The sequence below is a fragment of the Sporichthyaceae bacterium genome (assembly GCA_036269075.1).
Lineage (GTDB): Bacteria > Actinomycetota > Actinomycetes > Sporichthyales > Sporichthyaceae > DASQPJ01.
The window spans coordinates 57,672-114,171 of sequence record DATASX010000103.1 but is presented as its reverse complement, the minus strand read 5'-3'; the positions used below and the strand labels follow the sequence as shown (position 1 = coordinate 114,171).

The 56,500-nt window shown below is 70.2% G+C and carries 53 protein-coding genes (2 of these 53 only partly in view); 27 read left to right on the top strand and 26 right to left on the bottom strand.

From position 1 onward, the window contains the following. The 4 genes from VHU88_19525 to VHU88_19510 form a co-directional block, all read right to left on the bottom strand. A protein-coding gene (locus VHU88_19525) for a bifunctional 4-hydroxy-2-oxoglutarate aldolase/2-dehydro-3-deoxy-phosphogluconate aldolase (GenBank protein ID HEX3613888.1) crosses the window boundary here: on the bottom strand, positions 1 to 404 show its 5' portion. It extends 193 nt beyond the left edge of the window; only the first 404 of its 597 coding nucleotides appear in the window; it begins with the start codon at positions 402 to 404; its stop codon lies beyond the left edge, outside the window. Positions 405 to 477: 73 nt separating this feature from the next. Next, the gene (locus VHU88_19520; GenBank protein HEX3613887.1) at positions 478 to 1,383 is read right to left on the bottom strand and encodes a sugar kinase; all 906 of its coding nucleotides are present in this window, start codon (positions 1,381 to 1,383) and stop codon (positions 478 to 480) included. Beyond that, positions 1,380 to 2,417: a glycoside hydrolase family 88 protein gene (locus tag VHU88_19515; protein ID HEX3613886.1), complete on the bottom strand. Its 1,038-nt coding sequence runs from the start codon at positions 2,415 to 2,417 to the stop codon at positions 1,380 to 1,382. The genes VHU88_19520 and VHU88_19515 overlap by 4 nt, the downstream gene beginning before the upstream one ends. After that, positions 2,407 to 5,004, bottom strand: coding sequence for a hypothetical protein (locus tag VHU88_19510; GenBank protein ID HEX3613885.1), 2,598 nt, complete (start codon positions 5,002 to 5,004; stop codon positions 2,407 to 2,409). The genes VHU88_19515 and VHU88_19510 overlap by 11 nt, the downstream gene beginning before the upstream one ends. Positions 5,005 to 5,139: 135 nt before the next feature. Here VHU88_19510 and kduI point away from each other — a divergent pair, with 135 nt between their 5' ends. Then, entirely contained in the window at positions 5,140 to 5,952 is an 813-nt protein-coding gene (kduI, locus tag VHU88_19505; protein HEX3613884.1) for a 5-dehydro-4-deoxy-D-glucuronate isomerase, read from the top strand. Continuing rightward, positions 5,949 to 6,707 carry an SDR family oxidoreductase gene (locus tag VHU88_19500; GenBank protein ID HEX3613883.1) on the top strand — a complete coding sequence of 253 codons (759 nt, stop codon included), beginning with the start codon at positions 5,949 to 5,951 and terminating at the stop codon, positions 6,705 to 6,707. Before kduI ends, VHU88_19500 begins: the two co-directional genes overlap by 4 nt. On the opposite strand, the gene VHU88_19495 is transcribed toward VHU88_19500, so the two are convergent. Further along, positions 6,708 to 7,625 carry an SDR family NAD(P)-dependent oxidoreductase gene (locus VHU88_19495; protein HEX3613882.1) on the bottom strand — a complete coding sequence of 306 codons (918 nt, stop codon included), beginning with the start codon at positions 7,623 to 7,625 and terminating at the stop codon, positions 6,708 to 6,710. It abuts the gene before it with no gap. A gap of 94 nt (positions 7,626 to 7,719) precedes the next feature. On the opposite strand from VHU88_19495, the gene VHU88_19490 reads away from it, so the two are divergent. Continuing rightward, positions 7,720 to 8,385, top strand: a complete 666-nt coding sequence (locus tag VHU88_19490; GenBank protein HEX3613881.1) for a TetR family transcriptional regulator — start codon at positions 7,720 to 7,722, stop codon at positions 8,383 to 8,385. Between the two features lie 86 nt (positions 8,386 to 8,471). After that, entirely contained in the window at positions 8,472 to 9,968 is a 1,497-nt protein-coding gene (locus tag VHU88_19485; GenBank protein HEX3613880.1) for a hypothetical protein, read from the top strand. Between the two features lie 13 nt (positions 9,969 to 9,981). On the opposite strand, the gene VHU88_19480 is transcribed toward VHU88_19485, so the two are convergent. From VHU88_19480 to VHU88_19465, 4 genes are read right to left on the bottom strand one after another with little or no spacing between them, the layout of a single operon-like run. Continuing rightward, positions 9,982 to 10,887: a crotonase/enoyl-CoA hydratase family protein gene (locus VHU88_19480; GenBank protein ID HEX3613879.1), complete on the bottom strand. Its 906-nt coding sequence runs from the start codon at positions 10,885 to 10,887 to the stop codon at positions 9,982 to 9,984. Positions 10,888 to 10,916: 29 nt separating this feature from the next. Next, positions 10,917 to 12,032 carry a LuxR C-terminal-related transcriptional regulator gene (locus VHU88_19475; GenBank protein ID HEX3613878.1) on the bottom strand — a complete coding sequence of 372 codons (1,116 nt, stop codon included), beginning with the start codon at positions 12,030 to 12,032 and terminating at the stop codon, positions 10,917 to 10,919. A gap of 4 nt (positions 12,033 to 12,036) precedes the next feature. Next, positions 12,037 to 13,035, bottom strand: a complete 999-nt coding sequence (locus VHU88_19470) for a carbon-nitrogen hydrolase family protein (protein ID HEX3613877.1) — start codon at positions 13,033 to 13,035, stop codon at positions 12,037 to 12,039. Beyond that, entirely contained in the window at positions 13,032 to 14,684 is a 1,653-nt protein-coding gene (locus VHU88_19465; protein ID HEX3613876.1) for an acyl-CoA dehydrogenase family protein, read from the bottom strand. The genes VHU88_19470 and VHU88_19465 overlap by 4 nt, the downstream gene beginning before the upstream one ends. A gap of 114 nt (positions 14,685 to 14,798) precedes the next feature. Between VHU88_19465 and VHU88_19460 the strand changes: the two genes are divergently transcribed. The 3 genes from VHU88_19460 to VHU88_19450 all read left to right on the top strand — a co-directional run bounded on the left by VHU88_19460 (position 14,799) and on the right by VHU88_19450 (position 19,819). After that, positions 14,799 to 16,202: an FAD-dependent monooxygenase gene (locus VHU88_19460; protein ID HEX3613875.1), complete on the top strand. Its 1,404-nt coding sequence runs from the start codon at positions 14,799 to 14,801 to the stop codon at positions 16,200 to 16,202. Continuing rightward, positions 16,199 to 17,209, top strand: a complete 1,011-nt coding sequence (locus VHU88_19455; protein ID HEX3613874.1) for a carbon-nitrogen hydrolase family protein — start codon at positions 16,199 to 16,201, stop codon at positions 17,207 to 17,209. Before VHU88_19460 ends, VHU88_19455 begins: the two co-directional genes overlap by 4 nt. A gap of 102 nt (positions 17,210 to 17,311) precedes the next feature. Further along, a complete protein-coding gene (locus VHU88_19450; protein ID HEX3613873.1) occupies positions 17,312 to 19,819 on the top strand; it encodes a glycogen/starch/alpha-glucan phosphorylase in 2,508 nt (835 codons plus the stop codon). A gap of 18 nt (positions 19,820 to 19,837) precedes the next feature. Here the strand turns inward: VHU88_19450 and VHU88_19445 are convergent, their stop codons facing one another. After that, complete coding sequence (locus VHU88_19445) at positions 19,838 to 20,299, bottom strand: PPOX class F420-dependent oxidoreductase (protein HEX3613872.1); 462 nt, start codon at positions 20,297 to 20,299, stop codon at positions 19,838 to 19,840. Positions 20,300 to 20,529: 230 nt separating this feature from the next. Between VHU88_19445 and VHU88_19440 the strand changes: the two genes are divergently transcribed. After that, a complete protein-coding gene (locus tag VHU88_19440; protein ID HEX3613871.1) occupies positions 20,530 to 21,828 on the top strand; it encodes a hypothetical protein in 1,299 nt (432 codons plus the stop codon). Positions 21,829 to 21,920: 92 nt separating this feature from the next. Here VHU88_19440 and VHU88_19435 read toward each other — a convergent pair whose 3' ends face one another. Beyond that, positions 21,921 to 23,174 (bottom strand): MFS transporter, encoded by a 1,254-nt coding sequence (locus tag VHU88_19435; protein HEX3613870.1) that lies wholly within the window; start codon positions 23,172 to 23,174, stop codon positions 21,921 to 21,923. 152 nt (positions 23,175 to 23,326) lie between these two features. Between VHU88_19435 and VHU88_19430 the strand changes: the two genes are divergently transcribed. Beyond that, complete coding sequence (locus VHU88_19430) at positions 23,327 to 23,914, top strand: TetR/AcrR family transcriptional regulator (GenBank protein HEX3613869.1); 588 nt, start codon at positions 23,327 to 23,329, stop codon at positions 23,912 to 23,914. A 7-nt stretch (positions 23,915 to 23,921) separates the two neighbouring features. Here the strand turns inward: VHU88_19430 and VHU88_19425 are convergent, their stop codons facing one another. After that, positions 23,922 to 25,439 carry an aldehyde dehydrogenase gene (locus tag VHU88_19425; GenBank protein ID HEX3613868.1) on the bottom strand — a complete coding sequence of 506 codons (1,518 nt, stop codon included), beginning with the start codon at positions 25,437 to 25,439 and terminating at the stop codon, positions 23,922 to 23,924. A 63-nt stretch (positions 25,440 to 25,502) separates the two neighbouring features. On the opposite strand from VHU88_19425, the gene VHU88_19420 reads away from it, so the two are divergent. From VHU88_19420 to VHU88_19405, 4 genes are read left to right on the top strand one after another with little or no spacing between them, the layout of a single operon-like run. Then, the gene (locus tag VHU88_19420; GenBank protein HEX3613867.1) at positions 25,503 to 26,822 is read left to right on the top strand and encodes a cytochrome P450; all 1,320 of its coding nucleotides are present in this window, start codon (positions 25,503 to 25,505) and stop codon (positions 26,820 to 26,822) included. Positions 26,823 to 26,858: 36 nt separating this feature from the next. Next, the gene (locus VHU88_19415) at positions 26,859 to 28,355 is read left to right on the top strand and encodes an aldehyde dehydrogenase family protein (GenBank protein HEX3613866.1); all 1,497 of its coding nucleotides are present in this window, start codon (positions 26,859 to 26,861) and stop codon (positions 28,353 to 28,355) included. Continuing rightward, positions 28,348 to 29,565, top strand: a complete 1,218-nt coding sequence (locus VHU88_19410; protein HEX3613865.1) for an amidohydrolase family protein — start codon at positions 28,348 to 28,350, stop codon at positions 29,563 to 29,565. The genes VHU88_19415 and VHU88_19410 overlap by 8 nt, the downstream gene beginning before the upstream one ends. A gap of 3 nt (positions 29,566 to 29,568) precedes the next feature. Continuing rightward, positions 29,569 to 30,411, top strand: coding sequence for a mycofactocin-coupled SDR family oxidoreductase (locus tag VHU88_19405; protein HEX3613864.1), 843 nt, complete (start codon positions 29,569 to 29,571; stop codon positions 30,409 to 30,411). A 1-nt stretch (position 30,412) separates the two neighbouring features. Here VHU88_19405 and VHU88_19400 read toward each other — a convergent pair whose 3' ends face one another. Next, positions 30,413 to 30,841, bottom strand: a complete 429-nt coding sequence (locus VHU88_19400; protein ID HEX3613863.1) for a MarR family transcriptional regulator — start codon at positions 30,839 to 30,841, stop codon at positions 30,413 to 30,415. A gap of 49 nt (positions 30,842 to 30,890) precedes the next feature. Beyond that, complete coding sequence (locus VHU88_19395) at positions 30,891 to 32,870, bottom strand: acetoacetate--CoA ligase (GenBank protein HEX3613862.1); 1,980 nt, start codon at positions 32,868 to 32,870, stop codon at positions 30,891 to 30,893. Between the two features lie 186 nt (positions 32,871 to 33,056). Here VHU88_19395 and VHU88_19390 point away from each other — a divergent pair, with 186 nt between their 5' ends. Continuing rightward, entirely contained in the window at positions 33,057 to 34,046 is a 990-nt protein-coding gene (locus VHU88_19390; GenBank protein ID HEX3613861.1) for an LLM class flavin-dependent oxidoreductase, read from the top strand. Between the two features lie 73 nt (positions 34,047 to 34,119). On the opposite strand, the gene VHU88_19385 is transcribed toward VHU88_19390, so the two are convergent. Next, entirely contained in the window at positions 34,120 to 35,088 is a 969-nt protein-coding gene (locus VHU88_19385) for an LLM class flavin-dependent oxidoreductase (protein HEX3613860.1), read from the bottom strand. Positions 35,089 to 35,494: 406 nt separating this feature from the next. Then, positions 35,495 to 36,298 (bottom strand): hypothetical protein, encoded by an 804-nt coding sequence (locus tag VHU88_19380; GenBank protein HEX3613859.1) that lies wholly within the window; start codon positions 36,296 to 36,298, stop codon positions 35,495 to 35,497. Here VHU88_19380 and VHU88_19375 point away from each other — a divergent pair. Beyond that, positions 36,297 to 36,719 carry an HNH endonuclease signature motif containing protein gene (locus VHU88_19375; GenBank protein ID HEX3613858.1) on the top strand — a complete coding sequence of 141 codons (423 nt, stop codon included), beginning with the start codon at positions 36,297 to 36,299 and terminating at the stop codon, positions 36,717 to 36,719. The genes VHU88_19380 and VHU88_19375 overlap by 2 nt on opposite strands. Before the next feature lie 21 nt (positions 36,720 to 36,740). Here VHU88_19375 and VHU88_19370 read toward each other — a convergent pair whose 3' ends face one another. Further along, entirely contained in the window at positions 36,741 to 38,297 is a 1,557-nt protein-coding gene (locus tag VHU88_19370; GenBank protein ID HEX3613857.1) for an MFS transporter, read from the bottom strand. A 108-nt stretch (positions 38,298 to 38,405) separates the two neighbouring features. Between VHU88_19370 and VHU88_19365 the strand changes: the two genes are divergently transcribed. Continuing rightward, positions 38,406 to 39,038: a TetR/AcrR family transcriptional regulator gene (locus VHU88_19365; GenBank protein ID HEX3613856.1), complete on the top strand. Its 633-nt coding sequence runs from the start codon at positions 38,406 to 38,408 to the stop codon at positions 39,036 to 39,038. A 21-nt stretch (positions 39,039 to 39,059) separates the two neighbouring features. Here the strand turns inward: VHU88_19365 and VHU88_19360 are convergent, their stop codons facing one another. After that, positions 39,060 to 39,506: a helix-turn-helix domain-containing protein gene (locus tag VHU88_19360; protein ID HEX3613855.1), complete on the bottom strand. Its 447-nt coding sequence runs from the start codon at positions 39,504 to 39,506 to the stop codon at positions 39,060 to 39,062. Positions 39,507 to 39,614: 108 nt separating this feature from the next. On the opposite strand from VHU88_19360, the gene VHU88_19355 reads away from it, so the two are divergent. After that, positions 39,615 to 40,007, top strand: coding sequence for a tautomerase family protein (locus VHU88_19355; protein ID HEX3613854.1), 393 nt, complete (start codon positions 39,615 to 39,617; stop codon positions 40,005 to 40,007). A 7-nt stretch (positions 40,008 to 40,014) separates the two neighbouring features. Here the strand turns inward: VHU88_19355 and VHU88_19350 are convergent, their stop codons facing one another. Continuing rightward, the gene (locus VHU88_19350) at positions 40,015 to 40,794 is read right to left on the bottom strand and encodes a maleylpyruvate isomerase family mycothiol-dependent enzyme (protein HEX3613853.1); all 780 of its coding nucleotides are present in this window, start codon (positions 40,792 to 40,794) and stop codon (positions 40,015 to 40,017) included. 175 nt (positions 40,795 to 40,969) lie between these two features. On the opposite strand from VHU88_19350, the gene VHU88_19345 reads away from it, so the two are divergent. From VHU88_19345 to VHU88_19335, 3 genes are read left to right on the top strand one after another with little or no spacing between them, the layout of a single operon-like run. Continuing rightward, entirely contained in the window at positions 40,970 to 41,788 is an 819-nt protein-coding gene (locus VHU88_19345; protein HEX3613852.1) for an enoyl-CoA hydratase/isomerase family protein, read from the top strand. 3 nt (positions 41,789 to 41,791) lie between these two features. Then, positions 41,792 to 43,045, top strand: coding sequence for a CaiB/BaiF CoA-transferase family protein (locus VHU88_19340; protein ID HEX3613851.1), 1,254 nt, complete (start codon positions 41,792 to 41,794; stop codon positions 43,043 to 43,045). A 2-nt stretch (positions 43,046 to 43,047) separates the two neighbouring features. Then, positions 43,048 to 43,857 carry a 3-keto-5-aminohexanoate cleavage protein gene (locus VHU88_19335; protein HEX3613850.1) on the top strand — a complete coding sequence of 270 codons (810 nt, stop codon included), beginning with the start codon at positions 43,048 to 43,050 and terminating at the stop codon, positions 43,855 to 43,857. A 133-nt stretch (positions 43,858 to 43,990) separates the two neighbouring features. Here VHU88_19335 and VHU88_19330 read toward each other — a convergent pair whose 3' ends face one another. Beyond that, positions 43,991 to 44,455, bottom strand: coding sequence for a MarR family transcriptional regulator (locus tag VHU88_19330; protein ID HEX3613849.1), 465 nt, complete (start codon positions 44,453 to 44,455; stop codon positions 43,991 to 43,993). A 104-nt stretch (positions 44,456 to 44,559) separates the two neighbouring features. On the opposite strand from VHU88_19330, the gene VHU88_19325 reads away from it, so the two are divergent. After that, entirely contained in the window at positions 44,560 to 45,480 is a 921-nt protein-coding gene (locus VHU88_19325; GenBank protein HEX3613848.1) for a class III extradiol ring-cleavage dioxygenase, read from the top strand. Between the two features lie 19 nt (positions 45,481 to 45,499). On the opposite strand, the gene VHU88_19320 is transcribed toward VHU88_19325, so the two are convergent. After that, entirely contained in the window at positions 45,500 to 45,808 is a 309-nt protein-coding gene (locus tag VHU88_19320; protein ID HEX3613847.1) for a transcriptional regulator, read from the bottom strand. Beyond that, entirely contained in the window at positions 45,805 to 46,503 is a 699-nt protein-coding gene (locus VHU88_19315; GenBank protein HEX3613846.1) for a hypothetical protein, read from the bottom strand. The genes VHU88_19320 and VHU88_19315 overlap by 4 nt, the downstream gene beginning before the upstream one ends. Positions 46,504 to 46,643: 140 nt before the next feature. Between VHU88_19315 and VHU88_19310 the strand changes: the two genes are divergently transcribed. Then, positions 46,644 to 47,837: an acyl-CoA dehydrogenase family protein gene (locus VHU88_19310; GenBank protein HEX3613845.1), complete on the top strand. Its 1,194-nt coding sequence runs from the start codon at positions 46,644 to 46,646 to the stop codon at positions 47,835 to 47,837. 10 nt (positions 47,838 to 47,847) lie between these two features. Here the strand turns inward: VHU88_19310 and VHU88_19305 are convergent, their stop codons facing one another. Continuing rightward, positions 47,848 to 48,696: a glycerophosphodiester phosphodiesterase family protein gene (locus VHU88_19305; GenBank protein ID HEX3613844.1), complete on the bottom strand. Its 849-nt coding sequence runs from the start codon at positions 48,694 to 48,696 to the stop codon at positions 47,848 to 47,850. A 253-nt stretch (positions 48,697 to 48,949) separates the two neighbouring features. Here VHU88_19305 and VHU88_19300 point away from each other — a divergent pair, with 253 nt between their 5' ends. From VHU88_19300 to VHU88_19285, 4 genes are all read left to right on the top strand, one after another. Continuing rightward, entirely contained in the window at positions 48,950 to 49,606 is a 657-nt protein-coding gene (locus VHU88_19300) for a peroxiredoxin (protein HEX3613843.1), read from the top strand. 147 nt (positions 49,607 to 49,753) lie between these two features. Beyond that, on the top strand, positions 49,754 to 51,142 hold the full coding sequence (locus VHU88_19295) for an NAD(P)/FAD-dependent oxidoreductase (protein ID HEX3613842.1): 1,389 nt from the start codon (positions 49,754 to 49,756) through the stop codon (positions 51,140 to 51,142). 35 nt (positions 51,143 to 51,177) lie between these two features. Then, a complete protein-coding gene (gene ppc / locus VHU88_19290) occupies positions 51,178 to 53,907 on the top strand; it encodes a phosphoenolpyruvate carboxylase (GenBank protein ID HEX3613841.1) in 2,730 nt (909 codons plus the stop codon). Between the two features lie 44 nt (positions 53,908 to 53,951). Next, a complete protein-coding gene (locus tag VHU88_19285) occupies positions 53,952 to 54,353 on the top strand; it encodes a cupin domain-containing protein (GenBank protein ID HEX3613840.1) in 402 nt (133 codons plus the stop codon). A 7-nt stretch (positions 54,354 to 54,360) separates the two neighbouring features. Here the strand turns inward: VHU88_19285 and VHU88_19280 are convergent, their stop codons facing one another. After that, positions 54,361 to 54,966 carry a CGNR zinc finger domain-containing protein gene (locus tag VHU88_19280; GenBank protein HEX3613839.1) on the bottom strand — a complete coding sequence of 202 codons (606 nt, stop codon included), beginning with the start codon at positions 54,964 to 54,966 and terminating at the stop codon, positions 54,361 to 54,363. 98 nt (positions 54,967 to 55,064) lie between these two features. On the opposite strand from VHU88_19280, the gene VHU88_19275 reads away from it, so the two are divergent. Then, a complete protein-coding gene (locus tag VHU88_19275; protein HEX3613838.1) occupies positions 55,065 to 55,637 on the top strand; it encodes a TIGR03086 family metal-binding protein in 573 nt (190 codons plus the stop codon). Between the two features lie 7 nt (positions 55,638 to 55,644). Here the strand turns inward: VHU88_19275 and VHU88_19270 are convergent, their stop codons facing one another. Both VHU88_19270 and VHU88_19265 read right to left on the bottom strand, forming a co-directional pair. Beyond that, positions 55,645 to 56,283, bottom strand: coding sequence for a TMEM165/GDT1 family protein (locus VHU88_19270; GenBank protein ID HEX3613837.1), 639 nt, complete (start codon positions 56,281 to 56,283; stop codon positions 55,645 to 55,647). A gap of 32 nt (positions 56,284 to 56,315) precedes the next feature. Then, on the bottom strand, positions 56,316 to 56,500 hold the final stretch of the coding sequence (locus tag VHU88_19265) for an anti-sigma factor RsbA family regulatory protein (GenBank protein HEX3613836.1). Its footprint extends 793 nt past the window's final position; 185 of the gene's 978 nt are visible here — the last part of the coding sequence; its start codon lies beyond the right edge, outside the window — the gene reads right to left on this strand; it ends in the stop codon at positions 56,316 to 56,318.

Below are 56,500 nucleotides of genomic sequence, written 5' to 3'. Positions count from 1 at the left end.
GGGAAGAGCTTGGCGATGCCGCGGGAGGTGGCGTCGAGCAGTTCACCCGGGGTGAAGCCGCCCTCGATCAGCGGGACTGCGGCCTGCGCTCGCACCGCGGGGACCGGGCAGGGGCTCACCAGGAATGCTGCCCCGGCGGCCCCGGCGGCCGCGGCGGCTTGCGCCTGCGCGGGTTCGAGCACCGTTCCGACGCCCAGGACCAGCGCCGGCCACGACGCTCGGACCTCGCGGACGGCCTGCTCCCAGCCCTCGGTGGTCGTGGTCAGCTCGACGATCGGGAGCCCGGCCGCGACGCAGCGCTGTACCTGTTCCAGCGCGGCGGCGCGATCCGGTGCCCGCAGGACCGGCAGCACGGTCGCCGACCGCAACCGTTCGGCCAGGTCGTCGACGTCGAGCGAGCTCATCGGCGCGCCTGCGGTCGCCGGTTCGGGTCGGAGGTGGTGGGCACTGTGACATTGATTCGCTCGCCGCGCTCACTCATCGTGCCCCGTCGAGCACGAGGGCGAGATCGTCGGGCCGCACAGCGCGGCCGAGGTCGTCGAGCGCCTGCAGTGCCTCCCGGGCGAGCCGATGGCCGGAGGCGAGGGCGGGCAAGGGCGCGTGGCCGTGCAGTCGGGCGTAGAGGTACCCGGCCGCGAAGGCATCGCCCGCGCCGACCGGATCGACAATTTCGACCGGCGTCGGAGCCAGCCCGACGCGTTCCGGGCCCGACCAGGCGACGGCTTCCCGCCCGTCGTCCTTGACCACAAACTCGGGCGGGTCGGGCAGCCGGCGGCGTACCTCGTTCGGGGTAAGGGTTCCCCAGAGCTCCTCGGCCTCGTCGCGTCCGACCAGGACCAGATCGGCCGCGGCAGCCATCCGGGCCAGGCAGTCGGCCGCGGCTTCCGCGGACCACAGCTTCGCCCGATGGTTGACGTCGAAGGAGACGGAGTACGGCCGCGGCTTGGCGAGCAGCCGATCGAGCAGTGCGACGCAGTGCTCGGACAGCGCCGCGGTGATGCCGGACAGGTGCACGTGCCGGACCCCGACGAAGGCGTCCGGCGCAGGCACGAGCCGGGAGGCCGCGGAGCCGGCCCTCAGGTAGCTGACGGTGCGCTGCGCCGGCGTCCATTCCCGGACATAGGCACCGGTGCGGCCGCCGGGCTCGAGGTGCAGCGCGCGGACGTCGACGCCCTCCCGGACCAGGCGTGCCTGGACGCGGCGGCCGAGGACGTCGTCGCCGACCGCGCCTACGAACCGCACCGGCAGACCGAGCCGGGACAGATGAACCGCGACGTTGAACTCGGCGCCACCTTCGCTGATCGTGGCGGTCTGGCTGTCCGCCATGGACCGCGTCGAGAACACGATCAGCGGTTCACCGACGCAGGCCACCGAGCCGGTCATGACCCCATCGCCGCCGCCAACGCGTGCAACGCCAAGCCCTGTCCCCACGGCTGCGGCCGATCGTCGCGGATCACGGAGTAGCCGAACGGCATCAGTTGCAGCACCGTCCCGGCGCTGACCCGCGTGAGCTGACCATCCGTCAGATATCCGAGGGCGCCGCGCACCGCCGCCCATCCGGCTTTCGCCAACCTGTCGTCTCCGAGCGGCCCGGCGGCGCGGAGCAGCGCGGCCCCGAGGCCCGCGGCGGCCGAGGTCTCCAGGACGCCGCGGTTCTCCGGCTGCCCGTCGACCAACACGTCCCACACGCCGTGAGCGGGTTGGCAGGCGATGAGCGCGCGCAGCTGCCGCTCCAGGCGTTCACGGACCTCGGGCACGTCGCCGGCCGCCTCGACGAGGTCGACCCCGGCCAGCGCCACCCACGCGTTGGCCCGGCCCCAGAAGCACCAGATCGTCTCGTCGCGGTGCGAGCCATGGGCGAACAGTCCGGAGTCCGGGTGCTGCAGCAGCTCGGCGTGTGCCACCCACTGCCGAGCAGCCTCGGCCACCAGGTCGCCGCGCTCCAGCAGGAGCCCGGCGTGCAACAGGAACGAGCCGGCCATGAACACCGTGTCCGCCCACACCCCACCGGGCCAGTGCTCCAGCGCGCCGTTGCCGGCCCGGGTGAACGGAGCCTCTTTCTCCAACCAGGCAAGGCAATCCACGACGACTTCCCGCAGGTCCGGGCGCCCGTTCGCGCGCGCGGCAACAGCGGCAGCCGCTGCGGGCGCAAGGTGGTTCACGTGCTCGAGCACCGCCGGCACAGTGGTCAGGAACTCGCACACCGGGTCCGGGGGAGCCAGGCCGCGAGCTGCAGCGACGCGCAGCATGCCCAGCAGGGCGACGCCCTCGCCCCAGAACCAGGAGCGCAACCCCAGCTGCCAGGAGGCGGCCGAGACGGCGTCGCTCAGCGCTTCCAGTTCCGGCCGACCCAACTCGGGCAGCAGTGGCCGCGGCGGTACGGCCGGCTCCGCCGAGGACAGGTCCTCACCGAGCACCGCTCACCCCGCTGCACGGTTCCAGGCGGCGGCCTGCCTGCAGGTCGAGCACCAGGCGCTCGCCGCCCCACTTCGCGTCCAGCAGTCGGTCGCCGAACCGGCAGAGGACGGCGGGGTTGTCCAGGTGCGGCGGGTCCTCGGGACGACCGGAGGTGTCGAGGTCGACGGCCAGACCGTCGCGCAGGAACGCCCCGGCCCAGGACAACTGCAGCGTTCGCCCGTCCGGCGCGATCCAGCTCACCCGGTCGTCCTCGACCGCCGGCTCCGCGAGACGCGCCACCCAGGCCGCGAAATCGGTTCCCTGGCCCACCGTCGCGACCCAAGCAGTGCCCGCGCCGACCGGTAGCCACTCCTGCCAGGCGGTGTCGCCGGCACGTACCGGTCGCACACCGCCGGAGGTGGCCACGGCGACGAATCCGGTGCCCATGCGCGCCGCGAGCCAGCTGCCGCTGATCCGCCACTCGTCGCACCGGGCGGCCGGGAGCCACAGGTGGGTTCGACCTGAGGATCCGTCAGAAGGCAGTGCATGCAGGGCCAGCACCACGTCGCGGTCCTGCCGCACCTGTGGCAGCACCCGATGTCCGGACCATGCATTCGGCCGCGCCGACCCGCCCGTGTCGGAGTTGGCCGGGTCGGTCACGAAAACCTGGAATTCCGGCCCGAGCGTCGCGCCCCACACGTGCTCCTGCAGGCCGGGCAGCCCGGCCCGGTAGTCCTGGACACTGGAGAGCATGGCCGCAGGCGTGCGCCAGACCCGCAGGTCCGAGCCGTAGGGGCGATCGAGCAGGTCGCGGGAGAACGCGTAGTCGCCCCGGTACACCTGCTGTCCCCACCAGTCCGACGGTTCGGCGCCCGCGATTCGGCGCACGATCTCCGGCACCCGATACACCTGGGCCGTGGCCAGTGCGGCGCCGGGCAGCAGTTGTTCGTTGAGCGCCCCGACCCCGGCCAGCAGCCACAGGATCGGCGCGGTCTCCTCCAAACGTGAACTGCGCAGGGTCCGTACGTACGACCGGCCGTGGGCGGCGCCGTGCACGCCGCGCCAGGAGTTGCTCGCCAGCGTCAGCAATGTCTTGTCCAGCAGGGCTTCCGCAGCCGCGCGCAACTCCTCGTCCGGATCGAACTCGATCAGGGTGACCAGGGCCAGCGCGTCGATCGCCAGGTAGGCGTTGGAGTCGAACTCGCTGAACCCGTGCTCGAGCTTGCGGTGGATCCAGGCCGCCGCGAGCGCACCGCCCGCCGCGGCGTGTTCGGTCCCGGTGCGCCCGTCGACGGCGAACCGCCGGTCCGGCCAGGTCGACCCGGCTAGCCGCTGAGCGACGTGCCAGACCAGTTGATGGTTCTCGGTGAAGTAACACATGGCGTCCAAGCCGGGCTGGGTGATCCAGTACTTCATCGCGGTCAGGGCGTTGGCGACCCCGTCGCGCAACCCGTCCGGCCAACGCTGCGCGGGGATCCGGTGCCACAGGTGCAGCAGGCCGAGCACCTCGAAGTCGGCACAGTCGCCACGGTTGGTGATCCGGACCGACGCGGAAGCCAGGTCGGCGATCTCGACCTTCCCGCGGGCCAGCGCTGCGGCGGTGCCGACGCGCTGCCCGACGTGCTCCAGCACCTCCGCCCGCCACTGCTCCGGCCCGCCGACGGCGACTCCGCGGTGGGCGTCGGGCAGTCGGGCGACCGTGAACCGTCGGTGGACGGGGGCCTTGTCGTCGTCGAGGCGGACCTCCAGGACGGCCTCGCCCTGGGCCGGCAACGGCACGTCGACCCTTCCTTGGTCATCGAGACGAAGTCGGTGCGTGGTCGTCCCGACCCTCACGCGCAGTGCGACGCCCGGCGGACCGGTGAGGGTGGCGTCGAACTCGGCGGCCCAGGACGGGTTTCCGAGCTCCTCGAGCACCCGTTCGGCGACCGTGCTGCGGTACTCGTCGGCCGCCGGGTTCGGGATCACGACCCGGACCGGCAGGCCGAGGACCCGCGCCCGGAGGACGTGCCGGCACTCGCGGAACGCGACCTGCCAAGTGGCCACAACGAGGTCGGTGGTCCGTGAGGGCAGCCGCACCCGGACCGTGTGCGCATGCGGCTCCATGTACGTGAACCCGTCGTGCTCGAGCACGAGTTCACCGCCGAGCCAACACCGGAACGGGCCGGTGCTCGCCACCTCGAGCAGCCGTTCCTCGGCCTGATCGACCTCGAGCCGGGTGGCGGCCACCGCCTCCCGGTACTCCGGGGTGGAGCAGAACGCGCTCCAGTCGACGAAGCCGTCCGGGGCGACGTGCCGTCGGGTCCAGGTACCGATCTGCGGACCGGCGGTTGTCGGCCACCCGACCGGCCCGTCCTCCACCAACGCCGGCAGGTCCGGTTGCATCGGGAACGGGTGGCGCTGGAAGAGTCGGCGCTTCAGCGGCGCGACGTCGGGCCCGTTCGTGAGCACCCACCGACCCGTCGGGCCCCACGGCTCCCCCGCCGCGTCCAGCACCGCGTCGAGGTCCTCGCACGGGCGCGACCAGACCGGTGAGACCAGCCAGTCGCGGACCGTGCCGTCCGGGTCGAGCCGGTGCACGGTACGGCCGGTCGGCGGGTGAGCCATGCCCGCTGTCTACCGGGCGCGGGTGGCTTCCCGGCCTCTCAGCGGCCGCGGCGATCAGGAGTTCGCCGTTCCGTCATCTGCTCGTCAGGTGCAGGGCCCGCGAATTCGCCCTCGGCCGGCGATATCCAGGCAGGTATGCAGATCCGTCATGCCACTCATCCCGACGAGTTGCCCCGGCTGGACACCGCCGGTCTGCGCGAGCGGTTCCTCGTCGACGGTTTGTTCGCCCCCGGTGAGGTGCGCCTCGTGCTGACCCATCACGACCGGGTCGTACTCGGCGGTGCGTGTCCCGACGGTGCGGCGCTGCCGTTGCCGGTCCCGGACCAGTTGCGCGCCCCGAGCTTCACCGATCGGCGCGAGCTCGCCGTGATCGGCATCGCGGGCGAGGGTCAGGTCGAGGTCGGCGGCGAGAAATTCGGGGTGGCCCGGGGCGACGTGCTCTACGTGGGTCGCGGCTCGGGTGACCTGACCTTCCACGGGGAAGCCAGGTACTACCTGCTGTCCGCACCGGCGCAGCGCACGCACCCGACCCGGCTGGTCACCCGGGACGCGGCCGAGGCGCTGTACCTGGGCACAGCGGCCGAGGCGAACGTCCGCGTGATCCGCAAGTACGTGGGCGCCGCCGGTGCCGCGTCCGACCAGCTCACCGTCGGCATCACCGAGCTGGCCGCGGGCAGCGTCTGGAACACGATGCCCTGCCACACCCATGACCGACGCAGCGAGACCTATCTGTACTTCGAGCTCGGGGAGGGTCGGGTGGTGCATCTGTGCGGCCGCCCGCAGGAGACCCGCAACCTGCTGGTCGCCGACGAACAGGCCGTGATCTCGCCGTCCTGGTCGGTGCACTTCGGCGCAGGGACCCGGAACTACTCGTTCGTCTGGTCCACCGTCGGAGAGAACATGGCCTGGGACGACATGGATCCCGTCGCCACAGCCGACCTTCGGTGAGTTCACCGGACTTCGGTCTGCACGGCCGCACCGCACTGGTGACCGGGGCGCGGACCGGGATCGGCCGGGCCTGCGCGCTGACGTTGGCCGCCGCCGGCGCGGACGTGCTGTGCTGGGGCCGCAATGGCGATGTCGGCGACACCGCCGAGCGGATCCGGGCCGCGGGCCGGGAGGCTTTCGCGGTCGGGGTGGACCTCGCCGATCTCGACGCCACCGGCGCGGAGATCGACCGCGTGCTGGCCGAGCATCGCGTCGACGTGCTGGTCAACAACGCGGGCATCATCCGCCGGGCGCCGGCGGCGGCGACGTCGCTGGAGTCCTGGCGGGAGGTCCTCGACATCAACCTCGACGCGGCCTTCGTGCTGGCCACCGCCGTCGGTCGGCGGATGTTGGCCGACCGCTGGGGTCGGATCGTCAACATCGCGTCGCTACTGTCGTTCCAGGGCGGGATCCTCGTGCCCGCCTACACCGCGAGCAAGCACGCCCTGGCCGGACTGACCAAGGCATTGGCCAACGAGTGGGCCCCGCAGGGCGTCACGGTCAACGCCGTCGCTCCGGGTTATCTGGTCACCGACAACACCGCGCCGCTGCGGGCCGACCCGGTGCGCGAGCCGGCGATCCGGGGCCGCATCCCGGTCGGTAGCTGGGGTGAGCCGGCGGACGTCGCCGCCGCGGTCGTGTTCCTTCCCTCGCCGGCTGTCCGATACGTCAACGGCCACGTGCTCGTCGTCGACGGGGGATGGCTGGCGCGCTGACTACACGGTGAAGTGGACTCCGGTCAGTTCCTCCGAGACGGTCCACAGCCGGTGCGCCAGCCCGGCGTCGTGCGACTGGGCGCTGGAGGTGACCAGCCGTGGGTAGCCGCGCATCTGGCCGAAGCCGTCGGGACCGTAGTACTGGCCACCGCCGACGGTCGGGTCGGTGGCAGCACGCAGCGTCGGCAGCGCTCCGCGGGCGGCGGGCTGCGCGACCAGCGGCGCGAGCACCGGCGCGATCCTGCGCAGCGCGGCGGGCAGGTGGCGCACCAGTTCGGTGTCCGAGGCGCCCGGGTGGGCGGCCAGCGCGAGGGTGGTCGTGTCTGCGGCTGCGAGTCGGCGCTGGAGTTCGTAGGTGAACATCAGGTTGGCCAACTTGGACTGGCCGTAGGAGCCGGGGCGGCTGTAGCTGCGCTCCCAGTGCAGGTCGTCGAAGTGGATCTGCGCGCGGATGCGGTGCCCGATGCTGCTGACCGTGACGACCCGTGAGCCGGGGGTGGCCAGCAGGCGGTCGAGCAGCAGGCCGGTCAACGCGAAATGGCCCAGGTGGTTGGTTCCGAACTGAAGCTCGAAGCCGTCGGCGGTGCTCGTCCGGGGCGGGTACATGACGCCGGCGTTGTTGATCAGCAGGTCGATGCGGGGGTGCCGGTCGGACAGCTCGGCGGCCGCGCTCCGCACGGAGGCCAGCGAGGCCAGGTCCAACTGCTGCACCGTCAGATCCGCGCCGGGGACGGCCTGCGCGATCCGGGCGGCGGCCTGCTTGCCGCGCTCGGGGTCGCGGACGGCCAGCACGACGGTGGCCCGGTGGGCGGCCAGCGCCCGCGCCGTCTCGAAGCCCAACCCGGTGTTGGAGCCGGTCACCACTGCAACGCGGCCGCTCTGGTCGGGGATGTCGTTCTCGGTCCAGTGCTCGCTCATCGCAGTCTCCGTCCGTAGTTACAGACCATCGGTCTCTTACGCTAAGAAACCAACGGTCTCTTGTCAAGAGACTCGTGGTCTGTAATCTGGGGGAGTGGAGTTCGCCCGCGCCCGCAGCGAGGAACAGCGCGAGGTCCGGCGCCAGGTGATCCTGGAGACCGCGGCCGGGATGCTCGCGGAGATGCCGGTCGCCGAGCTGAGCCTCAACGAGCTCAGCCGCCGGGTCGGGCTGGCGAAGTCGAACGTGCTGCGGTACTTCGAGTCCCGCGAGGACGTGTTGCTCCAACTGCTGGACCGAGCTGCTCGGCTGTGGCTCGCCGACGTCCTGGAGGAACTCCCCCGGACCGTGCGCGCCGGGAGGTCCGCGAAGCGACGGGGCGACCAACTCGCCGAGGTGCTGAGCACGACCCTGCGTCGGCACACCGTGCTCTGCGACCTGATCAGCGCCCAGCCGGCGGTGCTGGAGCACAACGTCTCCGCCGACGTGGTTCTCCGGTTCAAGCAGGCCGGGTACGACGGGCTGGAGCTGCTCGCTGCCGAGGTCCGCCGGCACGTCCCGGAACTCGGCGCGGAGGCCGGCCGGATCTGCCTGCTGGCGCTGGTGCTGGCGGGCGCTTTCTGGTCGTACAGCTGTTTGTCCCCGGCGACCATCGAGGCGTACGCCCGCGATCCGCGGCTCTCCGAGTTCAGCATCGATCTCGGGCCGGCGCTGGAGCAGACGTTGGCGACCTTGATCGCCGGGACGTTGGCCCGCGGCTGAGCCGGCCGGGAGAGGTTTTACGTCTCGATGGGCGTGGTTTCAGGCATTCACCTGATTTGCCCTGTTTGGCGTGTCACCCTGCGCAAATGAGCAATCGTCTGGGTGTTGGCGCGGCGCTGATCATGGTGACCGCGTTGGCCGGCTGTGCCGGGCCTGGGGGTGCCGGCCTGGCGGCGGCGGGCGCGGGCGTTGCTTCGCCGACGGCACCCGCGGCGGCTGCGGCTGCGGCTGCGGCTGCGGCTGCACAGCCGAGCGTCAACACCGCGGTGATGGCACCGGCGGAGCCCGCGCGCGGCGATCGGATCGGGCCGCCGGCGCTGGGTCCGGTGGCGGCCGGGCAACGGCCGCCGCAGGTCGTGGTGTTCGGGTTCGACGACTCCGGCAACGCCGTCGAGAACACCGACGGGACCTATGCGATCTTCGACTACTGGCGGAAGGTCTCACGGGCCTACAACGCCCGCATGACGTTCTTCCTGTCCGGCCCGATGCTGTTGACCAGCCAGACCCTGCACACCTACGACGCCCCGCAGCTCGGCCCGGGCAACTCGCACATGGGCTTCGCGTTCGACCACGCCGAGACACTGCCGGGCGAGAGCCAGCTCGACGCGGTGCGCCACGAGATGAACAACCTCAAGGGCGCCTACGCCGAGGGGAACGAGATCGCCACCCACTACGGCGGCCACATCTGCGGCAAGTCCCCGGGCGCGGTCGGGTCGTTCAGCGCGGCGGACTGGGAACACGAGGTCGAGCAGTTCGACAAGATGGTCGACAACGCCAACCAGACCAACAACCTGACCCCGCCGGTGAACCTGGGCTTCACGTCCAAGGACATCGTCGGCTCACGAACCCCCTGCCTGGAAGGCAACTTCCACAATCTGTACCCGGTGCTCGCCAAGCACGGATACACCTACGACACCAGCCCGACCCCGTTCGTCCGCTGGCCCTACCGGGGCACCTCGGACACCGGCCCGACGAACCTGTGGACGATCGGACTGCCCGACTGGCACATGTACGGGTCGACTCGCTACGAGCTCGGCATGGACTACAACATCTGCGCCTGGCACGACCCGGACTGCGAGGACCGCTGGGTGAGCCCGGCTACCTCGGACCAGTGGGGCCAGCAGATGCTGGACACCGAACGTGCGTACTTCGAGAAGTCCTACACGGGCGACCGCGCCCCGATCAACTTCGGCAACCACCCCGAGATGTGGGACCACGGCACTTACACCCGGGCGATCGCCTCGATCGCCAAGGAGGTCTGCAACAAGCCCGAGGTGCGCTGCGTCAGCTACGGCGAACTCGCCGGCTGGTTGAACACCGTGCCGGCCGCCCAGTTGGACTCCTGGCGCACCGGCAGCTTCCCGCACTACACCGACCCGAATCCGCCCGCCTACGGCACTGCGGTCCGCAACGTCCTGATGCCGCCGATGTTGGCCCCGAAGCCGCCGCACAAGGACAAGGCGCCGCAGCCGGAGGGGTTGCCGCAGCCGGACAAGTCGCCGCAGCCGACCAGATCGCCGCACCCACGGGCCACCGCAATGCCGGCGGTCGCATCGGAGCGCCGGACACCGTCGCCGAACTGACGCCGGCGGCTGGTCAACCGGCCCAGCGTGGGGTCACGTCGTTGACGTGGCTCGGGTCGGGCCGCACGCCCTGCGAGTAGTCGGCGAACGGGCCGTCGCGGCGGGCTACCGAGGCCGGTACGCCTTCGCGTTCGGCGAACTCGATGAACTCCAGCGCCTCCGGGGTGTTGCGCAGCATCCCGTCCAGCAGGCTGCCGACCAGTTGCGTGGAGCCCAGACCCTGGTTGGCGTAGGCCTGGTTGATCACCAGCTTCATCGCGGTGAGCTGGTTGAGCGGGATGCTCATCAGCTGTTGGGCGGTCTCGTGGACGCGTTGCTCCAGTTGGTCGAACGGCACGGCGTCGTTGACCAGTTCGAGCGCCTTGGCCTCGACGCCGGTCAGTGCTTTCCCGGTCAACGCGTACTCCTTGGCCTTGGTGAGTCCGAGCCGGTAGACCCACATGCCCGCGTGGTGGCAGCCCCACATGCGCGAGTAGGGCGTGCCGATCACCGCGTCCTCGGCCATGATCACCAGGTCGGCGCACAACGCCATCTCGCTGCCCCCGCCGACGCACCAGCCGTGCACCTGGGCAATGACCGGCTTCGGGCTGTGCCACAGGCTCATGAACTTCGGCACCCACCCCAACGTGGGCGAGGACGCGGCGATGAACTCCTTGCCCGGGTCCCACTTGCCGTCGGTGTAGAGCAGGTCGTCCCAGTGCCGGAAACCCCCGCTGAAGTCGAAGCCGGCGCAGAACGAGCGGCCCGCGCCGCGCAGCACTATCACCTTGACGTCGGTGTCGCGCACGGCCAGCTCCACCGCCGCCGCGAGCTCGTCGGGCATCGGGGGCACGATCGTGTTCAGGCGGTCCGGCCGGTTCAACGTGATCGTGGCGATGCCCGCGTCGGTGCGGTAGACGAGGGTGCTGAAGTCGGTCACGGCCGCCCTTTCGTTGCGTGGATCGAGGTTCAGCGCTGTTGCGCCTTGAGCCAGATGGTCGCCGCTTCCACGCGGTTGGCCGCGCCGAGCTTGCGCAGGATGCGTTTCACGTGCGACTTGGCGGTGTCCTCGGTTATGACCAGCCGGGCCGCGATGTGTGCGTTGGACGCGCCGTCGCCGAGCAGCGCCAGCACCTCCAGTTCGCGCTTGGACAAGCCGGCGGCCACCGGGTTGTCCTCGATGGGCAGGATCGCGCTGGTCGCGCCCGCCGCCCCGGCGCCCTCGAACCCGGCGCTGACCAACTCCACCTCGGCGTCCAGGTACTCCGCGACCACCGCTTCGGTGCGCTGCAGCAGGCGCCGCAGCTCCTGGCCCTGCGCGCGCAGCCGGTCCGTCAGTTGCGCGCGCTCCACGGCAAACCCGAAGCCCTCGGCGAACGCCCACAGCGAGTCCCGGTCGAATTCGTCGACCCGTCGAGGCTTGAGTCGATGGTCGGCGTGGATGAACCCGATCACCCGGCCCTCCGGCATGATCGGCGCGGCCACGTAGGAGTGGGTCTGGTAGGCCTCGGCCAACTCGGCGAACACCCGCGGGTTGTCCACCACCTGCTGGATGGCCATCGGCCGGCGGCGGCGGATCATCTCCGTCTCCAGCACCTGTGCGACCAGCACCGCTGGGTGTTCGCGGCTGAACGCGAGCAACCGCGCCGCTGCCTGCGGGTCCCCGTCCACCCAGAACGACTCGGCGAACAGTTCCTTTCCGCGGACCCGGTAGAGCACCGCCCGGTCGAAGCCGCAGGCCTCGCAGGCCTGCCGCGGCGCCGCCGCGATCATCGCCTCGGTATTGGGCATCCGGCGCAGATGCGCCAGTGCCAGGTGCACCCGGGCGAGCACCGTCAGGCGCTCGCGGAGTTGGTCGTCGGTGGCCCGGTCGCGGCGCTCGTGCAGGTCGGCCAGTGCCCGCACCGCCTTCTGCAATTCGGGATCGGCGTTTGCCGCTAGCCCGCCGATGCGCTCCTCCAGGTTCGCGAGTTCGTCGTCGAGCGCGGCCCGGGCTTCCGAGCCGGGCCCGGCGGGCGGGTTTTCCGGCCACAGCGGCAGGTCCCCGGCCAGGGGGTGCTGCACCCGGTTGGCGATGGAGGTCACGAGGTCACGCTAGCGGCGGGGCCTGCTCCGGGCAGGTGTAGGCGGGCAGGTCCGTGCCGGGCTCCCAGGAGTGCCGTCGCAACGCCTTCATCGCCCGGTACTTCGCCACCCCGTGCGCATTGCCTGCGTACCAGACCAGGTGCACCGAGATCGGGAACGGGGCGTTCCAGAACAGGTCCGGGATGGGGTCGCGGGGTTGAGGTTCGGCCATGTCCACCTCGGCGCAGACGTAGCCCTCGCCGTCGGCGTAGGACATGCGTTGCAGGATCAGCCCGTCGGCGTTGCAGATCGTGGTCTCGCCGAGCATCCGGGACGGCCAGCCCAGCCCCGGCACCAACGGGGTTTCCATGGTGAACGGTCCGACGTGAGAGGGATGCACGGCCGGGACGCCGAGCATCCGGGCCATCCGGGGCGGGGTCTCCCGGCAGTACTGCATCAGGAATTCCTCGTCCCGCTTGATGAACCAGCCCTTGGTGGCCGCCCAGGTCGGGAACGAGGGGAAGTGCATACCGCCGGCCAGCAGGCGGACCCGGCCCACCATGCGCTTGGCGGTGCGCACCCGCCCACACTCGAACCCGTTTGCGCAGCCGATCGGCCCGATCGAGGTGTTCATGACCCCGTCGTCGGTGCCCGCGGAGTAGTAGTTGTTCTCCCAGAACGAGGGCTGGTCCTTGTCGTGCAGGTGGATGCCGCCGTCGGGCTCGCACAGCGCGTAGGTGCCCTTGGTGTCCGCGCCGCGCACCGCGATGAACCCCCCGCCCACCAGACACCCGTGGTCGCGGGCCAACTGACGCAGGGTATGCAGCGGCGTACCGAGCAGCGGCCGGGCGACCGAACGCATCCGGCGGTCGTACGCGTTCGGCGAGGTCATCGCCTCGGGCAGGAAGATCGCGTCGGGGGAGTGCTCCTTGGCCGCGGCGCTGACCAGGTCCGCGCAGCGACGCAGGTTGCCCTCGACGTCCCCGATCCGCAGGGCCGGTTGGACGGCCACCACTCGGGTCATCGGGCGACCCGGTGCCGGGCCACTATCGCGGCGACGTCGACGCCCGCGGGCAGGCAGCCCAGCGTGCCGCCGCTGTCCTCCAACTTCCCCGCGCAATAGGCGTCGGCCACCGCTGCCGGGGCGAACCTGACCAGCAGCGAGGCCTGCAGGCACCGGGCCATCCGCCCCGTCAGTTCCCGGGCGCGGGCCTCGTCGACGCCTGCTGCGACCATGTCGCGCAGTTGGGTCACCGCGGTGTCCAGGCGCCGGTTCGCGCCGCCGGCCCGGGTGAGCTCGTCGAACATGGCCGCGACGCATTCCGGTTCGCGTTGCATCGCTCGCAGCACGTCGAGGGCCTGCACGTTGCCCGAGCCCTCCCAGATCGACATCAGCGGGGCCTCGCGGTAGTTGCGCGGCAGCCGCGATTCCTCGATGTAGCCGTAGCCGCCCTGGCACTCCAGCGCCTCGGCGGCGTGCAGCGGGGCGCGCTTGCAGATCCAGAACTTCAGCACCGGGGCGGCCAACCGGCGGAACGCCACGGCGGCCGGGTCGCCCGCCGCGGCGTCGGAGGTGGCCTGGGCCAGGCGCAACGCCGACCAGGTGGCCGCCTCACTCTCCAACGCCAGGTCGGCGAGCACCGCCGTCATGGCAGGGGCGTCGATGAGGCGTCGGCCGAAGGCGTAGCGGTGCGCGGACCAGTGGATGGCCTCGATCGTGCCGGTGCGCAGCACCGCGGTCGAGCCGAGCACGCAGTCCTGCCGGGTGCCGCCGATCATCGCCATGATCGCCCGCACCCCGCGGCCGGGTTCGCCGATCATCAGCGCCCGGGCCTGCTCGAAGCGCACCTCGGCGGTCGCGTTCGAGCGGTTGCCGAGCTTGTCCTTGAGTCGGTCGATCGTCCAGCCGTTGTCGCTGCCGTCCGGCAGCCGCCGCGGGACAAGCAGACAGCTCACTCCCTCGGGAGCCTGCGCCAGTACGAACAGCGCGTCGGAGTGCACCGCCGAGACGAACCACTTCTCCCCGGTGACCCGGTAGACCTCGCCGTCGGGCTCGGCGCTGGTGGTGTTCGCCCGCACGTCGGAGCCACCCTGCTTCTCGGTCAACGCCATGCCGATCAGCGCGCCGTGCTTCTGTGCGGCCGGCAACGAACGCGGGTCGTAGATCCCGGAGGTGACCAGCGGCTCCCAGATCGCGGCGGCGTTCGGGTCCAGGCGCAGCGCGGGCACGCAGGCGTAGGTCATGGCCAGCGGGCAGGTCGCGCCGGCCTCCACCTGGGCGACGCCGATGAACTTGGCCGCGCGGGCGACCTGGGCGCCGGGTTGGTCGTCGGCCCAGACCGCCCCGGCCACCCCGTGCTCGACGGCCAACCGCATGACGTGGTGCCAGGAAGGATCGAACCGGATCTCGTCGACCCGTACGCCGGAGCGGTCGTACGGGACGTGTGCAGGTGCATGCTCGTTCGCCGCGAAGCCGGCCTCCAGACCCTCCGCCGACCCCAGCGCCCGGCCGAGGACGCCACACTCGGCAACGCGCTCGCCGGCGCCGAAGGCCGACATCGCCTCGACCAGGGCGACGTCGTCGGTGATCACGTCGAAGTCCTGCAGGCGCGCGGGGGTATTCGTGGTCGCGCGGTTGGAGGCCGTCGCCGGCGCGGCGCTGAGCGTGGTCATGATCCGACCCAACTCGCGTGGCGCGAGCAAGGGAAGCGAGATGACCCCGAGTGGGGACGTTGTGCACCACGAAGGGCGACGTGGGGCCACCGGGTGCGTCCCTACGGTTCGTCCATGGAGGAGATCGCGCGTCACGACAGCGCCGACGTGGTCATCGCCGGGGCCCGCTGCGCCGGCAGCGCCGCCGCGATCGCGTTCGCCCGCGCCGGGCGGCGGGTGATTGCCGTGGACCGGGCGAAGTTTCCCTCCGACACCTTGTCCACCCACGTGAACTTCCCGTCCGCGGTGGCCGAGATTCAGGCGCTCGGAGCGTTGGACCGGGTGCTCGCGTACGACCCGCCGCGCTGCACCTACGGGATGATCGAGGCCGACGGCGCACGGTGCATGCAGCGCTTCACCGCGGTGGACGGCATCGACTTCGGCATCTGCCTGCCCCGGCCCGAACTCGACATGGCGCTCGTGGAGACCGCGCGGGAGGCAGGCGCGGAGGTGCGCGAGCACACCTCGGTGGAGCGAGTGCTGTGGAGCGGCGGGCGGATCTCCGGCGTGGTGGTGCGGGAGCCGGACGGCAGCCACACGCAGATCGCCTGCCGGATGCTGGTCGGCGCGGACGGGCGACGTTCGAGCGTGGCGAAGTTGGTCGGTGCGGATCGGCCCTATCGCGGTTCACGCAACGAACGCGGCTGCGCGTTCTGGTACATGGAGGACCCGTTGGTCGGCACGGCGTGGCGGGAGCGGCTGATCCAGTTGCGCTCCGGGGACACCCATGCGCTGATCTTCCCCTGCCCCAAGGACCGGGTGCTGTGCCTGTTCATGGGACCGGCCGTGGACATCCCGAAGTTCCGCGCCGATCCCGAAGGCATGTGGGCGGCGATGCTCGACGCCAACCCGGCGGTCCGGGTGCGCCTGGGTGGCGCGACGAACTTCAGCCGACTGCGCTCCACCGGGGACAACGTGGCGTTCTTCCGCCGCTCGAGCGGGCCGGGATGGGCGTTGTGCGGGGACGCCGGGCACTTCAAGGACCCGATCATCGGGCAGGGCATCCGCGACGCGCTCCGGTTCGGGCGCTTCCTCGGCCAGGCATGCGCGCCGCTGCTGGACGAGCCCGCGGCCGCCGACGCGGCGGCGCGCTCGGTTGAGGCACGGCGGGACCGGGAGTGCAACGCGACCTATCACTGGGGCAACCGGGAATCGCGCGACTTCGTGGTCAACCCGATCGTGCAGGAGGCGCTGGTCGATCTCGACGGTCGGGAACCGCCGCTGCTGCTGCACATGTTCGACCGGATCAAGGCGCCGCACCACGTGCTGAACCCGGTGCGGGGGGCGAAGTACGTGGCGCGGGCGATGCTGCGCCCGGGCTCGGACCGCAAGGCGTTGTTGAAGGAGGCGCTCGGCGAGATCCGCATCGACCGAGACGTGTGGCGCGAGGAGTTGCGGCCGCAGTTCCGGTCCCCGCGGATCACCGCCTCGGAGCGGGCGGACTACGTCTGGCCGCCGCGCAAGGAGCGTGCCGAATGAACGCCACCAAGCGCGTCTGCGCCGTGCAACTGGCGGTGCGCATCGGGGACGTCCCCTCGAACCTGCGGCACATCGAGGACATCGTCGGGCAGGCGGCACGCGAGCACTCCCCGGAGATGATTTTCCTGCCGGAGAGCGCCAATCACCCGAACATCCACGGCCGCGTGATGCGCCACGTGGTCGAACCGATCAACGGCCCGACGCTGGCGACCTACCGCGCGCTGGCCGCCAAGCACGACTGCATCGTGGGCGGCGGATACCTCGCCACCCGCGGCGGCGACGCCCGCGGCACGTACGCGGTGTGCGAGCCGGACGGCGCGATCTCCTTCCACGACAAGGATCAGCCGTCGATGTGGGAGAACAACAACTACACACCGGGCCGCGACATGGGCATCGCGGACACCGGCCTCGGGCCGATCGGGGTGGCCAACGGGTTCGAGTGGCTGCGCTCGCGGACCGCGGCACGGCTGCGTGGTCGGGTGCGGTTGGTCGCCGGCGGCATGTGCTTCCCGTCGTTCCCGCAGTGGGGCGTGACGCACAAGTGGTTCTGGCAGCGCGAGCACGCCACGATGGTCGAACTGGCCCGGGAGACGCCGGGACGGATGGCCCGGGTGGTCGGGGTGCCATGCGTGCACCCGTCGCACGTCGGGGACATCAAGATGTCCACCCCGTTCGCACCCGGCGTGCCCTGGCCGACGATCCTGCTCGGTGAGACGCAGATCGTGGACGCGGCGGGGACGTCGCTGGCGCACCTGTCCTACGACGACGGTGAGGGCTACATCGCCGCGGATGTGCGGTGGGGCGAGGCGACGCCGACGAATCCGGTGCCGCCGCGGTTCTGGATGCCCGTGCTGCCGTGGACGGTGCACACGGTCTGGTACGCCACCAATGCCTCGGGCCGGGCCCGGTACGCCGTGGACCGCAAGCGGAAGCTGTTCCCGTGGCAGTACCACCCGGATCAGGAGCAGGACCTGCCGGACCGCGTTCCGCCGGGCATGCTGGACTGAGGGCAGGACCAGCCACTGCGGTCAGCGGCTGACTGGATCGTCGGAAGCGAGGCTTCGTCGCATGTTCACCCCCTTGTCACACACCGATGCCACGCTCCGCCCGTGACCGACTTGATGCCGGCAGCCACCGCCGCTGCCTCCTCGTCCGAAGCGCCCGGCCACAGCCGCACCGGGATGGACGCCGATTCACTGCGGCGCGGGATCGTCGATCACCTGCGGTACTCGGTCGGCCGCCCGGCCGCCGCGTTGAACCCGGACCACTACTACCGGGCGCTGGCACTCGCGGTCCGGGACCGCATGCAGGACAACCGGGTGGTCTCGACGCAGACGTCGCTGGACCTGAGCCGGAAGATCACCTGCTACCTCTCGGCCGAGTTCCTGATGGGTCCTCAGTTGGGCGCGAACCTGCTCAACCTCGGGATCGAGGCCGAGGCGCGCGCGGCGCTGCAGGAACTCGGCCAGGATCTGGACGAGGTGCTCGGTTGCGAGCCGGAGCCGGGTCTGGGCAACGGCGGTCTGGGCCGGCTGGCGGCCTGCTACCTGGATTCGCTGGCCACGTTGGCGCGCCCGGCGATCGGCTACGGCATCCGCTACGAGTTCGGCATCTTCAACCAGGAGATCCGCGACGGCTGGCAGGTCGAGAAGACCGACAACTGGCTGGCCAAGGGCAACCCGTGGGAGATCGCCAAACCGGACGTGAGCTTCCTGGTCAAGTGGGGCGGCTTCGCCGAGCGTTACCGCGACGAGGAGGGCCGCGATCGCGTCAAGTGGATCCCGGGGCGGGTCCTGAAAGGCGTCGCCTACGACACCCCGATCCAGGGCTACGACGTGCACACCTGCAACGTGCTGACCCTGTGGAGCGCCCGCGCCGTCGAGTCGTTCGCGCTGGACGCGTTCAACACCGGCGACTATTACAAGGCGGTCGAGGACGAGGTCAGCTCCGAGACCGTCACCAAGGTGCTCTACCCGAACGACGAGCCGGAGGCGGGCAAGCGGCTGCGACTGCTGCAGCAGTACTTCTTCGTCTCGTGCTCGCTGCAGCACGTGCTGCACATCATGGACGACCTCGAGGGCGCTTCGGTGCACCGGCTCCCGCACCGGTTCGCCCTGCAGCTCAACGACACGCACCCGTCCATCGCGGTCGCCGAGTTGATGCGCCTGCTGGTCGACGAGCGTCAACTCGACTGGGACGAGGCCTGGGCCATCACGGTCGCGACGTTCGGCTACACCAACCACACGCTGCTGCCGGAGGCCTTGGAGACCTGGCCGCTGGCGATGTTCAGCGAGTCGTTGCCGCGCCACCTCGAGATCATCTTCGAGATCAACCGGCGTTTCCTGGACGAGGTCCGCGGGAAGTTCCCCGGCGACGACGACCGGCTGCGGCGCATGTCGCTGATCGGCGAGAACGGCGGCAGGAGTGTGCGCATGGCGCACCTGGCAACCGTCGGCAGCCACGCGATCAACGGTGTGGCTGCCCTGCATTCGGAACTGCTCAAGGAAAGTGTGCTCAAGGACTTCTACGAGATGTGGCCGGAACGGTTCTCGAACAAGACCAACGGGGTGACCCCGCGACGCTTCCTGGCGCTGTCGAATCCTGGCCTGCGCTCGCTGCTGGACCGCACGATCGGTGCCGGCTGGCTACGTGACCTCGAGCGCCTGCGTGGACTGGAGGAATTCGCCGACGACCCGAAGTTCCAGCAGGAATGGCGCGACGTCAAGCGGGCCAACAAGGTCCGGCTCGCGGAGTACGTGCAGGACACCACCGATCTGGAGCTGAACCCGGACTGGCTGTTCGACATCCAGGTCAAGCGGATCCACGAGTACAAGCGTCAGCACCTCAACGTGCTGCACATCCTGACCGAGTACCAACGCCTCAAGCAGAATCCGGGTCTGGCCATCACCTCGCGGGCGTTCGTGTTCGGCGGCAAGGCGGCGCCCGGTTATTTCATGGCGAAGCGGATCATCAAGCTGATCAATGCCGTCGGCGAGGTCGTCAACAACGATCCCGAGGTGAACCGGTTCCTCCAGGTCGCCTTCGTCCCGAACTTCAACGTGCGCAGCGCCGAACTCATCTACCCGGCCGCGGATCTGTCCGAGCAGATCTCCACGGCGGGCAAGGAAGCCTCCGGCACCGGCAACATGAAGTTCATGCTCAACGGTGCGCTGACCATCGGCACGCTCGACGGCGCGAACGTCGAGATCCGCGAGGAAGCCGGCGCCGAGAACTTCTTCCTGTTCGGTCTGACGGTCGAGGAGATCGAGCAACTCAAGCGCGAGGGCTACCGCCCCGCCGACCGGATCGCGGCCGACCCGCAGCTTGCCGCGGTGCTGGAAATGCTTACCGACGGGACGTTCTCTTGCGGCGACGCCGACCTGTTCCGGCCGGTCGTCGACAACCTGCGTTTCGACGACCCGTTCCTGGTGCTGGCCGACTACGCGGCGTTCATCGAGTGTCAGGACCGGGTGAGCGTCGTCTGGCAGGACACCGCGCGGTGGTCGCGCATGTCGATCCTGAACACCGCCCGCAGCGGGAAGTTCTCCTCCGACCGCGCGATCGCGGAGTACTGCGAGGACATCTGGAGCGTCTCGCCGGTCACCGTCAAGCGCTGACCGGGCGCCGGGTCCGCCTCAGGCCGGACGCGCTGGGAAGCCGCCTGTCGCGATCGGGCCCCAGCGCTGCGGCGTGATGCGGATCAGGCATTTGCCTTGGCGCTGCATGGCCGCGCGGTAGTCGTCCCAGTCGGAGTGCTCGCCGGCGATCGCCCGGAAGTAGTCGACCAACGGCTCCAGCGCCTCGGGCAGGTCGAGCACCTGCGCGGTGCCGTCGACCTGTACCCAGGGCCCGTCCCACTCGTCGGACAGGACCAGCAGGCTTACCGCAGGATCCGCCCGGAGATTGTGCACCTTGGCCCGTTCCGGATAGCTGGCGATCACCACCCGACCGGCGGCGTCGACCCCGGCGGTGACCGGCGACTGCTGGATCCCGCCGGAGGCTCGGCGGGTGGTCAGGAGCATGTGATGGCGCCCGGTCACGAACTCCAGCAGGCCGGCTCGATCGACGGACGTGTTCGTGGCGATCTTGGGGCTCATCCGGCCACCCTACGGGCACCAGTGATCTGACGCTAAGTCAGTTGTCCGAGTGAACTGACGCGGCTGCGGAGATGATCTCTGCGCAGCCGCCCCGTGAGCGGCACACGAAGCGTTGGGCCATCCGGGTGAATCAGACGGCGCCGGAGTTTGGACTACGCGCCGCGGGCCAACAGACATCCGGTGCGACGCGAGTGCCGCGTCGGCACTTGTCTCGCAATTCTGGGGGAAACGTGTCCGGTCGACTGAAAAACCACAAACGCACCCGCCTGGCCGCCGCCTGCCTCGCGGCCGGCGCGCTGGTGTCGGTCGGGATGACGGCGGCCGGTCCGGCCGGGGCGGCGACGGCGCGTGCGTCGGCCGAGCAGTGCCCGCTGCTGTTCGCGATGGCGTGCGCCGAGGCCCAGGCCGGGCCGGGTCCGGCGGGGCCGGCGGGGCCGACAGGGCCCGCCGGACCTCCCGGCCAGGCCGGACCGGCGGCTTCGAGCGTGACCCCGAGCGGCGCCACCCCGGCGGTCGTGGTGCCGGGGGCCAAGGCCGCACCGACGGCGGCCGCAGGGTGCGCTTCGAACACCCCGGTGTCCACCTGGGCGGCCCTGGTCGACTGCTTCGACGCCGGCGGCAACCGCACCATCACGTTGGGCGCTGACATCGCGGACGACTCGAGCCACGGACGAATGTCCGTGCCGGCCGGCGCCACTGTCGGGATCGACCTGCACGGCCACCACCTCGCGGTCAGCCAGGCTCCGGCGGGCGACGCCGCGATCGCGGTCCCGACCGGGACGACCCTGGTGGTCTCGGACGGGGTGGGTGGCGGCGAATTGATCGCCGGCGCCCAGGACGGCGGGGGCGCCGGGATCGGCGGCGACGCGACCGCGTCGGCCGGCAACGTGCACGTCCGCGGCGCGCAGGTCCGGGCCACCGGCGGCACCGGTAGTTCCTTCGGCGGCGGGGGCGCCGGGATCGGGGGTGGCGGTGGCGCGGCCGGTAGCGGTGGTCGCGGCGGCTCCGGCGGCATCACCACCGACGACTCCGGCACGGTCATCGCCGGCGGGGCCGGGAACGGCTACGGCGGTGGCGGTGGCGCCGGGATCGGCGGTGGGGGCGGCGGGGCGGCCGCAGGCAAGAACGCCCCCGGTGGGGCCGGCGGCTACGCGGGCACGGCCACCGTTGTCGGTACGGGCACGCTGACGGCTGTCGGTGGCGGCAGCGACAACAGCGGTGGCGGCGGTGCGGGCATCGGCGGTGGCGGCGGCGGCTTCGGCGGCACCGGTGGCGAGGGTGGCTCCGGCGGCAGCGAGACCCACAGCGGTAGCGGGACCGTCACGGCAATCGGTGGCGGGAACAACGAGACGGCCGGTGGCGGCTCCGGGGTAGGCGGCGGTGGTGGCGGACGCGGCTTCACCGCGGGCGGGGCCGGGGGCCCGGCCGGCGCGATCGAGGGCCCGGTTGCCGCCACCGGTGGGGGGAACAACCATGACGCCGCCGACGGTGCGGCTGTTGGTACCGGTGGGGCCGGCTTCAAGGGCTGAGTTCCACCGCGGGGGAAACCGGGGGAAGCGCGACGCCGCGAGCGGGAGTACCGCTCGCGGCGTCGCCGCGTCCGATCCGTGCTGACGATCCGTCAGATCGCGTGCTGTGCGGGCCGTTCGGCTACGCCCGCGACCGCGGCTCGGCGGTCGGCGGCGGTCGCCTGGACCGGGATCGGGAGTGCCGCCGGGGAGGTCCGGATCGTCCGCTTGAGGGCGACCAGGGCGACTGCGGACAGCACCATCACCGCGACGCCGTACTCCCGGGCGGTGGCCATGATGTCGCCGGTGTGGGAGACCGCGATCCCGGCCAGGATCGCCGGGACGCCGAAGCCGACGTAGGAGACCACGAACAGGACCGAGATCACCCCGGCCCGCTCGTGCGCGCCGACCGTCATCGCGACCGAGCGCAGCGCGCCCTGGAAGGCCGCGCCGAACCCGACGCCCGCCACGACCGCGGCCAGCCAGAATCCGTTCGCCGACACGTCGCCGGCGAGCAGAGTCAGGCCGACGCCGGCGAACAACGCGACGACGCCGATGAGCATCAACTGCTGCGGCGAGGCGTAGCGCAGTGCCAGGACGGCGAGGGCCGCGCTGCCGGCCAGCACGAACAGTGCGGCGCCGCCGAAGACGTGGTTGTCCGACCCGGTGATCCGGCGAACCAACGCCGGACCGAGTGAGGCGTAGAAGCCTGCGATGGACCAGGACGCCAGCATTGCCGGGGCGGCGGCGCGCAGCGGCCCGCGGGCGGCCGGCGGCAGTGCGAACCGCGGCCGCAGCGACGCCAGCGCACCGGGGGCCCGGGTCACGGTCTCCGGTGCCAGGGCGACGCCGACGGCCTGCACCGCGAACACTGCGAACCACACCGCATAGATCGTCTGCCGCGGGGCGGGCAGATACTCCACGAACGCCCCGGCGACCACCGCGCCGACGCCGGTGCCCAGCAGTGGCGCGACCGCGCCGGCGGTGGCGCCGTGCTTCTTGCTCAGGTCGAGCAGTCCGGCACCGAGTGCGCCGAGTGCAGCGCCGGTGGACATCCCCTGCACGAACCGTGCCGCCATCAGCACCGGGACGCTGTGGGCGCCCAGGAACAGGGCGAGCGCTACCGCCTGGATGCCGAGGGCGGTCATCAGGACCGGGCGCCGGCCGATGTGGTCGGAGAGCCGGCCGACCGTCAGGAGCGCGCCGAGCACCGAGGCGGCGTAGACCGCGAACACCAACGTGGTCGTCGTCGGCGAGTAGTGCCACTCGCGCTGATAGACGCCGTACAGCGGGGTCGGGGCGCTGGCCGAGGCCAGGAAGCTGAACGCCAGTGACGCGAGCAGCACGAACGCTGCGCGGTCGCTCATGCGGTGACGGCGGGTGAAGGCGAGCCCAATCAAGGAAATCGTGCCCGGGGCGGCGATCGTGGCCATGAAGGTCCTCTTCGTCTGGTGCCCTTGAGTAGACAGGTCTGTCTGTCCATTGATAGTAGACAGACCTGTCTGTTAGAGTCAACTCCATGACCACCGCCACCGCTCCGGCGCACCGCTCGGGCACCGCTCGGGATCGCCTGCTGCGGGCGGCCGACGAGCTGTTCTACGCAGAGGGCATCAACACCGTCGGCATCGACCGGGTGATCGAGCACGCCGGGGTCGCCAAGGCCAGCCTGTACTCCACCTTCGGCGGCAAGGACCAGCTCATCCGCGCCTACCTGCTGCAGCGGCACGAGCTGCGTAAGGCCCGGGTGGAGCGGCACCAGGCCCGCCACATCGACCCCCGGGATCGCCTGCTGGCGGTCTTCGACTCGTACGCGGAGGCCTGTGCCGATCCGACCTATCACGGTTGCCCGTTCCTGGCGGCGACCGGCGAGTCCCGGACCGACACGACGGTGCGCGAGATCGCGGCGGTGACTCGGGAATTCACCCGGGACTGCTTCCGCGCCGACGTCGAGCGGCTCGGTGTCTCCGACGCGGAGGAGTTGGTCGGCCAACTCGCGCTGCTCTACGACGGTGTCGTCGTGGGTTGGCAGATGGAGGCCGACTTGGTCACCGTGAGCCGGGCCCGGGAGATGGCCGCGGTGATGATCGACCGCGCCCCGCGCAGCTGACGCTAGGTCAGTTGTCCGCCGCCGGCGGTTCCGCGCCGAGCGGCAACGTGATCGACTTCAGTTCCAGGAACGACTCCAGGCCCTCGACGGAGCGTTCGACGCCGAGCCCGGACTCCTTGCGGCCGGCGAACGGGCCACCGCCGCCGGCCGCCGGGGCGCCGTTGATCGCGACCGTGCCGGTGACGATGCGGCTCGCGACGCGCACCGCGGCGGCGATGTCGTCGCCGTACACCGCGCCGCCGAGGCCGTACCTGCTGTCGTTGGCGATCGCGACGGCCTCCTGCTCGTCGGCGTAGGTGATCACCGACAGCACCGGGCCGAAGATCTCCTCCTGGGCGATGTCCATCTTGTTGTCGACGTCGACGAACACGGTCGGCTCGACGTACCAACCCGTCGGCTGATCCGTCGGGCGCCCGCCGCCGAGCACCACCGTGGCGCCCGCGGCCCTGCCGGACTCGATGAACCGCTCCACGCCGGTCCGCTGCCGCGCCGCGGCCAACGGCCCGAAGTCGGTGTCAGGGTCGTGCGGGTCGCCGATCTTCAGCGAGGACAGGTATCCGACCAGTCCCGCGACCACGGTGTCGCGGTCCGCCTCGTGCACCAGCACCCGGTTGGTCGAGACGCAGATCTGGCCGCAGTTGCGCAGCGATCCGGCGACCAGCGCCGGGAAGTACGGCGTCATGTCGGTGCCGGGCAGGATGACCGCGGCCGACTTCCCGCCGAGTTCGAGGGTCACCGCACGCAGTTTCTCCGCGCAGGCGGCTGCGATCGCCCGCCCACCGTTCGGGCTTCCGGTGAACGTGACGTGGTCGATCGCAGGGTGGCTCACCAGGTAGGAGCCGATCTCGACGCCGCCGTTCACGATGCTCAGCACGCCTTTCGGCAGTTGGGCCTCGACGGCGGCCTCGCCGATCAGGTAGGCGGACAGCGGGCACTCCGGGGCCGGCTTGACGATGATCGGGCAGCCCATCAGCAGCGACGGGATGATCTTCTGCAGCTCGATCATCACTGGTGAGTTCCACGGGGTGATGCCCGCGACCACGCCGATCGGCTCGCGCACCACGAGGACCTTGCCGACCATGCCCTGCCGCACCTCGCGGAACACGACCTGCCCGGCGTCGCGGATCATCGCCTCGAGCGTCGGGCGGATGCCGTTGTAGTTCTCGACCGTGAACTTGTGGGTCGCGCCCACCTCGTCGGTCTGCAGCCGCAGCACCTGATCGCGCCGGGCATCGAGCGCATCGACCAGGCGGCGCAGGTACTCGGCGCGTTCCGCGACGGACAGTCGCGGCCACGGGCCGGAGTCGAAGGCGGCGCGGGCTCCGGCGACGGCCAGGTCCACCTCGTGGCTGGTCGCGACCGGTACCCGGCCGACGACCTGCTCGGTGGACGGCGAGATGACGTCCAGGAAGTCGGGCCCGCTCGCCGGCACCCAAACGCCGGCGATGAAGTGGTCGCTCCGCACGAACATGTTCGCAGCCTTCCCGTCGATGCGGGCGTTGTCAACTCGCTTGTTGACTGACATAGTGACACTACGAACTATCCAGCCCAGACTGTAGATCTTCCGCGTTCGAGGGGAGCGACCCGCATGCCGCCCACGACCGAGACGTCGGTGCCCGCGCAGGCGCCGGAGGCGCCTGCGGACGGCGGGAGGTGCCCGTTCGCCCGGGTGAACACCATCGGGGACATCGGCCGCTTGCTGCGCTCACGCACCGCCGTCACGCACGACCCGTACCTGTTCGCGAACGCCAAGGAAGACCCGGTCAACGGTGAGATCAATGTCCGGGAGTTCCTCGGCGCCTCGATGATGTACGTCGAGGGCCCGTCGCACCGCAACCGCCGCAAGGCGCTGAACCCGCTGGTCCGCGCCGACGCGCTGTCGCACATCCGCGAGGACATCATCCTTCCCGAGGCCGACCGACTGCTCGCCGCCCGCCTTTCCGGGTCCGACGCGGACGGCGCGTACCGCGTCGACCTCGTCGAGTTCCTCGAGAAGGTCTTCATCCACTTCACCGCCAAGCTGATCGGCTTCACCGGCCTGGACACCGACGAGCGCATCGCGCGGCTGGCCTCGTTCACCGGTCCGCTCGCCGCCGGCACCAGCTCCGGCTACCTCGAGGACCGCGACGCGGTGAACGCCCGCGCGCTCGCCGCCAAGGCGCAATACATCGAGGAGTTCTTCGCCCCGTCGTTGCAGTGGCATCACGACCAGCGCAAACGCATCGACGCCGGCGAGATCGCCGAGGAAGACGTGCCGGACAGCCTGCTGAAGTTCGCCGCCGCAGGCGTCTGCCCGGAGTGGCTGGACGACCACAAGCTCGTCGTGGAGTCGACCCTGCTGTTCGCCGCGTCAGTCGGCACCAGCACCCAGTCGATCATTCACACCGTCGACCTGCTGCAGCCGTGGTTCGCCGAGCACCCCGAGGACCTGGCGCTGGCGACCGACGCGTCGTTCCTGCTGCACAGCCTGCAGGAGATCATCCGGATGCGGGCACCGTTCGCGCCGTACCAGACCAGGCTGTCGCTGGAGGAGAACACCCTCTGCACCGGCGAGAAGGTCTACCCCAACCAGGAACTGCACATCGAGTACGTGCTGGCCAACCGCGACCCGGAGATCTTCGGCGCCGACGCTGCCGACTTCAATCCCCACCGGCCCGACCCGACAGACGGCTCGCCCCGCTACGGCGTCGGCTTCGGCATCGGATCGCATCAGTGCTACGGCCTGCGTGTGGTCGTCGGCCACGAGGGCAAGGGCGGCGCGCACCTGGAACTGCTGCGCAAGCTGATGAGCCTCGGCGTCCGCCCGGATCCGGAGCGTGAGCCGGTGACCCTCAAGAAGGACATGAGCAAGTTCCTCATCGGCGACATCCCGCGCTACCTGCAGTACTGGGTCGTCCTGGACCGCTGAGCCCACCGGGTTTCCGCTTCGCAGGAAGGTAAGGCAGTGACTGGCGTTTCCCAGAGCATCGCGGGGCTCGACCTCGCGATTCCCCATGCCGGCGAGTTCTTCATCGGTGGCCGTTGGGTTCCCGCGGCCGGCGACGGCTTGTTCTCGGTCGTGAACCCGAGCAACGAAGCGGTCCTCGCCGCGCTGCCTGAAGTCTCGTTCGAGGACGTCGACCGGGCGGTGTCCGCGGCGCGGCTGGCGTTCGACAGTGGTGTCTGGTCGAACCTGACGGTGGCCGCGCGAGCCGCGAAGCTACGTCCGTTCACCGACGCGCTGCTCGCGCGCAAGGACCAGATCGGCGATGCCTGGGGCGCCGAGTGCGGCCCGACCAAGGCTTTCCGTGACGCCATCAACGGAATCGTCGCTCCGGTGCTGTACGACGACGCCTACGCCACCGCGGCGCTGCTGCCGGAGAGCGAGGAGCGCACCGGCTTCGCCGGGCAGGTGACGATCGTGCGCGAGCCGTTCGGCGTCGCGGTCACGATCCTCACCTACAACGGCCCGTTGGCCTACCTGGGCATGAAGGTGCTGCCGGCGTTGCTCTCGGGCAACACCGTCGTCCTGAAGCTCCCGGTCGAGACCCGCCTGGTCGCGCAGTTCATCGCGCAGGCGGCTGCCGAGGCCGCCCTGCCGGCCGGTGTGATCAACGTGCTGCCCGCCGGCGCCGACGCCAGCCAGTACCTGGTCGAGCACCCCGGGGTGGACCTGGTCAGCTTCACCGGTGGCACGACTGTCGGGTCGAAGATCCTGCACAGCACGGCGGATCGCATCGTCAAGACCACCCTCGAGCTGGGCGGCAAGTCGGCGGGCATCGTCGCCGACGACATCCCGCTGCCGCAGCTGATCGGGGCGTTGCTGCCGGGCCTGATTCCGTTCCAGGGCCAGGTCTGCGTGGCGATCACCCGCTTGTTGGTCTCGCGCCAACGCCACGACGAGATCGTCGGCGCGCTGGCCGGTGTGTTCGGCAGCTTGAAGATCGGCGACGCGATGGACCCGACCACCGACTTCGGTCCGGTCGCGGTCGAGCGCACCCGGACGCGCTGCGAGCAGTTCGTGGAGATCGCGCTGAAGGAAGGTGCGGAGATCGCCTACGGCGGAAAGCGCCCGGCCGGTCTGGACAAGGGCTGGTTCTTCGAGCCCACACTGCTCACGAACGTGCGGAACGAACACACGGTCGCGCAGGAGGAGGTGTTCGGTCCGGTGTTCACCGTCATCACCTACGACGACATCGACGACGCGATTCGAATGGCCAACGACTCGCAGTACGGCTTGGCCGCGGCGGTTTACACGAACGACAACAACCTGGCCCGCAGTGTCGCCCGACGCGTCCGAGCCGGCAGTGTCACGACGAACTCCAGCGGCGGCGTCCTCGGCCAGCCTTTCGGCGGGTTCAAGCGTTCCGGGTTCGGCCGGGAGATGGGCATCGAGGGCTTCCGGGAATGGGCCACCAGCAAGGTGATCAAGGTGAATGACGAAGGGAACTTCCTTGCCTGACTCGACGTTCAAGCCGCGTGAGAGCGGCCCGTTCGCCGGGCTGAAGCTCATCGACGCCGACTCCCACATCACCGAGGCCGAGGACCTGTGGACCTCCCGCACCCCGGCCAAGTTCGCCGACCGGGTGCCGCAGACCCGCTTCGACACGGACGGCGAGAGCTACTGGTTCGTCGACGGCCGCAAGCTGAGCCGCAACAACTCGATCGCGTTCGTGAACAAGGCCGGGGAGAAGATCCCGTACTACGGCGCCAACATGGAGCTGGCCGACGGCCGGATCGGCGCCGCCAAGGAGGACATCCACCGCGCCGCCGTCGAGGCCAAGCCGCGGGTGGACCTGCTGGACGAGATGGGCATCTACGCCCAGATCGTCTACCCGAATATCATGGGCTTCGCCGCCCCGGCGATGGTGCAGGACCTGGACCGCGACCTGTCCTACGTGATCTGCCAGATCTACAACGACGCGATGCGCGAGTGGCAGGCCGAGGGCTCCGAGCGCCTGCTGCCCCAGGCCATGTTGCCGTTCTGGGACATCGAGCAATCGATCGCGGAAGCCAAGCGGGCCAGGGACATCGGGCTGTCCGGCGTGCTGATGGCCGGCGAGCCGCACCTCGGTGGCCTGCCCGACCTGGGCCAGGAGCACTGGTACCCCCTCTACGAGGTCCTCGAGGACCTCGAACTACCGATCAACATCCACATCGGCGCCCGCAACTGGAAGGGCGAACAGGGCGGGGCGGCTTGGCCGTCGCTGCCGGAGCGCGCCGCCAAGCCGGTCCGCTCCATCCAGACGGAGCTGTCGAACAGCCGGTTCATCTCGAACCTGTGCGCCTCCGATCTGCTGATCAAGTTCCCGAAGCTGAACTGGGTCAGCGTCGAGTCCGGCATCGGCTGGATCCCTTACGTGCTCGAGCGGATCGACTACGAGTACCGCGAGGAATTCCCCGGCGGGGAGGAACCGGAGCTGCCGCCGGCCAAGGAACTGTTCCAGATGGGCGTCTACGGCACGTTCTGGTTCGAGGACGCCGGCCCCCTGGCGCTGCTCGACCGCATCGGGGCAGACAACGTGCTGTGGGAAACCGACTTCCCGCACCCGACCAGTCTCTACCCGAATCCGGTTGAGCGCTCCGAGCAGAAGCTCGCGAAGCTCGACCCGGCCGTGGTTCGCAAGATCGTGCAGGACAACGCCGCCAAGCTGTACAAGATCGAGGTCTGAGGCATGGGCCAGCTCGCGGGCAGGGTCGCATTCATCACCGGCGGGGCCCGTGGCCAGGGCCGCTCGCACGCCCTCGCGCTGGCGCGGGAGGGCTGCGACGTAGTCGTCACCGACATCGCGGCTGACGTGCCGGGGCTGGGTTACCCGATGGCGACGCCCGATCAGCTGGCCGAGACGGTGAAACTCGTCGAGGAGCTGGGCGTCCGCGCGTTGGGCCTGGAGGTCGACGCCCGAGACACCGTCGCGGTCAACGCGGCAGTGTCTCGCACGGTCGAGGAGTTCGGCCGGCTCGACATCCTGCTGGCCAACCACGGCATCGTCGATTTCTCGACGGTGGAGAACACCACCGACGAGCTCTGGGACACGGTCGTCGACACCAATCTGAACGGGATCTTCAAGGCGATCCGGGCCGTCATCCCGCAGATGAAGGTCCAACGCTTCGGTCGCATCGTGGCGACCTCGTCGATGGGCGCGCGGCAGACCGCGCCGAACCTGGCGCACTACATCGCGGCCAAGTGGGGCGTGATCGGGTTGGTCAAGACGGCGGCGTTGGAGCTGGCGGACTTCGGCATCACGGTCAACGCGATCTGCCCGGGTGCGGTCGGCACCGACCTGTTCTTCAACCAACCTACCTACGATGTCTTCTGCCCCGACCTGCCGAAGCCGGTGACCGAGGAGCAGTTCCGCAAGCGCCTCGACGACCTGAACTACGGGCTGAACGGCGTGCGCTACCTCGAGACCGAGGACGTCACGCGGACGATGCTTTATCTGGTGCTCGACCGGGGCCTGATCAGTGGTCAGGTCGCCGAGATCGGCCTACTCGGTCCGGCTCGGTCGATCTACTGATTCAGTGTTCGGCGAGCCGAGCCAGCAGTCGAACGGCCTTGGCGATCTCGGCCCGTTCGGCAGCTGTGAAGTGCTTGTCCAGCGTGGTGGCCAGCCAGTCGCTGCGGGCCTGGCGCCGCACCTGGATCGCGGCGCCCGTCTCGCTGGTCAGCGCGATGAACTGGCGTCGGCTGTCATGCGGGTCCGGGCGGCGTTCGATGAACCCGCCCTTCTCCAGCGCGGCGATCGTCGCGGCCATTGACTGCGGGCGGACTCGTTCGGCCCGCGCGAGATCGCTGGTGGAGACGGGGCCTTCCTTGTCGAGGCGGTCGAGGACTGAGGCCATCGACGGGGTGATCGTCTCGAGGTGGCTGACCTCGCGCAGTCGTCGCTGGATCCGGGACACGACCGCGGTGATCTCCCGAGCGGTTGCCTGCGAGCGACTTGACACGAGCGTGCAGGCTAGCCTGCACAGGTACAGCTGTCCATCTGGCTGCTGATCAGCTCTTCGCGAGCCGGTCGGCCGCGAACTTCGCGTACCAGCGCAGGGCCTCGGGGCTGTCGACCGAGGCAATGTTCGCGGCCTTCTCCAACGGCGTCCCGCGCAGCAGCTTCTTGATGGGGACCTCGAGCCGTTTGCCGCTCAAGGTGTGCGGCACCGCAGGCGCCTCGACGATCTCGTCGGGGACGTGACGGGCCGTCAGTCGGCTCCGCAACGTGGTGACGATCTTCTGCTTGAGCTCCTCGTCGAGCTGATGTCCCTCCGCGGGGACGACGAACAGGCCGAGCCAGTAGCCGTCGTCGGGCAGGTCGAGGCCGATGATCAGCGTCTCGACGATTTCCGGCATCGTCTCCAGGACGTCGTAGAAGTCGCTGCTGCCCAGCCGAACGCCCTGCCGATTCAGCGTCGAGTCCGAGCGCCCGTGGACCGAGACGCTGCCGTCGGAGTGCATCGTCACCCAGTCGCCGTGCCGCCACACGCCGGGCCAGGCGTCGAAGTAGGATTCCATGTAGCGGACGGCATCTGGGTCGTTCCACAGGTACACCGGCATCGAGGGCATCGGCTGCTTGATCACCAGGTCACCGACCTGATCGACGACCTCTTTGCCGTCCTCGTCCCAGGCCGCGCAATCCACGCCGGCCACCTTGCCGCTGATGCGGCCGAGGAGGACCGGGGCGTATTCGTTCGCGCCGACGAAGGATCCGGAGATGTCGGTGCCGCCGGACGTCGAGTCGATCCGCACGTCCGGGCCGATGTGCTCCAGCACCCAGTGATAGCCGGCCGAGGGCAACGCCGACCCGCTGACCGACAGATGCCGCAGCGCCGACAGGTCCCACTGCGACCGGGGAGAGATCCCGGTGTTGGCGATCGTGGTGACCACCGCGGCGCCGAGCAGCATGACCTGCGCCCCGGTACGGGCGGCGACTTCCCAGATCGAGCCGGGAGGGAAGTTGGGCGCGCCCTCGTAGAGGACCAGGCTCGCGCCCTGGGTGAGGGCGTCCAGTTGGATGTTCCACAGCGCCCAGCCGGTCGAGGTGTAGCTGAACATCCGCTCACCCTCGCGCAGGCCGGCGTAGAGGCCGGCCCATTGGAAGGCCTGCAGCGTGATCCCGCCGTGGCTGTGCACCAGGCCCTTGGGCAACCCGGTCGTGCCGGAGGTGAACAGCACCCACAACGGGTGGGAGAACTCGACCTGCTCGAATTCGGCGGGCACTTCCTGCGCCAGCAGGTCGTCCCACGGGATCGAGCCGTCCGGGTGCGGTCGGTGGAAGGCGTAGGGGACGTGCACGAAGTGCCGAAGCGTCGGCAGGTTGGCGCGCAACTGCGCGACAACCTCGCCGCGGTCGATGTGTTTGCCGTTCCAGTGGTAGCCGTCCACCGCGATGAGCACGGTCGGCTCCAGTTGCGCCAGGCGTCCGATGGTGCCCTCGGCGCCGAAATCGGGCGAGCAGCACGCCCACACGGCGCCCACCGCGGCCGCTGCCAGCGACGCAATTACGGCGTGCTCGGTGTTCGGCAGGTACGCCGCCACGCGGTCACCGGGGCGCACGGCGGCCCGGCGCAGCCATCCGGCCGCCGCGGCCACCTGGGCTCGCAGCGACCCACGGCTGATCTCGCGGTGCGGTCCGCCGCCCTCCTGCGCGCACACGAGCGCGGTGGCGTCGTCGTCCCCGGTGCGCAGCGCCTGCTCGGCCCAGTTCAGGCGAGCTCCGGGGAACCAGCGGGTGTGGGGCATGGGCTCGGGGGTGCGCACCGCGGTCCACGGTTGCGAGAAGCCGATCCGGTAGTAGTCGATCAGAGACACCCAGAACCGATCGATGTCCGCCACCGACCAGGCCCACAGCGCGTCGTGATCAGGGAACGCCCGGCCCTCCCGCTTCTCCAACCAGCTGAGGTACTCGCGCAGTGGCGAGCTCTCAATCCGAGCTGCCGAGGGACTCCAGAGCGTCTCGCTGGCCTGCGTCACGTCACCGGTCATGGCTGAAAGATAGGGACGACCACGCCCGCCGGCGACCGCCGGTCTGCGCAGTTAACGCGGATTTGAGACCGGGCCTGAGGCAGTGCACCAGAATTCGGCGTGATAGACCGAGCCTGGAACGTAAGTAGCGTGGGGCCCACGGAGTACGGGACCACGCGACAAGGACGCCTCGAGGAGGCCGCAGCAATGAAGCTCGCTCTCTACCTTCCGAACTTCCGCACCAAGGTGACGCTCCAGGAGATTGATGAGCTCACCGCGCTCGCGGAGGATCTGGACTTCGACTCCGTCTGGACGCTGGACCGGATCGTGGTTCCAGAGGCGTCCGACCGAATGGAGCTGCAGCACTCCTTCGGCATGATGACCGAGTTCCCCAAGGGCATGCCGGTGCAGGCCCGCGGGGAGTGGTTCCAGGGCTTCCCGTTGCTCCCGTACCTCGCCGCGAAGACCAGCAAGATCCGCATCGGCATGAGCATCATCGACACGCCGTACCGGTCTCCGGGCGTGCTGGCGACCGAGCTGGCCACCATCGACCACCTCGCCGGTGGCCGGCTCAACGTCGGCGTCGGCTCCGGGTGGATGCCCGAGGAGTTCGCCGCGGCCAGCGCGACCGACATCTTCCCGCGCCGGCACGCACATGTGCGGGAGACCATCGAGATCATGCAGGGCGTCTGGCAGAACGAGCTGTTCGAGTACCACGGCGAGTTCGCCGACTTCGAGCTCTGCGGTTTCGGCCACAAGCCCCTGCAGAAGCCGGGCCCGCCGATCTACTTCAGCGGTCTGAAGGACCCGAAGCGCTCGGCCAAGCGGATCGCCAAGTACGGCCTGCAGGGCTGGATCGGCATCCAGGACACCCCGGAGCAGATCAAGCACTGGAAGACCGAGATCGGGCGCGAGCTCAACGAGTTGGGCCACGACTTCCCGGCCAACTTCGACATGTGCAGCATGATCTGGATGGTCATCACCGACGCCGAGGTCGACCAGGCCGACGCCGGTAAGGGCACGAACCTGCTGGTCGGCACCGTCGGTCAGCTCACCGACCGGCTCAAGGCCTACAAGGAGGCGGGCATGACCATGCCGCTGCTCTGGCCGCCGTTCAACGACGTCCCCACGGCCAAGACCATGGACGACCTGAAGGTGCTGGCCGAGGAGATCATGCCGAAGGTCAACGCCGGCTGAGCTTCCCGCTGTCCGGTCCGGGCCCACGCCATCGCGGCGTGGGCCCGGATGCCGTTCAGACACGGATGGGTTGTCAGCCGCCGATGCCCGCCATCCGCGCGAACGCGGTCAGTTCCCGGTCCAGGTCCGGCCCGGCCGGCTGGTAGATCGCCTCGGTGGCTCCGGCCTTCTCCAACTCGCCCAGCCGATCGCGCAGTTCATCGGCCGGGCCGGTGAAAGTCGAGGACCGGATCCGCGCCGGGGTCAACGCCAGGCGTTCGGCGGGCGCGGCCTCCACCAGGTGCTGGCTCCACACTGCCCTCGCCCGCTGCTCGAGCGGCAACGCTTCGATCGCCGCCCGGTAGTCGGCTCCGCCGGGCAGTTGGTCGACCGCGTCGCCGCCGGTGGCGTAGGTGATGTGGTACGCCGCGCCTGCTCCGGCACCCGCCGCGGCGAGCAGGTGATCGTCGTCGACCGCGCCGGCGGGCAACACGGTGCCGTGCAGCAGCACCGCGTTCCAGGCGAAGCCGCTGCGGGCCACTCCGAACGAGATCACGCCGTCGGCGACCCGGCCGGCGATCTCCAGCCCTTTCGGGCCTTCGGCGGACAGCAGGATCGGGACCTCGATCGGGCGCTCCGCGACCACGCCCGGCGGGTGGAGCAGCTGATGGGTCGTCCCGTTCCACTCCACCGCCTCGCCGCGCAGCAGCGCCCGCAGCGCGACCGTGTAGGCCTCCAGGTCCTTCCACAACCCGGGCTTGCCGCCGTGCATGATCTGTGCACGGCCCGGCCCCAGCCCGATCGCGACTCGCCCCGGAGCCTGCCCGGCCAGCGTTGCCGCGGCGGTGGCAGTCGCCATCAGATGCCGGTAGTCGGGGATGATCACCGCCGTCCCCAGCCCGATGCGGGTGGTCCGATCCGCTGCCCGGGCCAGGGCCATCCAGATGTCGCCGAAGACTGCGGGTGCGTCAAAGCACCAGGCCCGGTGGTAGCCGAGTTCCTCCGCACGAACGATCAGATCCGGGGTCTGCAAGCTCGGCGGGAATCCGACGGATACGTCCATGTCCCCAGCCTGTCAGGCGTGCCGCCGTTGCCGGGTACTCAGTGGTTTGTTGCCGTGCTGCGGTTGCGGTTCAGACGGCCTATAGGAGGGAGGGGGTTCGGACCGTAACCAATGTGCAGGTCCGTTGCACTTCGGTCACCGGTTCCCAAGTCCGGTACCCCTGATCGCAGTAACCAACTACGGCGCCCGGCCACGGGTTCTTCGATCCGGATCCAGCACGCGGCAAGGGCCGTCGGGGCCGCGACCCCGGCCGGGCGGCCCAACCGCGGCCCGCTGAATCCGGGTTCCGTAACGGCGAGCAACCAAGACCGCGGCGTCGCTCGACACCCGCCCCGACCAGCGAAAAACAGGTTCGGGAAACTGCTGATTTCCCCTGCAGAGGTGGGAAAACTGGGCGAGAATAGTCTCATGTCGAACACCAGTTCGAACCGAATGATCTCGGTCGACGAGGCCCTGGACTGGCTCGCGGCCACCCGCGGGCGAGACCACCGGGACCGGCGCGGTCACCGACGGGACGGACGTGCTGGCCCGCATCGGGCTGATCGAGCGGCAGATCGCGATGCTGCACGGCGAGCAGGTGCTGGCCATGGCCGAATGGGTCGCCGACTCCCTTGCCCGGCACCGCGCGGAATGCCCCGCCTGGGTCGACCCGCAGACCTGGGAGCAGTCCCAGGAGCTGGACTTCGCCGAGCGTTTGGCCTACGCCGAGGTCGCCCTGGAGTTGGGCCTGGCCGATCGGACCAGTGATCACCGGGTCCATGTCGCGGTGGAGCTGCGGCGCCGCCTGCCGGGCACCTTGGCCGCGCTGTGCGCCGGGCGAATCACCCTGGCCAAGGCCCGGGTGATCCTGGAGGAGACCGCCGAGCTCGACGCCGAACTGCTCGAGGGCCTGGAAGCGGAGATGCTGGGCAAGGCCGAGGGACTCACCCCGGCGAACCTGCGCCGCGCCACCCGCCGCGCCGTGGCCCGCCTCGACGCCAACGCGGTCGCCAAACGCCGCGCCAAGGCACTCGCGCAACGCTCGGTGAAGATGTGGGAGATCGGCGACGGGATGTCCGCCCTGGAAGCCATCCTGCCCACCCCGGTCGCCGAAACCGCCTTCGCGGTCATCGACGCCACCGCCCGCCAAGCCATCACCCCAGGGGATGAGCGCAGCATCGACGCCGTCCGCGCCGACGCGCTGGTCGACTATCTGTTTCCCCGCCGACATGGCACCGCGGATCAGCTACCAGGTCCAGGTCGTTTCCACCGATCCCGACCTGAACGCCGACCCCACCCGCCGCCTGCCCACCGCGGCCCAAGCCCGCTACATCAACGCCCGCGACCAGCACTGTGTCCACCCCGGTTGCCGGGCCACCCGCACCGAGCACGACCACACCCACGCCCACGCCGGCGGCGGCCCGACCCTGACCAAGAACCTGGCCCTGCGATGCCCGAAGCACCACGGCATCAAGCACCTGCCCGGCTGGAAAGCCACCCAGGACCCCGACGGCACCCTCACCCTGACCACACCGTCCGGGCGGGCCTACCGAACCCGACCACCCGATGCCGACGGAATCGATTCACCGACCGAACGGATTGCCCAGCCCGAGCCGCGTGCGCCGGTGCCCGAGGAACCGCCCCCGTTTTGATCCTGGATGTAGTTCAGCGGCTCACCAGGAGAACTGGGCCGGGCGAGGCTGCCCGCACAACGTCGTTCGCGGCGTCGCCGTGGCGGCGCGGACGCGGCCGGGCAGCAGGAGCGCGCCGATTGCCCCGAGCCAGCAGACGGCCGCGCCCACCAGGCACGCGATGTGCAGCGCGTGCATGAACGAGGACTGGACCTCGGTCAGCAGAGCGAAGTCCTGCGTGCGGCCGGCCGTGGCGATGGCCGTACCGACCGAGTTCCGGACGGCGGCGGGCGCGTGGGCGAGGTGCTGGGCATAGACCGAGGTGAACACGCTGCCGATCACGGCGACCCCCAGCGTGCCGCCGGCCTCGCGAGTCGCGTCGTTGACCGCTGACCCGATGCCGGCCTTGGCCGGTGGCAGCACCGAGAGGATCGACTCGGTGGCCGGGGCGGTGGTCATCCCGAGCCCGGTGCCCAGGAGCACCATCTGGCCGACGATCTGACGGTACGGCAGAAACGTGGGCGAGACCGCGATCCAGGCGAAGGCGGCGCCGAAGATCAGCAGCCCGCTGACCACGATCACCCGGGTCCCGATGCGCGACGCGAGCAGCGCCCCGACCACCGAACCGATCGCGATCGTCACGGCCACCGGCAGGATCCGCACCCCGGTCGACAGGGCACCGTAGCCGCGGATGAACTGGAAGTACTGCGTGATCAGGAAGATGAAGCCGAACAGCGCGAAGAATGCGACGGTCACCGCGGCGCTGGCCGCCGAGAACGCGGGGGTGCGGAACAGACCGACGTCGATCATCGGGCTGCTCGCCCGGCGTTCGATCGCGACGAACAGCACGACGAGCGCGCCGGTGGCGAGGAAACCGGCAGTGCTCAGCGGCGCTGTCCAACCCCGCTGCGGCGCCTCGATGACCGTGTAGACCAGCACGCCGATGCTCGCCGACGCGGTGGCCAGACCGGGCAGGTCGATCCGGGCCGCCGCCGGGTCGGACGACTCCGGTACCAGCACGAAGGTCAACGCGGCGGCCAGTAGCGCGACCGGCGTCAGCGCCAGGAACACCGAGCCCCACCAGAAGTGGGCGAGCAACTCGCCGCCGGTGATCGGGCCGACCGCGACGCCGATTCCGGTCACCGCGCCCCAGACACCGATCGCCTTGGCCCGCTCGCGGCGCTCGGGGAACGCGTTGGTGATGATCGAAAGCGTCGTGGGGAAGATCAGAGCCGCGCATGCGCCCATCGCGAACCGCACGGCGATCAGTTCTCCGGCATCGGAGCACAGCGCGCCGAGTGCGCTGGTCGCGGCGAAGCCGAGCAGCCCTGCCAACAGCGTCGGGCGGCGGCCGAAGCGGTCGCCGATCGAGCCGCCGATGAGCACCAGCGCCGCGAAGGCGAGGTTGTAGCCGTCGACGATCCACTGCAGGTCGCGCGTTCCGGCGTCGAGTCGAAGGGCGAGTTCGGGCAGCGCGACGTTGACGATCGTGGTGTCCAGGTTGATCGCGAAGACCGCGAGGCACGCGGCCGCCAGGACCGCGAACCGGCGCCGATCCTGCCCCCTCCGATCATCGATGATCGGACGGGGCTCTCTCATACGCATGTGGCTCAATCTCATACGCGGGTGGCTCACGCGAAGCTCCTATGTTGACATTGACAACATCGACTGTTGACGAGAGTTGCACGGGAAGTGGACACTGTCAACATGGAGTCGGAGGCGCGGCGGTACCACCACGGCCGGCTACGGGAGGCCCTGGTCGACGCCGGGGTCGAGTTGGCCCGGGTGGAGGGCCCGGACGCGGTCGTGCTGCGGGCCGTCAGTCGCGTTGCCGGGGTCTCGCACAACGCCGCTTACCGGCACTTCGCCGACCGCGACGAGCTTTTGCGTGCCGTCTGCGAGCGCTGCATGAGCGAGCTCGCCCGACTGATGGAACAGCGCATGGCGCAGCTCGCGCCGACCGACCCGGTCAGTGCCGCCTGGGCACGGTTGACCGCCCTCGGACAGGCCTACGTGGAGTTCGCGACCACCGAGCCGGGCTGGTTCCGGACTGCGTTCGCGGTTCCGCGCGGCACCGAAATGTTCGGCCCGGACGAGGGTGTCGGGCCGTGCGGCCTCGGCCCGTTCGGCCTGTTGAACGCCTGTCTGGACGACCTCGTGGCAGTTGGCGCGGTCGGTGAGCAACGGCGCGCGGGCTTGGAGTACGCGGCCTGGGCCTCGGTGCACGGGCTGGCGTCGTTGCTCAACGACGGGCCGCTGCGCGACCTCGGGGAGGCCGATCGGACCGCGGCGCGCGACGTGCTGCTGGAGGTCGTCTCCCGTGGCATGCAAGGAACCTGACATACCGTCAGTATTGTTCGATCACCAGGCGTCGGGCTGGAACTGCGCGGACATCTCGCGCCAGGCGACCTGCTCGCCGCAGTGGGAGCAGGTCATTCGGGGCACCGTCTGGTGGCCGCAGGGGCGGTGGCTCAGCTGCATCGGGGCCACGTCGTTCTTGTAGGTGTCTCCCCAGGAAACCAAGCTCAGCAGCACCGGGTACAGGTCCTGGCCCTTCTTGGTCAGCCGGTACTCGTGCCGGGCCGGGCTCTGCTGGTAGACCACGCGCTCGAGGATTCCCTCCTCGGTCAGCAGTCTCAGGCGGTCGTTCAGCACGTTGTTGCCCAGTCCGAGCTTCGACCGGAAATGGTCGTAGCGCGTCTCGCCGCGGAAGCACTCCCGCAGCACCAGCATCGTCCAGCGCTCCCCGATCACCGCCCAGGTCCGCGCGACGCTGCAGTAAACGTCGCTCAGTTCGTCGTGCCGCATGCGCCCATTATGAGACCTGATTTGAGAGTGAGCAGGTCAGTTGCACTCTTGGGGCGTCCGCGAGTACCGTCAGACTCAATTGAGGTCCATGCTGGGAGGAAGCCGCCGATGCCGTTCTATCGATTCACGGTCCCGCCGGGCAGCGCCTCGTGGGAGCGGCGTACGGACATCGCGGTCGCGACCACCAAGGTGCACTCCGAATTGACCGGCGCGCCGGGGCGCTATGTGCACTGCTCGTTCGCGCAGGCGCCCGCCGACACCACGTTCGTCGCCGGCGAAGCGGTCGCCTCTCACCGGATGATCGGCCTGCTCCGGGACGGCCGCTCGGCCGCCCTGCGCGGTCGGCTCCTGCACGGCATCGCCGATGCCTGGAGCGAGATCGCCGGCGAACCCAAGGCGAACCTGGCGATCTTCCTGCACGAGGTTCCCGGCGCCAACGTCCTGGAGGACGGGGTGATCCTGCCCGAGGCCGTCGCTGACCCAGGCGCGATCACGCACTGACGCCGCCTTACAGGTGCGCGCCGGCCCGCCAGGTGGTCAGCAGGCCCGCGTCGCCGCGGCTGTCCAGGCCGGCGGCGTCGCGCCTGTTCCACAACCACAGCAGCAGTTCGCCGGACTGCCCGGAGACGGTGAGGTCCGCGGCGCGCGGCGGCTCGCCCCGGCCGAACGTCGGTGCCTCCGGCCCGAGCGCCGCCCACCAGGCCGCCTCGACGTCGATCGCGCGCACGGCCAGCACGCACTCGGAATCCGTGCGCAGCGTGGCCTCGTAACGGGCCGCGAACCCGCACATGATCTCGTCGACGCCGTCCGCGGCCGGCTCGCGGTCGAGGTCCGCGCCCGAGGTGGGGTGCCCGTCGAGGGCGTTCTGGGCGTCGACCCGATGGACCAGGGTCTCGTGCAGCATCCGCCGGATCCAGAAGTGCCGGGCCGGGCGGCCGGTGTCCCAGATCGTCCAGCAGGACTGGGAGTCCTGGGCCTCGGCCAGCGTCGCCAGGATGCGGTCGGCTGCTTCATCCAGCCGGGCGAGCACCCCGACGACGTCGGTCGGGTCCGGGTCGCTGAACAATTCCCGTCGCTCGTCGCGGTTCGGTGGCCGGTCGCGCGACGCCGAGACCATCGTGCCCACCCAGCGGTAGACCCCGGCGACGTGCACCGCCAGGTCGGTGACGGTCCAGCCCGGGCACATCGGCACGGTCGCGTCCGGTGGGGTGGCCGCGATTGCCTTGCGCTGCAGGGCAATCTCGCCGCGCAGCGTTTCCAGTCCCCGGTCGGGGGTGAACCACGTCATGACAGGCCTGCCTTCTCCTCGGGTCTGGTGCGCTTGACAATTATGCATGTTTACATACAACATGGCGACGTCCATCGGCGGGCGCTGCCGTGCTGAAGCGCCGCCCGCTGGACGAGGGCACGACGCCCGGTTGCTTGTTCCTGAGGCATCATCAGATTGAAGTCGGAGGCCATACGTGACCGGAAGTGCGGTGGCGGCGCAAACCCGCCCGGCAGATCCAAGCACGCCGCTGGTGGGCAAGGAGATGGCCGAGGCGGTCGCCGTCCTGACGTTGCAGCACGCGCCCTACAACCTGCTCAGCCGAGAGTTCACCGTCGAGATCATCGATGCGCTCGCCTGGGCGAAGGCGCAGGGCGCTCGCGCCGTGGTCATCCGCAGCGCTGCGCGGCACTTCTCGGCAGGTGCGGACCTGGACCAGATGCTGGCCGCCGCCGAGATCTCACCGGAGCTGGACTGGCCGCTGCTCGACCTGCTCGAGGCGTTCCGGCGGTTCCCGGCTCCGATCGTGGCCGGCGTGCACGGTGTTTGTGTGGGTGGTGGCTTCGAGTTGGCCCTGGCCTGCGACCTGATCGTCGCGGCGGCGTCTTCGAAGATCGGCAGTGTGGAGGTCACCGTCGGACTGCACCCGTTGATGGGCGCGATCCAGCGGGTGGCGCAGCGCGCCGGCGCCGCGCGCGCGGCTGAGATGGCAATGCTCGGGCGGCGTTACGACGCCGCCACTTTGGAGAGGTGGGGCGTGATCAACCTGGTCGTCCCCGACGAGGAACTCACGTCGGCGACGATGGTGCTGGCGCAGGAACTCGCGCACGGCCCGACGGTCTGCCATGCCGCCACCAAGGAACTGCTGGCCATCGCGATCACGCAGGGCATCGAGGCGGCCGACCAGGCGATGTCCCAGTTGCAGAAGGCGATCTTCGCCTCGGCCGACTTTCGCACCGGGGCTCGCTCGTACCAGGAGCGCGGGGTCGGCATGGCGCGCTTCGAGGGGCGTTGAGCGATGACGCTGCCGTTGGACGGTCTGCGGGTCATCGATTTCTCCCGGGTGCTCGCCGGTCCACACTGCGCCAAGACGTTGGTCGATCTCGGCGCCGACGTGATCAAGATCGAGCCGCCGAGCGGTGACCTGTCGCGCAAGGCTTTCCCCAACACCGACGGGGTTTCCGGGTACTACGCCCAGCAGAACGCCGGCAAGCGCAACCTCTCGGTCGACCTGCGGGTGCCCGGCTCTCGGGAGGTCGTCCTCGAGTTGTGCCGGACCGCGGACGTGATCGTCGAGAACTTCCGCCCCGGCACGCTGGGCTCGTTCGGTCTGGACTACGACTCGATGCGCGAGGTGAACTCGCGCGTCGTCTATGTCTCCATCTCCGGCTACGGCCAGCACGGGCCCTGGAGCTCGCGGATGGCCTACGCCCCGACTGTCCAGGCCGAGGCCGGTCTGACCGCGATCACCAACGAGCAGTTCGGGCGCGACGGGACCTCGCTGCGCAGCGATTCGCTTTCCCACGCGGATGTCTACTCGGGGCTGCACGCCACGATCGCGATCCTCGCCGCACTCAACCGGCGCACGATCAGCGGCGAGGGACAGTACGTGGACGTGGCGATGGCCGCGGTGATGCTCTCGGTGAACGAGCGCGTCCACGTCGAGATGTCCGACGTCGACCTCGGCGCGGAGCGGCCCATCCTCGGCGCTGACGACGGCCCGTTCTTCCGCGGCCCGGGCGGGGAGGTCTTCGCCAGTCCGATGTCGCTGGTCGGCAGCATGTCCTTCCCGTTCTACCTCGCGGCGATGCGTCGACCGGACCTGGCCGACGACCCCCGCTTTCGTACCCCGACCGACCGTCTGGCGAATCTCGCGGCACTGCATACGATCGTGCAGGAGTGGATCGGGACCTTCTCGGACATGGCCTCCCTCGATGCCCAGTTCGACGAGGCGAAGATCGCCACGGGTCGGGTCCGCGGGTTGCGCGAGCTCGCCGAGAGCGAGTGGTCAACCGACTGGTCCGCGATCCGCGCGGTCAGCGACCGGTCCGGCGGCGAGTACCAGATCCCCGGCCGCCCGTGGCACTTCAGCGAGGCCAAGCGGGATCTTGCCGGACCGGATGTAGTGGCCCGTCAGGGCGAACACAACTCCGAAATCCTCCGCGAGATCGGCCTGACCGACACCGAGATCGCCCGACTCGACGCCGTCGGCGCACTGATCCGGAGTTTTCCAGCCGAAGCCGGGCGTCCGTCGGGCGAGAGCGTTCGGTGAGGATGTCAGCCGTCATCACCGTCGCGAGCACCGGGCCGATCGCGAGCAAGACGGACAACCCGACGTTGCCGACCCAGCCCGACGAGATCGCCGCAGCGGTGCACCGCGCTTATGGCCTCGGCGCGGCGGTCGCCCACATCCACCTGCGCGACGAGCAGCACCGGCCGACCCCGGACCTGAGGATCGCGCGCCGGGTGATGGACCTGATCGCCGACCGCTGCCCGATCCTGATCCAGATGTCCACCGGGGTCGGTCTCGATGTGCCGTTCGAGGACCGGGAGAAGCTGGTCGAGCTGCGGCCGCGAATGGCCACGCTGAACCCGTGCTCGATGAGCTTCGGGTCCGGGGAGTTCCTCAACCCGCCCGCCGGGGTGCGCCGGCTGGCGGCCCGGATGCAGGAGTTGGGCGTCAAACCCGAGCTGGAGATCTACGACACCGGGCATCTGGACGCGGTGCTGCGGTTGCGCGACGAGGGCCTGCTGGATGACCCCTTGCAGTTCAGCATCGTGCTGGGCGTGCCGGGCGGGGCCGCGGCGACGGCGGTCAACCTGGTCGAGATGGTGCGCCGGTTGCCGGAGGGCTGCATCTGGCAGGTGATCGCGATCGGGCGGAGCAACTTGGCGCTGACCGGAATCGGCCTGGCGATGGGTGGGAACGCCCGCGCGGGCATGGAGGACACGCTCTACCTGGGCAAGGGGCGCCCCGTACAGGGGAATGACGCCCTCGTTGCCCGTGCCGTAGCGCTGGCCAAGGACCTAGACCGTGACATCGCCACAGTCGAGGAGACAGTCAAGCTGTTGAGCCTGCCTTAGCGCCCCTGCGCTCATCGATGAGCGAAACGTCCACTCTCATACGCGGCGCGTCAAAAATCGGGCCTCCGGCGGGCTGATTCCGACGCGCCGCGCATCGGAGTGCGCGCCCCGCGCATCGGAGTGCGCGCCCCGCTCATCGATGATCGGGGTGCAGTCCGATGCGGCGGCCGATGTCGCGTAGTTGACGCAGTTGGGCCCGAGTCAGCCGGTCGAGGACCAGGCGGCGCACCTCGGCGGCGTGGCCCGGCGCGGCGCCGACGACCAGAGCCAGCCCCGCGGCGGTGAGCGTGGCCAGGGTGGCGCGGCCGTCTGCCGAGTCCGGACGCCGGGTCAGCAGTCCGCGGCCTTCGAGCCGCGCCGCCACCTGCGACAGGCGGGGGAGTTGAGCGTCGGTGAACTCCGCCAGGGCGCTCATCCGAAGTGTTCGACCCGGCGCCTCGGACAGGCCGATGAGCACCATGTACTCGAAGTGGCTGACCCCGCTGTCGCGTTGCAACTGGCGGTCCAGGGCGCCGGGAAGCTTGACGACCACGCCGATCAACGCCAGCCAGGCGGCCATCTCCGTCTCGTCCAGCCAGCTCGCAGGCGCCTCGGGCACGCCCCTAGCTTACTTCACGACGCAACCGATTCTACATCCGGAATAACTTGCACCATGAAGTGATTGAGGTGGACGATGGCACCGAGCCGGATCGGAGGCGCCCGATGTCCAACCCGGTAACCCTGACCGGCCAGAACTCGCGTACGGCTGCCGCGGATGCGCGGATCGACACCGGCCACCCGTTCGCGGCACACCTGCATCGAGTGGCTGCCCGCGACACCGAAGCGCCGCACCGGCCCTGGGGTCCCGACGACGGCCCGCTGCCGGCGATCTACCTCTCGCACGGCGCGCCGCCGACCCTGGAGGACGCCGGCTGGATGGGTGAACTGTTCGAGTGGGCCCGGACCATGCCCAAACCGAAGGCGATCCTGATCGTCAGCGCCCACTGGGAGTCAGCCGGCCTCGGCATCACCAGCAGCACTCCGACCGAACTCGTCTACGACTTCGGCGGCTTCGCGCCGCTGTACTCCCGGATGCGCTACGACACCCCGGAGGCCACCGACCTCGCCCGGCGGGTGCGTGCCGCGCTGCCGGACACCGAGCACGTGCACGAGCATCACCGCGGGCTGGACCACGGGGCGTGGATTCCCCTGAAGATCATGTACCCGCACGGCGACATCCCGGTGCTGCAGCTCAGCCTCCCGACCCAGGACACCGCCAAGTTGCTGTCCCTCGGAGAGCGGCTGAAAACCCTGCGCCAGCAGGGAGTCCTGGTGATCGGCTCCGGCTTCATGACCCACGGCCTGCCGTTCCTGACCCGCGAGATGTGGGTGGACGGCGTCGTGCCCGACTGGTCCCGCGAGTTCGACCGGTGGGCCGCCGAGGCGCTCGCCCGCGGCGACGTCGACGAACTGGCCCAGTTCCGCGCCCGGGCCCCGGGCCTGCCCTATGCCCACCCGACTGTCGAGCACTTCACGCCGATCTTCGTCACACTCGGCGCGGCCACCGCGCCCGAGGCGCCGGTCACCACTGCCATCGACGGCTTCGTGTTCGGCTTGGCCAAGCGCTCGTTCCAGGTGGCCTGAGGCCGTTCGGGCTGCCCCGCTAGCCCCGCTCCAGGTGCTGGATCAACGACTTCAGCGCCGCGATCTCCCCGTCGAGGGCGCGTTGGCCGGCCTTGGTCAGCTCGATCCAGGTCCGCCCGCGACGTCCCTCGTAGCCCTTCTCGATCGCGACGAGTCCGGCGTTCTCCAACACGGTCAGGTGCTGCGAGAGATTCCCGGCGGTCAGCCCCAGGGTCGTGCGCAGGAAGCCGAACTCGACCTTCCGAGCCTCCCGGGTGACCGACATGATCCCCAGCCGCACCCGCTGGTGGACCACGTCGTCGATGCCGTTGACGGGGTGTTCGGTCATGCTTCGGCGCGTTGCGTCACGGCGAGCAGGATCCCACCGACCAGGAGCACGGCCGCGTCGATGAGCAGGCGCGGCAGGAACGCCCACGGCGTCGGCCGGTGGAACCAGGTCACGCCGGCGCTGCCGACCTCGACGACCAGGTAGACCAACGTGACCGCGAGCAACGGCAGGCTGCGTTCCGTCCAGGCCGGCAGCAGCAGCGCGAGGCCCACGGCGCCGGCCGGTCCGGCGATCCGGTAGAGGAACTCCGACTGACGGCCGGGCTGCAGGTGCAGCGTGCCGATCAGGAACCCCGGGTGGTGATCGGCCCACCACGCCCAGGCCGCGGTGAGCACGGTCAGCAGTGCTCCCAGTCCGAGATAAGGCGCGGTTGTGGTCGCGAGGCCCAGGCGCCGGGACCGATGCACGTAGAACCAGCCGATCGCCACGTACGCGGCGAGGACCGCGATCGGCCAGTACCAGAGGGCGAGGGTGGGGGCAATGCTGCAGACCAAGGTGTCCGGGGTTGGCGCGGCGCAGTGCCGCGGATGCGGACCGTACCGGTTGAACGGCGCGGCCGCGACGGTGATCGTGGCGAACACCAGCAGCGGGAACCAGGCGCCGCGGCGGGCGCGACGGACCTGGGCGGCCAGCGCCCGGGTTTGTGACAACAGGGCCCGCGGGTCGTTCTCCGCGGGATTCAACGAGCGCGTCATGCCATCTAGTTTGCATCGCAAACCTGTTGGCGACATGGTCCGAACGGACGGTTCTCGGCTCAGGCGCGGCTCACGGCCTGCCGGGGGATAGCGTCGGGCCACTGCGTCGACGCCGTGGTCGGCCGGTGGAGGAGGCCGTCGTGGATGACCTGTTGCTCGGGGTCGGGCAGGCGTTGGGCACCGACTATCTGCTGCTGCGCGAGCAGCTCACCGCGGAGCAGCGCGACTACCTGTTGCGCGCCCGGTCCTTCGTCGACAACGACGTGCTTCCGGTGATCAACGGGTACTGGGAGCGCGCGGAGTTCCCCTGGCCGCTGGTCAAGAAGCTGGGCGAGCTCGGCCTGGTCGGCGACGGCATCGCCGGTTACGGCTGCCCGCCGATGGACCCGCTGGCCGCCGGTCTGGTGCACATGGAACTGGCCCGTGGGGACGGCAGCGTCTCGACGTTCGTCGGCGTGCAGGCGGGCCTGGCGATGCAGTCGATCGCGCTGTGCGGCTCGGAGGAGCAGAAGCAGCGCTGGCTGCCGGGCATGGCTGCCCTCGACGTGATCGGCGCGTTCGCGCTCACCGAACCGGACCATGGCTCGGACTCGATCGCGCTGGAGACCTCGGCCCGACGCGACGGCGAGCACTGGGTGCTCGACGGCGCCAAGAAGTGGATCGGCAACGGCAGCATCGCCGACGTCGTGGTGGTCTGGGCCCGCGACGTCGCCGACGGTCAGGTGAAGGGCTTCCTGGTCGAGAAGGGCAGCCCCGGCTGGTCGGCCCGGGTCATCGAGGGCAAGGGCTCGTTGCGCGCGGTGTGGCAGGCCGAGATCACGATGGCGGGCGTACGCGTCCCGGCCGAGAACCGGCTGCCCGGGGCCAACTCGTTCAAGGACTGCGCCAACGTGCTGGTGGGCACTCGCGGGGCCTGCGCCTGGATGGCGCTCGGCCACGCCGTCGCCGGGTTCGACGCCGCGCTTTCCTACGCCCGCAACCGCAAGCAGTTCGGCAAGAGTCTGACGTCGTTTCAGATCATCCAGGAGCGCCTGGTCCGGATGCTCGCCGACGTCACCGCGATGCAGCTGTACTGCATGCAGATCGCGCGGCTGGCCACCGACGGCAGGCTCGAGCCGACCCTGGCCGGCCTGGCCAAGATGCACAACACCAGCAAGGCGCGCCACGTCCTGGCCGAGGCCCGCGACCTGATGGGCGGCAACGGGATCCTGCTCGACTTCCACACCATCCGGCACATGACCGACATCGAGGCGGTGCACACCTTCGAGGGCACCGAGACGATCCAGACCCTGATCGTCGGTCGCGACATCACCGGGGTCAGCGCGTTCGCCTGACGGATCGGCCTCAGCGCAGGCCGTCCGCGGTGAGCGTGGCCATCGCGGCGTGCAGGTCGTTGACGTAAACGCCGTTCGCGCCGTCGGTGATGATCTGGGTCAGCGACGCCGGCTCGCCCTGGACGGGCAGGACCAACTTGCCCGCGGAAACGGCGGCGGCGACCAGTGCTCTGGTCACCAGGCCGGTGTCGTCGGCGTCGCCGTACGGCACGAGGATCGCGTAGTCGCGCTGCCAGTCGGCCGCGGAATGGACCATCCGCGCCAGGTCGTCGTGCGGCACGCCGGCGTTGTGCAGCTTGTGCCCGTTGGGGTCGTTCTCCACGACGAAGATCACTTGGCCGGCCATGCCGTCGGCCTTCACAGTCTTCATCAAGTTGTTCGCCTGACTTTGGGTCAGTTTCGTCTTGATGTGCAGGAAGACCTTCACGGTGCTCGATCGCTTCGCGATGTAGAGCAGGCTGTGGTTGACGGTCGGCACCTTCGTCCCGGCAAACGCCGGGCCGAACCAGGAACCCGCGTCGCATTTCTCGAGCTTCGTGAAAGTCAACGAGGCCACGGACCCGGTGCAGTTCGTGGTGCTGCCCACGGTGGCGTCGTGCATTGCCACCGCCGTGCCGTTCCTGGTGTAGCGGACGTCGAACTCGATCCCGTCGGCACCGGCGTCGATGGCGTCCTCGAAAGCCGGCAGGGTCGACTCCGGGTCGTCGTCGGTGTCGCCCCGGTGCGCCACGACGAACACCTGGCCGGTGCCGGCCGATGCCGTGCCCGCCGTGGTGCCGATCACCGCGCTTGCGGCCAGCAGCCCGGTCAGGGCCCCGCGGCCGAGGAGCCGGCGCCCCGAACGAACGATGACTCGCACGGCTGTCCCCCGACGCTCCGGCCGCTGATGTTGATCGCAGTCGGTTCGACGCGCGCGGATGTGTACGGGTCGTGGGAGCGGCCTGTGTGTGTGGTCAAGTCTTGGTCAGCCGTTGCGTCCCGAACCGGTGCAGAGGCCGGCTTCCGGACGCCGGACGCTCCCGGCACGGGCCGGCACGTCGCGGAGTGCGGCGACTAGGGTGCAAAGAGTCGGCGGGCGCGCCGCCGGAACCAGCTTCGAAGGGATTGCACTCGTGACTCTGCTCATCGGCGACACCGCGCCCGACTTCGAGGTGGACAGCACCGAGGGCCCGATCAAGTTCCACGAGTGGATCGGCGACTCGTGGGCCGTGCTGTTCTCCCACCCGAAGGACTTCACCCCGGTCTGCACCACCGAACTGGGCTACATGGCCAAGCTGAAGCCGGAGTTCGACAAGCGCAACGTGAAGATCATCGGCCTCTCGGTCGACTCGACCGGCGACCACGAGGGCTGGGCGCGCGACATCGAGGAGACCCAGGGCACCGCCCCGAACTACCCCCTGATCGGGGACAACAACTTCGTCGTCTCGAAGCTGTACGGGATGCTGCCCGCGAGCACCTCCGGCGACGCGAAGGTCCGCACGCCGGCCGACAACATGACCGTCCGGAACGTCTTCGTGATCGGCCCGGACAAGAAGGTCAAGCTGATCCTCGTCTATCCGATGAGCACCGGCCGCAACTTCGACGAGGTCCTGCGGGTCATCGACTCGCTCCAGCTCACCGCCAAGCACTCGGTGTCCACCCCGGTGAACTGGCAGCAGGGCGATGACGTGATCATCGCCGGCTCGGTGAACAACGAGAAGGCGAAGGAGATCTTCGGCACCTGGAAGGAGCCGAAGCCCTACATCCGGATCGTCCCGCAGCCGCAGTGAGCTGCCGCCGCCGTGCCTCGCTGACTGGTCGAGGCGCGGCGGCCAGGTCGGGGTGTGGCGCAACTCATCCGGCTGCACGCTCTCTGGACGTGGGTAGGTGGGACGGCTCACTGCGGTTCAACGCCCCGATTGGGGAAGATTCGCGGCATGTCGCAACAGGCGGGTCACCACGTAGTCATCATCGGCTCCGGCTTCGGGGGCCTGTTCGCCGCGCGTTCGTTACGCAAGTCCCGGGTCGACGTCACGTTGATCGGGCGTACCAGTCACCACTTGTTCCAGCCCCTGCTGTACCAGGTCGCCACCGGGGTGCTGTCCCAGGGCGAGATCGCCCCCGCCACCCGGGAGATCCTCAGCCGCCAGCGCAACTCCCGGGTCATGCTCGGCGAGGTCGTCGACATCGACCTGGCCGAACGCACCGTGACGGCCAACACCCCGATCGGCACCTTCCGGACCTCCTACGACTCCCTGATCGTGGCCGCCGGTGCAGGGCAGTCCTACTTCGGCAACGACCACTTCGCCGACTACGCGCCGGGCATGAAGTCCATCGACGACGCCCTGGAGTTGCGCGGCCGGATCTTCGGCGCGTTCGAACGGGCCGAGGTCGCCGGCGACGAGGAGTCGCAGCGACGCCTGCTCACGTTCGTGGTCGTCGGCGCCGGGCCGACCGGGGTCGAGATGGCCGGGCAGATCGCCGAGCTCGCGCACCGGACGCTGCCCCGCGACTTCCGCCGCATCGACCCGTCACAGGCGCGGATCGTGCTGGTCGACGCCGTGGACTCGGTGCTGGCAGGCTTCGGCCCCAAGCTGTCCCGGAAGGCCGCCCACCGGCTGGAGGAGATGGGCGTCGAGCTCGCGCTCGGGCAGAAGGTAGTCGACCTCGACGCCGAGGGCGTGGTGTTCGAGGACCACTCCGGCAAGCGGACGCGCATCGAGTCGTACTGCAAGGTCTGGGCCGCGGGCGTCGCGGCATCGCCGCTGGGTCGTGCGCTGTCCGAACAGTCCGGTGCCGGCCTGGACCGGGCCGGCCGGATCAAGGTCCTGCCCGACCTCACGCTGCCGGGGCATCCCGAGGTTTTCGTGGTCGGCGACATGATCGCGCTGGACGACCTGCCGGGCGTCGCGCAGGTAGCGATGCAGGGCGCCAAGCACGCCGCCGCGGCGATCGACCGGGCGGCCCGCGGGCGCCCGGAGGCCAAGCCGTTCAAGTACCACGACAAGGGCAGCATGGCGACGGTCTCGCGCTTCAACGCGGTGGCCGTGATCGGGAAGATCAAGCTCTCCGGCTTCATCGCTTGGCTGATGTGGCTGGTAATTCACCTGATCTACCTGGTCGGGTTCAAGAACCGGCTGACGACGTTGCTGCGGTGGACGATCAGTTTCGTCGGCCGTGGTCGCTCCGAGCGCACGGTCACCGCGCAGCAGATCCAGGGCCGGGTGGCCCTGGAACGGCTCAAGAAGGTCGACTCGACGCCGTGGGAGCTGCGGCCGGTCGGCGCCGGTGGCGGCGATCGGGGGAAGTCGAGCGGTCGCTCCTGACCTGGGCGTAATCCCGCCCGGTTAGCCTGCCGGTGATGGACGTCGAAGCCGAGGATCCGTACGCCGCTTTGCGGGCCGACATTCGCCGCGTGGTCGGCCTGCTCGGCGAGACGTTGGCTCGCCAGGAGGGTGCCGATCTCCTGGACCTGGTCGAGTCGGTTCGCACGACCGTGCGCACCGACTCAGCGGCTGCGGCCGACCTGCTCGGCGGCCTGCCGCCGGCCACCGCCGCCCTGCTGGTCCGCGCGTTCGGCTCGTACTTCCACCTGGCCAATGTCTGCGAGCAGGTGCACCGGGCCCGGGAGCTCACCCGGCTGCGGATGGAACAGGGCAGTTGGCTGGACCGCGCGGTCGACCGGGTGCGCGCGGCCGGCGTCGACGCAGCGGCTCTGGCGAACGGGATCTCGCGGCTGTCGGTGCGGCCGGTGTTCACCGCCCACCCCACCGAGGCCGCGCGCCGCAGCACGCTGACGAAGCTGGCGCAGATCGCCGAACTGCTCGACGCGGAGCCGGTCGGACCGGCCGAGGCCCGCCGGGCCGAGCATCGCCTGACCGAGGCGATCGAACTGCTCTGGCAGACCGACGAACTGCGCCTGATACGACCGGAGCCGATCGACGAGGCCCGCAACGCGGTCTACTACCTGGCCGAACTGGCCCGCCATTCGATGCCCGATCTGCTCGAGGACATGGCGCGGAGCTTCGCCGACCTGGGCGTCGACCTGGCGCCGACGGCGCGGCCGTTGACGTTCGGCAGCTGGATCGGCGGCGACCGCGACGGCAACCCGAACGTCTCGGCCCAGGCCACCCGCGACGTGATGGTGCTCGGCCACGAGTACGGCATCGCGGTGGCGCTGGACGTCGTCGACCAGTTGCGCCAGGACCTGTCGCAGTCCAGCCGCATGGTGCCCGCGAGCCCGGCGCTGCGCGACCGGTTGGCCGCGGATCTGGAGCGGCTGCCGGAGGTCGCCGAGCGGCACCGGCGGCTGAACGCGGAGGAGCCGTACCGGCTGGCTCTGACCTGCATCCGCGCCAAGCTGGCCAACACCCGCACCCGCATCGCGCGCGGCGCGGCGCCGTCCCCGGGCCGGGACTACCTCGGTGCCGACGAACTGCTCGAGGACCTGCTGCTGGTTCGCGATTCCCTGGTGGAGCACGGTGCCGAACTGGTCGCTCACGGTCGGTTGGAGCACGGCATCCGCACGATCGCCGCGTTCGGCCTGCACCTGGCCACCCTTGATGTGCGCGAGCACGCCGATGCCCACCACGCCGCGCTGGGCCAACTGGTCGACCGGCTCGGTGAAGCGCCACGGCCCTACCTGGAGCTGCCGCGCGCGGACCGGACGGCCTTGCTGGTGGCCGAACTGACGGGCCGTCGGCCGTTGGCCCCGACCCCGCCGCCGCTGGACGACGACGGCCGGCGCACCTACGAGGCGTTCGTCGCGATCGGCGACCTGCTCGACCGTTTCGGCCCAGCGGTCGTGGAGTCCTACATCGTCTCGATGACCACCGGCGTCGACGACCTGCTCGCTGCCGTGGTGCTGGCCCGCGAGGCCGGCCTGGTCGATCTGACGGAGGGTCACGCTCGGATCGGGTTCGTGCCGTTGTTGGAGACGCCGACTGAACTGGCCGCCGCCGCGGAGATCCTCGACGAGTTGCTGCGCATCGCGCCCTACCGTCGGCTGCTCGAACTGCGCGGCGACGTTCAGGAGGTGATGCTCGGCTACAGCGACTCCAACAAGGCCGGCGGCATCACCACCGCCCAGTGGGAGATCCATCGCGCGCAGCGGGCGTTGCGGGACGTGGCCGCCGCGCACGGGGTCCGGCTGCGGTTGTTCCACGGCCGCGGCGGAAGCGTCGGCCGGGGCGGCGGACCGAGCCACGAGGCGATCCTGGCCTCGCCGCGCGGCGTGCTCGCCGGCGAGATCAAGGTGACCGAGCAGGGCGAGGTCATCTCCGACAAGTATCTGTTGCCCGCGTTGGCCCGGGAGAACCTGGAGCTGACGGTGGCCGCGGTCATCGAGGCGACGCTGCTCAACCGCGGCCCGCGGCAGACCCCGGAGGAGCTCAAGAACTGGGACGCCTGCATGGACCTGGTCTCGGGAGCCGCGCACCAGGCCTACCTGAATTTCGTCGAGGATCCGGACCTGCCCGCCTACTTCCTGGCCGCCACCCCGGTGGAACTGCTCGGCGCACTGAACATCGGCTCCCGGCCGTCCCGGCGTCCGGACTCCGGCGGTGGGCTCGGCGGACTGCGCGCGATCCCGTGGGTGTTCGGCTGGACGCAGTCGCGGCAGATCGTCCCGGGCTGGTTCGGTGTGGGCAGCGGGCTGGCCGCGGCGCGGGAGGCGGGCCACGGCGCCCTCCTGGCCCAGATGAATGCCCGCTGGCACTTCTTCGCGAACTTCCTGTCCAACGTCGAGATGACGCTGGCCAAGACCGACCTGCGGATCGCCGCGCACTACGTCGAGGCCCTGGTCCCGGCCGAGCTGAGTCACCTCTTCGAAGCGATCCGCGCGGAGTACGAACTGACGGTCCGTGAGCTGCTGGCCGTCACCGGACAGGAGGAGTTGGTGTCGCGGAACCCGGTGCTGCAACGCACCCTGCGGATCCGCGACGCCTACCTGGACCCGCTGTCCTACCTGCAGGTCTCGCTGCTGCGCGGGGTGCGGGCGTTGCCCGAGGGCATCGATCCGGACCCGAGCGTGCAACGGGCCCTGCTGCTGTCGGCCAACGCGATCGCGGTGGGCCTGCGCAACACCGGCTGACGTAGCGTCAGTTCCGTGCCGAAACCGAGGATTAGGAGCTCGCCGTGGGTCACCTGCCCAAGCCGCCGACGATGAAGGGCCCCGCCGAGTGGTTCACCGGCGAGGTGTGGATCGACCCGATCTTCCAAGGCAAGGATCCGGCCCGGGCCCAGGTGCTGGCCGTCCGGTTCACCCCGGCCGCGCGCACTGCCTGGCACTGCCACGTGCTCGGGCAGACCCTCTACGTCACCGAAGGGCGAGGGCTGATCCAGTCGCGCGGCGCCGCGATCGCCGAACTCCGGCCTGGCGACATCGTGCGCGCCGAGCCGGAGGAGTGGCACTGGCACGGCGCGGCTGCCGACCACTTCATGACCCACCTGTCGATCACCGAGGCGCCCTACGACACCTCGAACTCGGAGATGACCTGGGGCGCCCACGTCACCGACGCGGAGTACTCCGGGCACTGACGCGCTGTCAGGAGGCGGGGTCCGCCCCGCCGTGGGTGCGGGCGTAGTGCCGGGCCACGCGAGCCCGGTTCGCGCAGGCCGGTGAGCAGTAGTGGCGCCGCGGGTCGTCCTGCACGAAGACCCCGAGGCAGTTCGGGGTGGTGCACTCGATCAGGCCGGTGCCCAGCGCGGCCGTGGCCAGGACGTCCTCGGCCAGTGCCGCGAGCACGGCGATCGACAGCGGTGGCTGGCGCAGACGCTGCAGGCTCCACCCGCCCTGGGCATCGACCCGAGCCTGCAGCCGACTGGGCGCCGCGGCGGCGCTGCGATTGACCGCGTCCAGCGACCGGGCTGTCGGGCGCCGCGCGTTGGCCCCGGCGATCAGCACGTCGCGGGCCTGGTCGCGGAGTTCGGCCAAAGCGGCACGGAACGGTTCGTCCCGCAGCCGGACCGCCACGGCCCCGGCGGCCTCCTGCAGCGTGGTGCCGTCGGACAACCGGTTGTCGGCCACGGCGACCAACCACCGGTTGGCTCCGCCCACCGAGTCCAGCGCGTCTACGATCCGGCCGCCCTGCGCCCAGAGCGTGTTCACCAGGTCGACGGCGACGGTCTGACCGAACAGTGGGAACTCCACGCCACCATTCTAACGCAAGCCATCTATTGACAGCGTTAGACGAGGCAGGCCATGCTCTCCGCACGGCCTAACGGTGTTCAATGAAAAAGGAGTTAGCTATGGAGAGTTCCCTGGCCTTGCTGGCCGGTGCCGACACCCGCCTGGCGCAGCTGGTGGACCGCCTGGCGGTGAGCGACCTCGCCAAGCCGACCCCGTGCGTCGGCTGGGACGTGCGGGCGGTGCTCAGCCACACGCTGCAGTCGGTGGAGGCGTTCTCCAGCGCCGTCGACGGCGCGGGCGGCCCGACCGAGTCGGAGTTGTTCGCCGGCGACGACATCCTGGGCTCGGACGCGGCGGGGGTGACCAAGCGGATCTTCGAGCGCTCGCACCTGGCCTGGAGTTCGATCCGCGACTGGGACTCGACCCTGACCACGGTGCTCGGCCCGCTGCCGGCCGGTCAGGCGATCGCGATCATCACCTTCTCGACCCTGGTGCACAGCTGGGACCTGGCCTGGGCGTTGGGTGAGCGGGTCGAGTTCACTGCGGCCGAGGCGACGTTGGCCGAGGCCGTCGGCGGCCGGCTGGTCCCGGCGATGCGCGAGAAGGGCCTCTACGGGCCCGAGCTCCACGCGCCGTTGCAGGCCAGTGCCACCCAGCGGGTGGTCGCGTTCACCGGCCGGTCGCCGGTCTGAGCGGGGCTCAGCGAATGGCGTCGAGGATCTCGTAGAACGCGAGGCCGGCCATGATCACCGCCGCGATCCGGGCGATCGTCGCGACCGGCAGCACCCGCAGCAACGTCTTCCCACCGAGGATCGCCAACAACCCGACCGCCCAGAGCCCCAGCACCGAACCGAGGCCCACACTCAACGGACTGCCGTACTTGGCGGCCAGGTTCGCGCAGAGGATCTGGGTCAGATCGCCGAACTCGGCCACGAAGATGACGCCGAAGGCCATCGCCGCGACGCGTGCGAAACCGGCCGCCGGTTCGGTCAGGCCGGCAGGTTCCTCGTCCTCGTCCTCGTCCTCGCTGCCGACCTCCCGCCACAGCAGGATCGCCCCGAGCAGGAACAGGGCGCCGACGATCCCGGCCACGGGACGGTGGGGCAGCAGCGAGATCGCCGAGCCCGCCGCCACCGCGATCACCACGTGGACCGCGAACGCCGCGGCCACACCTGTGAACACCCACGACCCCGGGTACTTCGAGCCCAGCACCAGTGCGGAGATCGCGGTCTTGTCCGGCAGTTCGGCCACGAAGATCAGCCCGAATACCGTTGCGACGACAGCGAAGTCCACCCAAGCCCCCAGGCCCGCCACCGCGGCGGTCTCGGGGTCGATCATCCCATCGGTCGGATCGGGCCTCGGGGCGTGGGTCAGTGCAGGGCCATGTGCACCCGGGCGGTCGTCCCGGCGTGCGAGGAACGCAGCTGCACCAGGTCGCACAGGCTGTGGACCAGCCAAAGCCCGCGGCCGTAGCGCCAGGTCAGGCTCGGCACGAGCCGACCGGAGCCGTCCACCCGTCGGCCGAGGTCGTGGATGTCGCAGACCAGGTGCCCGT

Coding starts and splice junctions, on each gene's coding strand:
- VHU88_19520 (HEX3613887.1), bottom strand. CDS start 1,383: ATGACCGGCTCGGTGGCCTGCGTCGGTGAACCGCTGATCGTGTTCTCG.
- VHU88_19510 (HEX3613885.1), bottom strand. CDS start 5,004: ATGGCTCACCCGCCGACCGGCCGTACCGTGCACCGGCTCGACCCGGAC.
- kduI (HEX3613884.1), top strand. CDS start 5,140: ATGCAGATCCGTCATGCCACTCATCCCGACGAGTTGCCCCGGCTGGAC.
- VHU88_19495 (HEX3613882.1), bottom strand. CDS start 7,625: ATGAGCGAGCACTGGACCGAGAACGACATCCCCGACCAGAGCGGCCGC.
- VHU88_19485 (HEX3613880.1), top strand. CDS start 8,472: ATGAGCAATCGTCTGGGTGTTGGCGCGGCGCTGATCATGGTGACCGCG.
- VHU88_19470 (HEX3613877.1), bottom strand. CDS start 13,035: ATGACCCGAGTGGTGGCCGTCCAACCGGCCCTGCGGATCGGGGACGTC.
- VHU88_19465 (HEX3613876.1), bottom strand. CDS start 14,684: ATGACCACGCTCAGCGCCGCGCCGGCGACGGCCTCCAACCGCGCGACC.
- VHU88_19460 (HEX3613875.1), top strand. CDS start 14,799: ATGGAGGAGATCGCGCGTCACGACAGCGCCGACGTGGTCATCGCCGGG.
- VHU88_19455 (HEX3613874.1), top strand. CDS start 16,199: ATGAACGCCACCAAGCGCGTCTGCGCCGTGCAACTGGCGGTGCGCATC.
- VHU88_19445 (HEX3613872.1), bottom strand. CDS start 20,299: ATGAGCCCCAAGATCGCCACGAACACGTCCGTCGATCGAGCCGGCCTG.
- VHU88_19435 (HEX3613870.1), bottom strand. CDS start 23,174: ATGAGCGACCGCGCAGCGTTCGTGCTGCTCGCGTCACTGGCGTTCAGC.
- VHU88_19430 (HEX3613869.1), top strand. CDS start 23,327: ATGACCACCGCCACCGCTCCGGCGCACCGCTCGGGCACCGCTCGGGAT.
- VHU88_19425 (HEX3613868.1), bottom strand. CDS start 25,439: ATGTCAGTCAACAAGCGAGTTGACAACGCCCGCATCGACGGGAAGGCT.
- VHU88_19420 (HEX3613867.1), top strand. CDS start 25,503: ATGCCGCCCACGACCGAGACGTCGGTGCCCGCGCAGGCGCCGGAGGCG.
- VHU88_19405 (HEX3613864.1), top strand. CDS start 29,569: ATGGGCCAGCTCGCGGGCAGGGTCGCATTCATCACCGGCGGGGCCCGT.
- VHU88_19395 (HEX3613862.1), bottom strand. CDS start 32,870: ATGACCGGTGACGTGACGCAGGCCAGCGAGACGCTCTGGAGTCCCTCG.
- VHU88_19390 (HEX3613861.1), top strand. CDS start 33,057: ATGAAGCTCGCTCTCTACCTTCCGAACTTCCGCACCAAGGTGACGCTC.
- VHU88_19385 (HEX3613860.1), bottom strand. CDS start 35,088: ATGGACGTATCCGTCGGATTCCCGCCGAGCTTGCAGACCCCGGATCTG.
- VHU88_19375 (HEX3613858.1), top strand. CDS start 36,297: ATGGCACCGCGGATCAGCTACCAGGTCCAGGTCGTTTCCACCGATCCC.
- VHU88_19380 (HEX3613859.1), bottom strand. CDS start 36,298: ATGTCGGCGGGGAAACAGATAGTCGACCAGCGCGTCGGCGCGGACGGC.
- VHU88_19370 (HEX3613857.1), bottom strand. CDS start 38,297: ATGAGAGAGCCCCGTCCGATCATCGATGATCGGAGGGGGCAGGATCGG.
- VHU88_19365 (HEX3613856.1), top strand. CDS start 38,406: ATGGAGTCGGAGGCGCGGCGGTACCACCACGGCCGGCTACGGGAGGCC.
- VHU88_19360 (HEX3613855.1), bottom strand. CDS start 39,506: ATGCGGCACGACGAACTGAGCGACGTTTACTGCAGCGTCGCGCGGACC.
- VHU88_19355 (HEX3613854.1), top strand. CDS start 39,615: ATGCCGTTCTATCGATTCACGGTCCCGCCGGGCAGCGCCTCGTGGGAG.
- VHU88_19350 (HEX3613853.1), bottom strand. CDS start 40,794: ATGACGTGGTTCACCCCCGACCGGGGACTGGAAACGCTGCGCGGCGAG.
- VHU88_19340 (HEX3613851.1), top strand. CDS start 41,792: ATGACGCTGCCGTTGGACGGTCTGCGGGTCATCGATTTCTCCCGGGTG.
- VHU88_19335 (HEX3613850.1), top strand. CDS start 43,048: ATGTCAGCCGTCATCACCGTCGCGAGCACCGGGCCGATCGCGAGCAAG.
- VHU88_19325 (HEX3613848.1), top strand. CDS start 44,560: ATGTCCAACCCGGTAACCCTGACCGGCCAGAACTCGCGTACGGCTGCC.
- VHU88_19320 (HEX3613847.1), bottom strand. CDS start 45,808: ATGACCGAACACCCCGTCAACGGCATCGACGACGTGGTCCACCAGCGG.
- VHU88_19315 (HEX3613846.1), bottom strand. CDS start 46,503: ATGACGCGCTCGTTGAATCCCGCGGAGAACGACCCGCGGGCCCTGTTG.
- VHU88_19295 (HEX3613842.1), top strand. CDS start 49,754: ATGTCGCAACAGGCGGGTCACCACGTAGTCATCATCGGCTCCGGCTTC.
- ppc (HEX3613841.1), top strand. CDS start 51,178: ATGGACGTCGAAGCCGAGGATCCGTACGCCGCTTTGCGGGCCGACATT.
- VHU88_19275 (HEX3613838.1), top strand. CDS start 55,065: ATGGAGAGTTCCCTGGCCTTGCTGGCCGGTGCCGACACCCGCCTGGCG.
- VHU88_19270 (HEX3613837.1), bottom strand. CDS start 56,283: ATGATCGACCCCGAGACCGCCGCGGTGGCGGGCCTGGGGGCTTGGGTG.